At 53.0% G+C, this 56819-nt stretch carries 58 protein-coding genes, 3 tRNA genes and 1 pseudogene (2 of these 62 running past the window's edge); 46 read left to right on the forward strand and 16 right to left on the reverse strand.

The features are described 5' to 3' along the window. The 4 genes in view from frdD to frdA are tightly spaced (at most 10 nt apart) and all read right to left on the reverse strand, a layout consistent with a single transcriptional unit that may run on beyond the window. Positions 1-28 carry the start of a fumarate reductase subunit FrdD gene (gene frdD, locus ACQ29O_RS02930; protein ID WP_000609651.1) on the reverse strand. The gene continues 332 nt to the left of window position 1, outside the view, so 28 of the gene's 360 nt are visible here — the first part of the coding sequence; its start codon is at positions 26-28; its stop codon lies off the left edge, out of view. Positions 29-38: 10 nt separating this feature from the next. Next, positions 39-434 (reverse strand): fumarate reductase subunit FrdC, encoded by a 396-nt coding sequence (frdC, locus tag ACQ29O_RS02935; protein ID WP_000208767.1) that lies wholly within the window; start codon positions 432-434, stop codon positions 39-41. Positions 435-444: 10 nt separating this feature from the next. Then, on the reverse strand, positions 445-1179 hold the full coding sequence (gene frdB / locus ACQ29O_RS02940; protein WP_000829509.1) for a fumarate reductase iron-sulfur protein: 735 nt from the start codon (positions 1177-1179) through the stop codon (positions 445-447). Next, positions 1172-2962, reverse strand: coding sequence for a fumarate reductase (quinol) flavoprotein subunit (gene frdA / locus ACQ29O_RS02945; RefSeq protein WP_001192955.1), 1791 nt, complete (start codon positions 2960-2962; stop codon positions 1172-1174). The genes frdB and frdA overlap by 8 nt, the downstream gene beginning before the upstream one ends. 322 nt (positions 2963-3284) lie before the next feature. On the opposite strand from frdA, the gene epmA reads away from it, so the two are divergent. From epmA to ACQ29O_RS02960, 3 genes are all read left to right on the forward strand, one after another. Continuing rightward, positions 3285-4262 (forward strand): elongation factor P--(R)-beta-lysine ligase, encoded by a 978-nt coding sequence (gene epmA, locus ACQ29O_RS02950; protein WP_000004790.1) that lies wholly within the window; start codon positions 3285-3287, stop codon positions 4260-4262. A gap of 225 nt (positions 4263-4487) precedes the next feature. Further along, positions 4488-5990 (forward strand): glutamate/gamma-aminobutyrate family transporter YjeM, encoded by a 1503-nt coding sequence (gene yjeM, locus ACQ29O_RS02955; protein ID WP_020937307.1) that lies wholly within the window; start codon positions 4488-4490, stop codon positions 5988-5990. A gap of 51 nt (positions 5991-6041) precedes the next feature. Further along, positions 6042-6356: a YjeO family protein gene (locus ACQ29O_RS02960; protein ID WP_000074659.1), complete on the forward strand. Its 315-nt coding sequence runs from the start codon at positions 6042-6044 to the stop codon at positions 6354-6356. Between the two features lie 66 nt (positions 6357-6422). On the opposite strand, the gene mscM is transcribed toward ACQ29O_RS02960, so the two are convergent. From mscM to rsgA, 3 genes are all read right to left on the reverse strand, one after another. After that, positions 6423-9749: a miniconductance mechanosensitive channel MscM gene (gene mscM / locus ACQ29O_RS02965; RefSeq protein WP_001236755.1), complete on the reverse strand. Its 3327-nt coding sequence runs from the start codon at positions 9747-9749 to the stop codon at positions 6423-6425. 18 nt (positions 9750-9767) lie between these two features. Then, entirely contained in the window at positions 9768-10736 is a 969-nt protein-coding gene (gene asd / locus ACQ29O_RS02970; protein WP_000934949.1) for an archaetidylserine decarboxylase, read from the reverse strand. Positions 10737-10827: 91 nt separating this feature from the next. Continuing rightward, on the reverse strand, positions 10828-11880 hold the full coding sequence (gene rsgA, locus ACQ29O_RS02975; RefSeq protein ID WP_000041954.1) for a small ribosomal subunit biogenesis GTPase RsgA: 1053 nt from the start codon (positions 11878-11880) through the stop codon (positions 10828-10830). A gap of 106 nt (positions 11881-11986) precedes the next feature. On the opposite strand from rsgA, the gene orn reads away from it, so the two are divergent. Continuing rightward, on the forward strand, positions 11987-12532 hold the full coding sequence (gene orn, locus ACQ29O_RS02980) for an oligoribonuclease (protein ID WP_001271546.1): 546 nt from the start codon (positions 11987-11989) through the stop codon (positions 12530-12532). Positions 12533-12593: 61 nt separating this feature from the next. On the opposite strand, the gene ACQ29O_RS02985 is transcribed toward orn, so the two are convergent. Then, positions 12594-13313: an arginine ABC transporter substrate-binding protein gene (locus ACQ29O_RS02985; protein ID WP_000922811.1), complete on the reverse strand. Its 720-nt coding sequence runs from the start codon at positions 13311-13313 to the stop codon at positions 12594-12596. 295 nt (positions 13314-13608) lie between these two features. On the opposite strand from ACQ29O_RS02985, the gene ACQ29O_RS02990 reads away from it, so the two are divergent. The 3 genes from ACQ29O_RS02990 to ACQ29O_RS03000 all read left to right on the forward strand — a co-directional run bounded on the left by ACQ29O_RS02990 (position 13609) and on the right by ACQ29O_RS03000 (position 14148). Then, a tRNA-Gly gene (locus tag ACQ29O_RS02990) sits at positions 13609-13684 on the forward strand. 156 nt (positions 13685-13840) lie between these two features. Next, a tRNA-Gly gene (locus ACQ29O_RS02995) sits at positions 13841-13916 on the forward strand. Between the two features lie 156 nt (positions 13917-14072). Then, positions 14073-14148: transfer RNA gene (locus ACQ29O_RS03000), tRNA-Gly, on the forward strand. 269 nt (positions 14149-14417) lie between these two features. Here the strand turns inward: ACQ29O_RS03000 and queG are convergent. Further along, on the reverse strand, positions 14418-15557 hold the full coding sequence (gene queG, locus ACQ29O_RS03005) for a tRNA epoxyqueuosine(34) reductase QueG (protein ID WP_001576559.1): 1140 nt from the start codon (positions 15555-15557) through the stop codon (positions 14418-14420). On the opposite strand from queG, the gene nnr reads away from it, so the two are divergent. The 22 genes from nnr (at position 15556) to ACQ29O_RS03115 (ending at position 38425) form a co-directional block, all read left to right on the forward strand. Further along, positions 15556-17103: a bifunctional ADP-dependent NAD(P)H-hydrate dehydratase/NAD(P)H-hydrate epimerase gene (nnr, locus tag ACQ29O_RS03010; protein WP_000968664.1), complete on the forward strand. Its 1548-nt coding sequence runs from the start codon at positions 15556-15558 to the stop codon at positions 17101-17103. The two genes, queG and nnr, sit on opposite strands and share 2 nt — an antisense overlap. After that, positions 17075-17536 (forward strand): tRNA (adenosine(37)-N6)-threonylcarbamoyltransferase complex ATPase subunit type 1 TsaE, encoded by a 462-nt coding sequence (gene tsaE / locus ACQ29O_RS03015; RefSeq protein ID WP_000981984.1) that lies wholly within the window; start codon positions 17075-17077, stop codon positions 17534-17536. Before nnr ends, tsaE begins: the two co-directional genes overlap by 29 nt. Positions 17537-17552: 16 nt before the next feature. Next, on the forward strand, positions 17553-18872 hold the full coding sequence (amiB, locus tag ACQ29O_RS03020; RefSeq protein WP_000640373.1) for an N-acetylmuramoyl-L-alanine amidase AmiB: 1320 nt from the start codon (positions 17553-17555) through the stop codon (positions 18870-18872). A gap of 9 nt (positions 18873-18881) precedes the next feature. Further along, on the forward strand, positions 18882-20738 hold the full coding sequence (mutL, locus tag ACQ29O_RS03025) for a DNA mismatch repair endonuclease MutL (protein WP_001747052.1): 1857 nt from the start codon (positions 18882-18884) through the stop codon (positions 20736-20738). After that, a complete protein-coding gene (gene miaA, locus ACQ29O_RS03030; protein WP_001000736.1) occupies positions 20731-21681 on the forward strand; it encodes a tRNA (adenosine(37)-N6)-dimethylallyltransferase MiaA in 951 nt (316 codons plus the stop codon). The genes mutL and miaA overlap by 8 nt, the downstream gene beginning before the upstream one ends. Positions 21682-21763: 82 nt before the next feature. Next, positions 21764-22072 carry an RNA chaperone Hfq gene (gene hfq, locus ACQ29O_RS03035; protein WP_001051875.1) on the forward strand — a complete coding sequence of 103 codons (309 nt, stop codon included), beginning with the start codon at positions 21764-21766 and terminating at the stop codon, positions 22070-22072. A gap of 71 nt (positions 22073-22143) precedes the next feature. Next, positions 22144-23424, forward strand: a complete 1281-nt coding sequence (gene hflX / locus ACQ29O_RS03040; RefSeq protein WP_000460338.1) for a ribosome rescue GTPase HflX — start codon at positions 22144-22146, stop codon at positions 23422-23424. 214 nt (positions 23425-23638) lie between these two features. Beyond that, a complete protein-coding gene (gene hflK, locus ACQ29O_RS03045) occupies positions 23639-24898 on the forward strand; it encodes an FtsH protease activity modulator HflK (protein WP_000312505.1) in 1260 nt (419 codons plus the stop codon). A gap of 2 nt (positions 24899-24900) precedes the next feature. Further along, a complete protein-coding gene (hflC, locus tag ACQ29O_RS03050) occupies positions 24901-25905 on the forward strand; it encodes a protease modulator HflC (RefSeq protein WP_001232417.1) in 1005 nt (334 codons plus the stop codon). 78 nt (positions 25906-25983) lie between these two features. After that, entirely contained in the window at positions 25984-26181 is a 198-nt protein-coding gene (locus ACQ29O_RS03055) for a DUF2065 domain-containing protein (protein ID WP_001089290.1), read from the forward strand. Between the two features lie 102 nt (positions 26182-26283). Then, a complete protein-coding gene (purA, locus tag ACQ29O_RS03060; protein WP_000527976.1) occupies positions 26284-27582 on the forward strand; it encodes an adenylosuccinate synthase in 1299 nt (432 codons plus the stop codon). Positions 27583-27789: 207 nt separating this feature from the next. Further along, complete coding sequence (nsrR, locus tag ACQ29O_RS03065; protein WP_001177632.1) at positions 27790-28215, forward strand: nitric oxide-sensing transcriptional repressor NsrR; 426 nt, start codon at positions 27790-27792, stop codon at positions 28213-28215. Positions 28216-28252: 37 nt separating this feature from the next. Continuing rightward, complete coding sequence (gene rnr / locus ACQ29O_RS03070; protein WP_000076357.1) at positions 28253-30691, forward strand: ribonuclease R; 2439 nt, start codon at positions 28253-28255, stop codon at positions 30689-30691. Between the two features lie 90 nt (positions 30692-30781). Then, on the forward strand, positions 30782-31513 hold the full coding sequence (gene rlmB, locus ACQ29O_RS03075; RefSeq protein WP_001293277.1) for a 23S rRNA (guanosine(2251)-2'-O)-methyltransferase RlmB: 732 nt from the start codon (positions 30782-30784) through the stop codon (positions 31511-31513). A gap of 131 nt (positions 31514-31644) precedes the next feature. Next, positions 31645-32049, forward strand: a complete 405-nt coding sequence (locus ACQ29O_RS03080; RefSeq protein ID WP_000312606.1) for a YjfI family protein — start codon at positions 31645-31647, stop codon at positions 32047-32049. Positions 32050-32063: 14 nt separating this feature from the next. Beyond that, a complete protein-coding gene (locus ACQ29O_RS03085; RefSeq protein WP_000511974.1) occupies positions 32064-32762 on the forward strand; it encodes a PspA/IM30 family protein in 699 nt (232 codons plus the stop codon). Then, positions 32762-33832, forward strand: coding sequence for a potassium channel family protein (locus ACQ29O_RS03090; protein WP_000899675.1), 1071 nt, complete (start codon positions 32762-32764; stop codon positions 33830-33832). The genes ACQ29O_RS03085 and ACQ29O_RS03090 overlap by 1 nt, the downstream gene beginning before the upstream one ends. After that, a complete protein-coding gene (locus tag ACQ29O_RS03095; protein WP_000090282.1) occupies positions 33805-34488 on the forward strand; it encodes a YjfK family protein in 684 nt (227 codons plus the stop codon). The genes ACQ29O_RS03090 and ACQ29O_RS03095 overlap by 28 nt, the downstream gene beginning before the upstream one ends. Positions 34489-34505: 17 nt before the next feature. Then, positions 34506-34904, forward strand: coding sequence for a DUF350 domain-containing protein (locus ACQ29O_RS03100; RefSeq protein ID WP_020937310.1), 399 nt, complete (start codon positions 34506-34508; stop codon positions 34902-34904). A gap of 9 nt (positions 34905-34913) precedes the next feature. Continuing rightward, positions 34914-35552 (forward strand): DUF1190 domain-containing protein, encoded by a 639-nt coding sequence (locus ACQ29O_RS03105; protein WP_001085599.1) that lies wholly within the window; start codon positions 34914-34916, stop codon positions 35550-35552. Positions 35553-35554: 2 nt separating this feature from the next. After that, complete coding sequence (locus tag ACQ29O_RS03110) at positions 35555-36718, forward strand: glutathionylspermidine synthase family protein (RefSeq protein ID WP_000943930.1); 1164 nt, start codon at positions 35555-35557, stop codon at positions 36716-36718. A gap of 84 nt (positions 36719-36802) precedes the next feature. Next, positions 36803-38425 (forward strand): isovaleryl-CoA dehydrogenase, encoded by a 1623-nt coding sequence (locus ACQ29O_RS03115; protein ID WP_020937311.1) that lies wholly within the window; start codon positions 36803-36805, stop codon positions 38423-38425. A gap of 44 nt (positions 38426-38469) precedes the next feature. Here ACQ29O_RS03115 and yjfN read toward each other — a convergent pair whose 3' ends face one another. Further along, positions 38470-38745: a DUF1471 family protease activator YjfN gene (gene yjfN, locus ACQ29O_RS03120; RefSeq protein WP_001518964.1), complete on the reverse strand. Its 276-nt coding sequence runs from the start codon at positions 38743-38745 to the stop codon at positions 38470-38472. Between the two features lie 130 nt (positions 38746-38875). Next, the gene (gene bsmA, locus ACQ29O_RS03125; protein WP_020937312.1) at positions 38876-39205 is read right to left on the reverse strand and encodes a biofilm peroxide resistance protein BsmA; all 330 of its coding nucleotides are present in this window, start codon (positions 39203-39205) and stop codon (positions 38876-38878) included. Positions 39206-39388: 183 nt separating this feature from the next. Between bsmA and yjfP the strand changes: the two genes are divergently transcribed. Beyond that, on the forward strand, positions 39389-40138 hold the full coding sequence (gene yjfP / locus ACQ29O_RS03130) for an esterase (RefSeq protein WP_000560303.1): 750 nt from the start codon (positions 39389-39391) through the stop codon (positions 40136-40138). On the opposite strand, the gene ulaR is transcribed toward yjfP, so the two are convergent. Next, positions 40135-40890 (reverse strand): HTH-type transcriptional regulator UlaR, encoded by a 756-nt coding sequence (gene ulaR / locus ACQ29O_RS03135; RefSeq protein WP_020937313.1) that lies wholly within the window; start codon positions 40888-40890, stop codon positions 40135-40137. The genes yjfP and ulaR overlap by 4 nt on opposite strands. Before the next feature lie 104 nt (positions 40891-40994). Then, positions 40995-42059 carry an L-ascorbate 6-phosphate lactonase gene (ulaG, locus tag ACQ29O_RS03140; protein WP_000049161.1) on the reverse strand — a complete coding sequence of 355 codons (1065 nt, stop codon included), beginning with the start codon at positions 42057-42059 and terminating at the stop codon, positions 40995-40997. A 362-nt stretch (positions 42060-42421) separates the two neighbouring features. On the opposite strand from ulaG, the gene ulaA reads away from it, so the two are divergent. The 6 genes from ulaA to ACQ29O_RS03170 are packed head-to-tail and all read left to right on the forward strand — an operon-like array spanning position 42422 to position 46828. Beyond that, entirely contained in the window at positions 42422-43819 is a 1398-nt protein-coding gene (ulaA, locus tag ACQ29O_RS03145) for a PTS ascorbate transporter subunit IIC (protein ID WP_020937314.1), read from the forward strand. A 15-nt stretch (positions 43820-43834) separates the two neighbouring features. After that, the gene (gene ulaB, locus ACQ29O_RS03150) at positions 43835-44140 is read left to right on the forward strand and encodes a PTS ascorbate transporter subunit IIB (RefSeq protein WP_000218362.1); all 306 of its coding nucleotides are present in this window, start codon (positions 43835-43837) and stop codon (positions 44138-44140) included. A gap of 9 nt (positions 44141-44149) precedes the next feature. Further along, on the forward strand, positions 44150-44614 hold the full coding sequence (gene ulaC, locus ACQ29O_RS03155; protein WP_000776531.1) for a PTS ascorbate transporter subunit IIA: 465 nt from the start codon (positions 44150-44152) through the stop codon (positions 44612-44614). Between the two features lie 13 nt (positions 44615-44627). Further along, positions 44628-45278, forward strand: a complete 651-nt coding sequence (ulaD, locus tag ACQ29O_RS03160) for a 3-keto-L-gulonate-6-phosphate decarboxylase UlaD (RefSeq protein WP_000056761.1) — start codon at positions 44628-44630, stop codon at positions 45276-45278. Between the two features lie 9 nt (positions 45279-45287). Beyond that, on the forward strand, positions 45288-46142 hold the full coding sequence (gene ulaE / locus ACQ29O_RS03165; RefSeq protein ID WP_000949530.1) for an L-ribulose-5-phosphate 3-epimerase UlaE: 855 nt from the start codon (positions 45288-45290) through the stop codon (positions 46140-46142). After that, a complete protein-coding gene (locus ACQ29O_RS03170; protein ID WP_001170769.1) occupies positions 46142-46828 on the forward strand; it encodes an L-ribulose-5-phosphate 4-epimerase in 687 nt (228 codons plus the stop codon). Before ulaE ends, ACQ29O_RS03170 begins: the two co-directional genes overlap by 1 nt. Positions 46829-46956: 128 nt before the next feature. Here ACQ29O_RS03170 and yjfY read toward each other — a convergent pair whose 3' ends face one another. Next, on the reverse strand, positions 46957-47232 hold the full coding sequence (gene yjfY, locus ACQ29O_RS03175) for a DUF1471 family protein YjfY (protein ID WP_001675399.1): 276 nt from the start codon (positions 47230-47232) through the stop codon (positions 46957-46959). Positions 47233-47425: 193 nt separating this feature from the next. On the opposite strand from yjfY, the pseudogene ACQ29O_RS03180 reads away from it, so the two are divergent. From ACQ29O_RS03180 to ACQ29O_RS03205, 6 genes and pseudogenes are all read left to right on the forward strand, one after another. Further along, positions 47426-47631 (forward strand): annotated as a pseudogene (locus ACQ29O_RS03180) (hypothetical protein). 70 nt (positions 47632-47701) lie between these two features. Beyond that, entirely contained in the window at positions 47702-48097 is a 396-nt protein-coding gene (gene rpsF, locus ACQ29O_RS03185; RefSeq protein WP_001216673.1) for a 30S ribosomal protein S6, read from the forward strand. Between the two features lie 6 nt (positions 48098-48103). After that, positions 48104-48418, forward strand: a complete 315-nt coding sequence (priB, locus tag ACQ29O_RS03190) for a primosomal replication protein N (RefSeq protein ID WP_001747015.1) — start codon at positions 48104-48106, stop codon at positions 48416-48418. 4 nt (positions 48419-48422) lie between these two features. Then, positions 48423-48650 carry a 30S ribosomal protein S18 gene (rpsR, locus tag ACQ29O_RS03195; protein WP_000135199.1) on the forward strand — a complete coding sequence of 76 codons (228 nt, stop codon included), beginning with the start codon at positions 48423-48425 and terminating at the stop codon, positions 48648-48650. 41 nt (positions 48651-48691) lie between these two features. Then, positions 48692-49141, forward strand: a complete 450-nt coding sequence (gene rplI / locus ACQ29O_RS03200; RefSeq protein ID WP_001196059.1) for a 50S ribosomal protein L9 — start codon at positions 48692-48694, stop codon at positions 49139-49141. Positions 49142-49288: 147 nt separating this feature from the next. Then, complete coding sequence (locus ACQ29O_RS03205; RefSeq protein WP_000381072.1) at positions 49289-50215, forward strand: DMT family transporter; 927 nt, start codon at positions 49289-49291, stop codon at positions 50213-50215. A gap of 49 nt (positions 50216-50264) precedes the next feature. Here ACQ29O_RS03205 and ACQ29O_RS03210 read toward each other — a convergent pair whose 3' ends face one another. Further along, positions 50265-50900 (reverse strand): OapA family protein, encoded by a 636-nt coding sequence (locus tag ACQ29O_RS03210; protein ID WP_001119439.1) that lies wholly within the window; start codon positions 50898-50900, stop codon positions 50265-50267. Positions 50901-51119: 219 nt separating this feature from the next. Here ACQ29O_RS03210 and fklB point away from each other — a divergent pair, with 219 nt between their 5' ends. The 4 genes from fklB to ACQ29O_RS03230 all read left to right on the forward strand — a co-directional run bounded on the left by fklB (position 51120) and on the right by ACQ29O_RS03230 (position 56319). Next, positions 51120-51740 carry an FKBP-type peptidyl-prolyl cis-trans isomerase gene (fklB, locus tag ACQ29O_RS03215; protein WP_000235161.1) on the forward strand — a complete coding sequence of 207 codons (621 nt, stop codon included), beginning with the start codon at positions 51120-51122 and terminating at the stop codon, positions 51738-51740. 295 nt (positions 51741-52035) lie between these two features. Then, positions 52036-53439, forward strand: coding sequence for a D-serine/D-alanine/glycine transporter (cycA, locus tag ACQ29O_RS03220; protein ID WP_000228321.1), 1404 nt, complete (start codon positions 52036-52038; stop codon positions 53437-53439). Between the two features lie 337 nt (positions 53440-53776). Next, the gene (locus tag ACQ29O_RS03225; RefSeq protein ID WP_000155544.1) at positions 53777-54916 is read left to right on the forward strand and encodes a DKNYY domain-containing protein; all 1140 of its coding nucleotides are present in this window, start codon (positions 53777-53779) and stop codon (positions 54914-54916) included. A 14-nt stretch (positions 54917-54930) separates the two neighbouring features. Continuing rightward, entirely contained in the window at positions 54931-56319 is a 1389-nt protein-coding gene (locus ACQ29O_RS03230) for a hypothetical protein (protein WP_000944340.1), read from the forward strand. 66 nt (positions 56320-56385) lie between these two features. On the opposite strand, the gene ytfE is transcribed toward ACQ29O_RS03230, so the two are convergent. Continuing rightward, positions 56386-56819: the 3' portion of an iron-sulfur cluster repair protein YtfE gene (ytfE, locus tag ACQ29O_RS03235; protein WP_000331471.1), read on the reverse strand. The gene runs 229 nt beyond the window's last position; the window shows 434 of its 663 coding nt (coding positions 230-663); the start codon falls outside the window, past its right edge; the stop codon is at positions 56386-56388.

Consider the following 56819-nt stretch of genomic DNA (forward strand, 5'->3'; position numbering starts at 1 on the left):
CAGAACGTTTTGGGTTTGGATTAATCATCCGGGACTCCTTACCAGAACAGGGCAACATACAGAATGACTACGGTGACTACCGCAGTGACCACCCAAAGCCCTTTGATGATTGGCTCTGGCCCCATTTTTTCGTCTTTTACAATGATATTGGCCGCCTTCGGCGCCAGTTCAAACCAGGTTTTGGTGTGCAGCAGCGCGGCCGCCAGGGTGATCAGGTTTAAGATCACTACCACCGGGTTTTGTAAAAAGCCGACGAATCCCATCCAGGATTCCGCGCCGTGTTTGAGCGCAAACAGACCGAAAATCAGTTCAATACTGAACCAGACTGCCGGCACCGCTGTGCCTTCGCGCAGCATATAAAAGCGATAAAACGGCGGTTTTTTCCACCAGGTGGACGTCATCGGCCGCACATAGGGTTTGCGTTTAGTCGTCATGTTGCACTCCTTAGCGTGGTTTCAGGGTGGCGATAAGAAAGTCTTTCGAGCTTTCCACTTTACCCTGCTGAATGGCCGCAGCCGGATCGACATGTTTTGGACAGACTTCGGAGCAGTAGCCCACGAAAGTACAGGTCCATACGCCGTTCGGACTGTTCAACTGCGCCATACGCTCCTTCTTACCGTGATCGCGGCTATCTTCGTTATAGCGATGCGCCAGCGTAATCGCAGCCGGTCCGATAAACTCAGGATTCAGACCGAACTGCGGGCACGCGGCGTAGCACAGACCACAGTTGATGCAACCGGAGAACTGGTGATACTTCGCCATTTGCGCCGGGGTCTGGACATTCGGCCCCTGATCTGGCGTGCGAGAGTTGCCAATAATGTACGGTTTGATCGCTTCCAGGCTTTCGATAAAGTGCGTCATATCGACAACCAGATCGCGCTCAATCGGGAAGTTCGCCAGCGCTTCCACCTTCATACCGTTGGTGTAATCGCGCAGGAAGGTTTTACACGCCAGTTTAGGGACGTTGTTGACCATCATGCCGCAAGAGCCGCAGATCGCCATACGGCAGGACCAGCGGTAGCTCAGGTCTGGCGACAGGTTATCTTTGATGTAGCCCAACGCGTCCAGTAGCGATGTTGTTTCATCATAAGGAACTTCATAGAAAGCACTGTGCGGCGCGGTATCGGTTTCCGGGTTATAGCGCACCACCTCAACTTTCAGGTTTTTCATCTCAGCCATTCGCCTTCTCCTTCTTATCGACTGCTTCCGCTTCACCGCCGTAAACACGTTTGGCTGGCGGCAGGGTGGTGATTTTCACGTCGCTGTATTCCAGACGGGTCGTGCCATCAGCATCGCGGAAGGCGAGGGTGTGCTTGAGGAAGTTCACATCGTCGCGCTCGGTACAGCCTTCATCCAGACGCTGATGCGCGCCGCGGGACTCTTTACGCGCCAGCGCAGAGTGCGCCATACATTCCGCCACGTTCAGACCATGACCCAGTTCGATGGTATACAGCAGGTCAGTGTTGAACACGCTGGAAGTATCGGAGATACGTACGCGCTTGAAACGTTCCTGAAGCTCGGCCAGTTTATCAACGGTTTTCTGCATCAGTTCCGGGGTACGGTAAATACCGCAACCTTCTTCCATAGACAGACCCATCTCATCGCGGATCTTCGACCAGTTTTCGTTGCCTTCCTGGTTCACCAGATTTTTCAGACGCTGTTCAATATCGGCAACCTGGGCGTCGAGCGCGGCGCTATTTGCGGCGCCTGCCGTAGCAGCGCGTTCCATTGCTTGTTCGCCAGCCAGACGACCAAACACCACCAGTTCCGCCAGCGAGTTGGAACCGAGGCGGTTCGCGCCATGCAGGCCAACAGAGGAGCATTCGCCAACGGCAAACAGCCCTTTGACACGGCTTTCACAGTTCTGGTCGGTTTCAATGCCGCCCATGGTGTAGTGCGCGGTCGGACGTACTGGAATCGGTTCTTTAACCGGATCGACGCCGACATAGGCTTTCGCCAGTTCGCAAATGAACGGCAGACGTTCATGCAGTTTCTTCTCGCCGAGATGACGCAGATCGAGGTGAACCACATCGCCGCGCGGCGTGGAGATGGTGTTGCCTTTACGCCATTCGTGCCAGAAAGCCTGGGATACTTTGTCGCGCGGCCCCAGTTCCATATATTTGTTTTTCGGCTCGCCCAGCGGCGTTTCGGGGCCCATGCCGTAGTCTTGCAGGTAACGGTAGCCATTTTTATTGACCAGAATACCGCCTTCGCCGCGGCAACCCTCAGTCATCAGGATACCGGAACCTGGCAGGCCGGTCGGGTGATACTGAACGAATTCCATATCACGCAGCGGAACGCCGTGGCTCAGCGCCATGCCCATCCCGTCGCCGGTGACGATGCCGCCGTTGGTGTTATAGCGGTATACGCGGCCTGCGCCGCCTGTCGCCATGACCACGGCGTTGGCGCGGATTTGCACCAGCGTGCCTTCCATCATGTTCATTGCCACCAGGCCGCGCGCATGGTTGTCATCAACCAGAATATCCAGCACGAAATGTTCGTCAAAGCGCTGGATTTGTGGGAACTGCAGGGAAGTCTGGAACAGGGTATGCAGCATATGGAAGCCGGTTTTATCCGCGGCGAACCAGGTACGCTCGATTTTCATACCACCGAAGCGACGCACGTTAACGCTACCGTCCGGACGGCGGCTCCACGGGCAGCCCCATTGCTCCAGCTGCGTCATCTCAGTGGGACAATGGTGGACAAAGTAATCCACGACATCCTGCTCACACAGCCAGTCTCCGCCTGCTACCGTATCGTGAAAATGGTAGTCAAAGCTGTCATGATCCTGGGCGACAGCGGCTGAACCCCCTTCGGCAGCGACGGTGTGGCTGCGCATCGGGTACACTTTTGAGATCAGTGCGATTTTAGCATTGGGATTCGCCTGTGCGGCAGCAATTGCAGCACGTAATCCCGCGCCACCGGCGCCTATAATGGCAAGATCGGCTTGAAAGGTTTGCACGACATTCCTCCAGATTATTGTAATTTCACCCTCGCGCAGCCAGATAAAGCCTCTGGGTTCTGCGAAGTATGAATGCGTTTCCACTGCTCCTTTATGGGTACAACAGTATAGTCTCAGGGATGTGAGGGAAATTTGACGTGTTCGATTTTTTTAGCGTATCAGAGGGATGAATTATCATTGATTTTGATTAATTTAATTACTAAACCATCTGAAATCACTTTTTTTACCCTCCAGAAGGCGCCCGATACGCCAGTGCAAAATTTGTTTCGCCCGCGCGTTGCGAGTAGACTTCGTGACCTTGTCTTAAACTGGAGAAAGAATCATGAGCGAAACGGCAACCTGGCAGCCGAGCGCGTCCATCCCCAATTTATTAAAACGTGCGGCGATTATGGCGGAAATCCGTCGTTTCTTTGCCGATCGTGGAGTGCTTGAGGTTGAGACGCCCTGCATGAGTCAGGCGACGGTCACAGACATTCATCTGTTCCCGTTCGAAACGCGTTTCGTCGGACCTGGCCATTCCCAGGGGATCAACCTCTATTTAATGACCAGTCCGGAATACCATATGAAACGCCTGCTGGCGGCAGGGTGCGGCCCGGTTTTCCAGCTATGCCGCAGTTTCCGTAATGAAGAGATGGGACGACATCATAATCCGGAATTCACTATGCTGGAGTGGTATCGCCCGCATTACGATATGTACCGCCTGATGAATGAAGTGGATGATTTGCTTCAGCAAGTGCTGGATTGTCAACCTGCGGAAAGTCTCTCCTATCAACAGGCGTTTCAGGGCCATCTGGAGATTGATCCGTTATCAGCAGATAAAACGCAACTGCGTGAGGCGGCGGCAAAGCTTGATTTAAGCAATATCGCCGATACGGAAGAAGACCGTGATACGTTGCTGCAACTGTTGTTCACGATGGGGGTTGAGCCGCATATAGGTAAAGAAAAGCCGACCTTTATTTATCACTTTCCGGCAAGTCAGGCATCGCTGGCACAAATCAGTACCGAGGATCATCGCGTCGCCGAGCGCTTTGAGGTGTACTACAAAGGTATTGAGCTGGCGAATGGTTTCCACGAACTGACGGACGCACGTGAGCAAAAACAGCGCTTTGAACAGGACAATCGTAAGCGCGCCGCTCGCGGTCTGCCGCAGCAGCCGATTGACCAAAATCTACTGGATGCGCTGGCCGCCGGTCTACCGGATTGTTCCGGCGTGGCGCTGGGTGTTGATCGTCTGGTGATGCTGGCGCTGGGAGCAGAAAGCCTGGCGGACGTGATTGCTTTTACGGTCGATCGGGCGTAAATCTGAAATTCACTCTTTCGCGAGATAAAATGGCGCAATAAGCGCCATTTTGTAGCATATTTTTTCAATTATCCTCTGTTTGCCACAACATAAGGCTGGAACTTTGATGCCATTTAGGTATCAATCCTGTGTTGATTTTTTTATCGCTGACCTTCGTAAAAAAGAAGGCGGCGTCAATCGGTGAGCGGCGTCTGGCAAACGTGCTCGAGCGTAAGGGATGGTTGAATGACCCACACGATAAAAAAGATGAGCCTTATTGGGCTTATCCTGATGATTTTTACTTCTGTTTTTGGTTTTGCGAATAGCCCGTCGGCGTTTTATTTAATGGGGTATAGCGCAATCCCGTGGTATATATTTTCTGCCTTGCTGTTTTTTATTCCATTCGCCTTAATGATGGCTGAAATGGGTTCCGCTTATCGCAAAGAAGAGGGCGGGATCTATTCGTGGATGAATAATAGCGTGGGGCCACGTTACGCGTTTATTGGCACGTTTATGTGGTTTTCATCGTATGTCATATGGATGGTAAGTACGGCGGCAAAAATTTGGGTACCGTTTTCTACTTTTGTTTTTGGCGCCGATATGACGCAGCACTGGCGTATTGCAGAGCTTGAGCCTACGCAGGTTGTCGGGCTGCTCGCCGTCGGCTGGATGATTCTGGTGACGTGTGTCGCCGCCAGAGGGATCAATAAAATTGCGCGAATTACGGCGGTCGGAGGTATTGCCGTAATGTGTCTTAATTTAGTTTTATTGTTAGTGAGTGTCGCTATTTTGTTATTAAATGGTGGGCATTTTGCACAAGAAATTAATTTTACCTCGTCACCGAATCCGGGTTATCACTCCGGCCTGGCAATGTTGTCATTTGTGGTATTTGCTATTTTTGCGTACGGCGGTATTGAGGCTGTCGGCGGACTGGTGGATAAAACCGAGAAACCGGAAAAGAATTTTGCGAAAGGTATTGTTTTCGCGGCTATTGTGATTTCAATTGGTTATTCTTTGGCGATCTTTTTATGGGGCGTCAGCACTAACTGGCAACAGATATTAAGTAATAGCGCCGTTAACTTAGGGAGTATTACCTACATTTTGATGTCGAGTTTAGGCACGACATTAGGTAACGCGTTAAACCTTTCTCCGGACGCAGCGATGACGGTGGGCGTCTGGTTTGCGCGTATCACCGGCCTTTCTATGTTTCTGGCTTATACCGGCGCGTTTTTTACGTTGAGCTATTCACCGCTGAAAGCCATTATTCAGGGGACGCCAAAAGCGTTGTGGCCCGCGCCGATGACGACACTGAACGCTAACGGTATGCCGGCGACCGCTATGTGGCTACAGTGCGTGCTGGTGAGTCTGTTTATTTTGCTGGTCTCTTTTGGCGGTGACACCGCATCGGCGTTTTATAACAAACTCACGCTGATGGCGAACGTCTCAATGACCTTGCCATACCTGTTCCTTGCGCTGGCATTTCCCTTCTTTAAAGCGCGTCAGGATCTGGAGCGGCCATTTGTTCTCTTTAAAACCAAAGCCTCTACCCTGGTCGCGACGGGTGTTGTGGTGCTGGTGGTGACGTTTGCCAACGTCTTTACCATCATCCAGCCGGTGATTGAAGCTGGGGATTGGGACAGCGCCTTGTGGATGATCGGTGGGCCGATCTTCTTCTCGCTGCTGGCGATGGCGATTTATCAGAATTACAGCAGACGCATGAGCGCTGATCCGGAGTGGGCGGCGGAGTAATCTTTGTCCGGATAGCGTTAGCTCATCGGCTTTATGAAAAGGATATTTATAATGAGTCCGAAAATGTTTGCATTGTGCGCTATCTGGCTTTTACTGGCTATCCCACTCATCGCTGTATTTTCAGTCCTGGATAAAGAGTGGATGATTGGCGAGAGTGGGATAAACAACATTTGTGATGTGATGAGAACTGTCGAAAATGATGATTTCAGAGGTTTTGGCGCGATGATGACGCTGCCCCTGTTTTTCCCGTTTTTTTACGTTACTGTGTATAAGAAAATACGTAGTTGGTTTTTGTACTGTGTCGCGTTGGTGATATTTGCTTACTGGTCCTGGCAATTCTTCCTGCGCTATCAGTTTTGTGTGTGATCTATGCTAAAAGACCTGATAAGCCTATGTCATCGAGTCTTTTAGCGTCATCCGGCGCCATTGCGTTTACAAACTCCCCGCCGGGCGGCTGGTTTTACCCGCTGACGTTAACGTTCTCCCCGTTTGTTTACCGCCGAGGCTCTCCAGACGCATCTGGAACGGCGGGAACGGCATATCAATACCGTGCTCGCGGAAGCCCGCCAGAATCAATTGGTGGATCTCATGGCGTAATGGCATACGGTGTCCCATTTCCGCGGCATAGATACGCAGTTCGAAAATCTGAATACCCTGCTGGAGATCCACCAGAAAGATTTCAGGCGGCGGGTTATCAAGCACCAAAGAACAGCGCTGCGCCGCCGTCAGCAGAATTTGCGTCACCTCTTCGCTATTGGCATCCGCTGGCGCCGGGATGGTTAACACCACGCGCGTAACGGAGTCAGACAGCGACCAGTTGATAAACTGTTCGGTGATAAAGGCTTTATTCGGCACGATAATCTCTTTACGATCCCAGTCACTGATAGTGGTGGCGCGGGTATTGATTTTGGTCACGCTGCCGGTGAGATCGCGAATGGTCACCGTATCGCCGATACGAATCGGCTTTTCAAACAAAATAATCAGGCCGGAGATAAAGTTAGCGAAAATTTCTTGCAGGCCAAAACCAAGCCCAACGCCGAGCGCGGCCACCAGCCATTGTAGCTTCGACCACTCAATGCCGATCATCGAGAAACCGACCAGCCCGCCAATCAGCATTAACAGATATTTGGTGATGGTCGTGATGGCGTAACCGGTACCAGGCGTTAAATCGAGATGCTGTAATAACGCCAGTTCCAGCAGCGCAGGCAGATTACGCACCAACTGCGTGGTGATGATAAAGACCAGAATCGCAATGAGCACCGCCCCCAGAGTAATCGGCTCCAGGCTTTCCACGCCTTGCACCGTAGAGGTGACATCCCACAGCGAAATATTCTCCAGGAAGCCGAATGCCGAGTGGATTTCCGACCACAGTACAATTACCGATAGCAGGGCGATAAGCATCAGAATTGAGCGGACCAGACGCAGCGACTGAGCGCTAATAGCGTCAAGATCGATTTCACTTTCATCGATGTCGACCGCGCCTTCCAGGCTGGAGGAGTGCGCCGGTTCTTCTTCGCCGCGCGCGCGCTGCGCCAGCATTTCCGCCCGACGATGTTTGGCGCGGTCAAAAGCCAGTCGGCGTCGTTGGATCAGCATCCAGCGGCGAATGACGTGATAGATGACCAGCAACAGGAACCAGATGGCGACCGAGGTTTCCAGTCTCGCCAGTAGCGCCTGCGCCGTGGCCAGATAACCCACCGCCGCCGCCAGAATCGCGATAAGCGGCGCGCCCATCAGCATATTCCACAGCAGGCTGTTGACCATGTTGTCGCCGTTGCCTTCTTTATCAAGATAGAGCGGGATGCCCGCTTTTTTCAGACTCAGCGTGACCAGCGCCAGCGCGCCGCATATCAGGATGAAGCAAAGGCGGCCCAACGAGCCGGAAAACTCCCGATCGTTAAGATTATCAAACATGATCACTGCCATGATGAGCGGCACGATCAGCCCAATGCTCATCAGGTAGTAGCGCATCGCTTTCGCTACCCGGTTTCGCGGCCAGCCGAAATGCGCCACAAACAGACCATTAGGACGGGCAAAAGCGGCGCAAATCATGACTACCCACAACAGCGGTACTGTCGCCGTCACGCCATCACCGATGGCGACGGCCAGCGGATACGGCCAGGCTTCCTGTAGACCATAGCCGAGCGTCGCCCACAAGACCGGCAGCGGCGAGGCGACCAGAATCGACCAGAACACCGTTCGCAGCGTTAGCGAGAAGTGATCCTGGGTGACTTTCCCGACGCGCGAGGCCGAGCGCTCAAGGAACCGGTTGAAGTGTTGACGTGAATAGAGGCTAAACCCGACCAGCGCCAGCGCGCCGAATAACGGCAGTAGCGTCTCTTTGCTGGTCAGCATCATGATGCTGGCTTTACCTAACTGATTAAACGTATCTAATGAGATAAGCCGGCGTAAATCCTGAACCAAATCAACAGGCCAGGAGAGCGATAGCGGGCTAACGTCAGCGGTCCAGAACAGATAACGGTGGGTCGCTTCATTAACCTCTTTAAGCGCATCCTCCAGTTGGCTGTTGGAGACTTTCAGTTTGGTCAGCTCCAGGATCAGCGTATCGCCGCCCTGTAACAAAGAGTTGAGCAGCTCGCGCTGAGTGCGAAGCTGGGCGTCAAGAATCTGGTTTTGCTCGGCGGTCAGCGGCTGTCCATTGGCCTGACGTATTTGCCGTAGCTGCGGCTGTTTATTGAGTAATTCTTCATAGCGCATACGGTGAACGCGTAGCTGCGCCATTTCCGTATCAAGCTGCTGCGGTTTAGGCATCTCTGGCAGACGGGCGACCTGCGCGCGCAGCGCTTCGCCAAGCATGTTGGACACGCCAAGCCATTGCGACTGCTCCCGCAGCGTATTGAGCGCCTGACGCACCTGTAACGTTTGGCTGGTGGCCTGTCGCTGCTGCGAGGCGACCAGATCCATCCGCTGCGCTTGTTGATTAAGCGCCTGTGACAGCTCGCGGTTGACTTTAAATTGTTCGACGATACCTTCCGGCAAACCGGCGCTGTTTTCCGCCAGCAGCTCAGTGCTTTCCAGCGCGCGTTCCGCTTCACGTTGACGCAGGCTGTTGAGCTGATTGCGCAGCGCCTGAAGATACGCATCCAATTGCTGACTCTGTTTTTCCGCCAGCTCGGAACGCAGACGAGCCAGTTCCTGCCGGTTGTTGGCGGACAGTTGCGCCAACTCCAGTTCGTCGACTAACGCTTTTAGTTTGGCGGACTCCGCCTGCATACTGAGACTTTGCGCCTGGCTAAGCGCGGCACTTCCGCCTGCGGCGCCGAGTCGTCGCTCAATCTCATTAAGCTGGCGGCGGGCGTCGTTTTGCTGTTGGGGAAGCTGGCTGAGCGAGTCGGCGATCTCCCTGACGCGCTCCTGCTCCTGTTGCGCCTCGCGGGTTTTATCCAGTAGCTGGCTGCTAACCTGCAAGATCTCCTGATTTAACGCTTCGGTGGACATCTCTGGCGGTACGCTGCGAGGTTCATCGCGCAGATTATTCAACTGGGCGCGCAAGGTGGCGGATAGCTTAGGGAAATTATCAATAACGTGTTGATATTGTTTCGCGCGCTCAAGCGAGCCTTTTCGCTCTTCAAGCGCGTTTAACGCAGTCTGGAGCGCCTCAACGGCTTCCGGCTGAGCGGGCTTCGCCGCTTTTGCCTGCTCCAGTTCCTGCGTGATTTGTTTGGCGTCGGGGGCCGTTGCGGCAAACGCCCCCGTGCTGAGGCACCAGGCCATCAGAAAAGCGATAATCAGGCGCACGTCAGCATTCTCTCTTGATTAGGTGTCGTCTTTTTTATTGTCAACCAGCGGGCTGGCGTCGTGTTCGGCTTTAATTTCTTCTGCCGGCAGCGGAGCAGGTTCTACCTCCGGCGCGACGAATGTTTCGGTCGACGTCGCCAGCGGTTGGCCAATTTTGGTAACGGACAGGCTTGCCAGCGACGCGATCAGATTCACTTTCCCCGGCGCAAATAAGTTGATAACCGTGGAACCCAGTTTAAAGCGCCCCATCTCCTGGCCTTTCAACAAGGCGACAGACCCTTCATGTTCGCCTTCTGGCCAGGTCCAGCGCTTGATGATGCCTTCGCGCGGCGGGGTAATGGTCCCCGCCCAGACGGTTTCGATACTGCCGACAATAGTTGCGCCGACCAGAATCTGCGCCATAGGGCCGAACTCGGTATCAAACAGACAGATAACGCGCTCGTTGCGGGCAAACAGGTTGGGGACGTTTTGCGCGGTCAGATGGTTAACGGAGAACAGATCGCCCGGTACGTAGATCATTTCGCGCAGGATGCCGTTGCATGGCATATGCACGCGATGGTAGTCGCGAGGGGAGAGGTAAGTGGTCACAAACGTGCCGTTGCGGAACTTATCCGCCATCAGGTAGTTACCCGCCAGCAACGCTTCAAGGCTGTAATTATGGCCTTTGGCCTGCAAAATTTTATCTTCTTCGATACGACCCAACTGGCTTATCACGCCGTCGGCAGGCATAACCAGGATGTTAGGATCGGTATTGAGCGGACGCACGTCATCACGCAGCGGACGAACAAAGAAATCATTGAACGTACGATAGCTGGCGGTATCCGGTTTTTGCGCCTCGGTCATATCGACTTTGTAATACTTTACGAAGAGATCGATAACCAGTTTTGTCAGCCATCCTGCTCGTTTGCTTGCGCCCCAGCCCGCCAGGCGAGTGAGCCATAGTTTCGGCAGAATGTATTGTAGCGAAAGTTTAAATGAGTTTAACAAGGTAGCCTCCAGGCCATTGTTGCTCCTGAACCGGCAGTTATACCGGTATCCTGAAAAAAGGGGACGATTCTAACGACGCCTAGCGTATCTGTCAGTCGTCCGTATCAGAAAAGTTTTTACGCGTTTTTACCTGCGCCATACTTTCAAGAATTCGGTGATAATTTTCGAAACGGGTTTCCGCAATAGCGCCGTTCTCTACCGCCTCGCGAATGGCGCAGCCTGGATCGGCGTCATGCTTGCAGTCCCGGTATTTACAATGTCCCAAATAGTCATGAAATTCGACAAAGCCCTGGGTGATTTGTTCCGGCTCCAGATGCCATAAGCCGAACTCGCGCACGCCGGGGGAATCAATGACATCGCCGCCATGCGGGAAATGATACAGACGAGCAGCGGTAGTGGTATGTTGACCCAGACCGGAGACATTCGACACATCGTTCGTCAGAATCTCGTTCTGTAAGCCGAGCAGAGCGTTTAGCAGACTGGATTTTCCGACGCCGGACTGCCCGGCAAAAATACTGATGCGACCGGTTAACGCTTCTTCCAGCGGTTTCAGACCATCCTGCGTATGGCTGGAGACCATCAGCACGCGATAGCCGATATTGCGGTAGATATCCATCTGCTCATTAACGAAGTCCATACCTTCGTCGTCCAGCAGATCAATTTTATTGAGTACGATAAGCGGCTCAACCTGTAGGGTTTCACAGCCGACCAGATAGCGATCGATGATATTCAGCGACAGCTCCGGCAAAATCGCGGAGACGATAACGATTTGGTCAATGTTGGCGGCAATAGGCTTCACGCCGTCGTAGAAGTCCGAGCGCGTCAATACCGAGGTGCGCTCATGCACCGCTTCAACGATGCCTTTTACGTTGACGCCCTCTGCGGCGGCTTTGCCCGGACGCCAGACGACGCGATCGCCCGTCACCAGCGAACGGATAGTGCGGCGGATATTGCAACGGTGAACCTCGCCGTCAGCAGACTCCACATCGGCATGCATACCAAGACGGCTAATGACGATACCTTCTGCAGGCTCGCCAAACAGGTTGTCATCGTAGTCGGCTTTCTCCGCGGACGTTTTTAAACGACGCTGGTGATTGGCGTTCACACGGCGCTGCTGGCCTTTGGAGAGTTTATTTTTGCTCAATCGTACTGGCTCCTGGTCGCCCATAGTGGGCAAAACATCTATGATACACGCAATTGTAGATGAATATAGTCACAGTGAATGTGACCTCTGAAGGGTGGAAAATAGCATGAGTGCCGATGAAAACAACCTGATTTGGATCGATCTGGAGATGACAGGTCTGGACCCCGAGCGCGATCGCATTATTGAGATAGCCACGCTGGTAACGGATGCCAGCCTGAATATTCTGGCGGAAGGGCCGACGATTGCGGTACATCAATCCGATGCGCAACTGGCGTTAATGGATGACTGGAACGTGCGCACCCATACCGGCAGCGGCCTGGTAGATCGCGTTAAGGCAAGTACGATGGGCGAACGAGACGCTGAACTGGCGACGATTGAATTTCTGAAAACGTGGGTGCCTGCGGGTAAGTCGCCGATTTGCGGTAACAGCATCGGTCAGGATCGTCGTTTTCTGTTTAAATATATGCCGGAACTGGAGGCCTACTTCCACTATCGCTATCTGGATGTCAGTACGCTCAAGGAACTGGCGCGCCGCTGGAAGCCGGAGATTCTGGCCGGCTTTACCAAGCAGGGCACGCACCAAGCGATGGATGATATTCGCGAGTCGGTGGCGGAGCTGGCTTACTACCGCGAGCATTTCATTAAGCTGTGAGGCGTAACATGCCGGATGGCAACGCCAGAGCGTCTCATCCGGCAGCTCTCCCGCCACTGAATTACTGCGTAAACCATTTCTCCTGCATCTGCGCATATTCCGGCGACGCTTTCACCTTGTCGAGCGCGGCATTAATTTCTTGCAATAGCGCGTCGTTGCCTTTGCGTACCGCAATGCCTAACCCTTTTCCGTAGTAGTCAGGATCGCTGGCGCGTTCATCCATGATGGCGTAATCCGGATTGTTTTTTAGCCACTTACCAATCGCGGCGACATCGCCAAACACGCCCTCAAGACGGTTATTTTTCAGATCGGTAAAAGCGTTTAGATAGCTGTCATAGGCGACAGGCGTGATGGCTTGTTGTTTATCCTGCAAATAGCGCTGATGCGTTGTACCGTTTTCCAGACCGACTTTTTTGCCTTTCAGATCGGCAAAAGTGTGATAAGCCCCTTTACGCGTGACGACTACCGCCGATAGACCTTCGTAATAGGGTTGGCTAAAGGAGACCTGCTGCTCACGTTTGGGCGTCATATCCATACCGGCGATCACCGCATCAAACTTTTTGAAGCGTAGGCTGGGGATCAGACTATCAAAGCTCTGGTTAGTGAATGAGCACTCCGCTTGCATCTCTTTGCAGACCGCGTTGGCGACATCAATATCGAAACCAACAATTTTATTATCGGCATCGACAAACTCATAGGGCGCATAGGTGGCGGAGGTGCCAAAATGTAATGTTCTGGCGGAAACGGAAGCGGCGTGAACGGAGAGGCTGGCTAACAGCATGACAATAAGTTTTTTTTCATCTTGATCCCTGATATCAATTGGATGTTGTGGTCACCGTGCTATTCTTTTTTTGGCGCAGGGTGCTATTCTGATTCTGTGCCTTTAGGCGTGGCGTGAAAAGTTTTTTGTTGCATAGCGCACGCTTTGCTCGTTTTTTGTCTTGTTTGGTGATTTAATCAGCATTCAAACAAAAATCGCGAAAAAATGCGTTCAGGGGCTTGCAGCTAAATGGATTTCTCGTATAATACGCCTCCCGTAACGACGCAGAAATGCGAATTACGACAGCAACAAATTTGCGGGAATAGCTCAGTTGGTAGAGCACGACCTTGCCAAGGTCGGGGCCGCGAGTTCGAGTCTCGTTTCCCGCTCCAAAATTTGAAAGTACTTGTTAAGTACAGACCACCAATCGCAGGATTTCGAGTTGCGACAAGGCGGCAACTGAATGAGTCCTCAGGAGCTTACTGAAGTAAGTGACTCAGGCGAGTGAAGGCAGCCAACGCAGTAGCGGTTCGAAAGACGAAGATTATGCGGGAATAGCTCAGTTGGTAGAGCACGACCTTGCCAAGGTCGGGGGCGCGAGTTCGAGTCTCGTTTCCCGCTCCAAAATTTGAAAGTGCTTGTTAAGCACAGACCACCAATCGCAGGATTTCGAATTGCGACAAGGCGGCAACTGAATGAGTTCTCAGGAGCTTACTGAAGTAAGTGACTGAGGCGAGTGAAGGCAGCCAACGCAGTAGCGGTTCGAAAGACGAAGATTATGCGGGAATAGCTCAGTTGGTAGAGCACGACCTTGCCAAGGTCGGGGTCGCGAGTTCGAGTCTCGTTTCCCGCTCCAATTCTTATCTACAGTAAAATTATCCACAACGAATATCGCGTTGGGGCACGTTTTGTTCCGCTTTCGTCAGATCCTTGTAAACAGACTTATCCACAGGGCGGCCCATTACTCCTGGAATGTAAAAAATTATACCTGACGCGTAGAATTTTTATAATTTACTGAAAAATATAGAAAAAATAAGATTTCAAAACGTTAGCGTTATTGTCTGTTCCTTTTTTCCCTCTTGAATCGCAATGTGTTTTTATTTTTATACACAGCCTGTGAATAATTCAGGCATCGCGCACCAGCCCTTTTTCAATCACCCTGACCAGACGCTGTTTTTTCGGTAGCTGCACTTCAATGATGCAGGCGTTCCGCTTTTCAATTTGTTGCGCAATCGCCCATTCGATATGCTCATCAAGAAGTGGATGTTCACCCTTGCGGCTTTCCAGCGCCGTAATGACGGCATTACTCCACGGCGCATTCCCCAGCGCGACGGCAACATTGCGCAGCCAGCGTAAATGACCAATGCGCCGAATCGCAGTACCTTCAGTGACTTTCAGAAACTGCGCTTCGCTCCAGCTAAACAACTCAACCAAATCTGGGTTATGCAGCGTCTTGCGTGGGCTAAAATCTGCTTCGTCGGTCAACTGAGAGTAACGATTCCACGGACAGATAAGCTGGCAGTCATCGCAGCCGTAAATACGGTTGCCTATCAGTGGGCGAAATGCTTCCGGAATAGCGCCTTCCAGCTCAATGGTGAGATAAGAAATACAGCGCCGCGCGTCCACCGTATACGGTTCGACAATCGCCCCGGTCGGGCAAATGGTCATACAGGCGACGCATTTGCCGCAACCTTCCTCGACCGGCTGGTCGACCGGCAGCGGTAAATCAATCAGCAATTCCCCCAGGAAAAAGAATGAGCCCGCCTCCCGATTAAGGATAAGTGAGTGCTTACCCGTCCAGCCAAGTCCGGCTTTTTCCGCTAATGGGCGTTCAAGAATAGGCGCAGAGTCGACAAACGGTCTAAAATTCAGCGAACCGCAGTACTGCTGGATCTGCTCGCCCAGTTTTTTAAGACGGCTGCGTAACAGCTTGTGATAATCACGCCCCAGCGCATATCGGCTAACGTAGCCCAGCGTGGGATCCTTCAACGTACTGGCAAACGCGGCGTTGGCGGGCAGATAGTTCATGCGCACGCTGATGACACGTAGCGTACCGGGTAAGAGTTCATGAGGCCGGGCGCGCATCATACCGTGGCGCGCCATCCATGCCATCTCGCCGTGGTATTGTTTGTCCAGCCACGCCTGCAGCGCAGGTTCGGATGCGCGCAGATCGGTATCAGTAATACCGACCTGCTGAAAGCCCAGCTCCAGCCCCCACTGCTTAATATTTTGCGCTAACTGATTGAGATCGAGGGGCTTTGACATGATGGACCATAACATGAAGAAAAACCCTGTAAGTATACCACACTCCATTTGGCTCGCCGATGACATCAAACGGCTGGAACGCGATGCGGCGGATGCCTTCGGACTCACACTCTATGAATTGATGCTGCGCGCTGGCGACGCGGCATTTCGGGTAGCCCGTGACAGTTATCCTGACACCCGACACTGGCTGGTGTTGTGTGGTCATGGCAACAACGGCGGCGATGGTTACGTCGTGGCGCGACTAGCGCAAGCGGCGGGCATTAGCGTAACGTTGCTGGCGCAGGAGAGCGACAAACCGTTGCCTGAAGAAGCGGCGCAGGCGCGCGATGCCTGGCTGAATGCTGGCGGCATTATCCATGCTGCCGATATTATCTGGCCGGAAGCGACGGATCTGATTATCGACGCGCTGCTTGGCACCGGCATAGCCCAGGCGCCGCGCGACCCGGTAGCCGGTCTGATTGAACAGGCGAACGCTCATCCTGCGCCGGTTGTCGCCGTCGATATCCCGTCAGGTCTGCTGGCGCAAACGGGCGCCACGCCTGGCGCGGTGATAAGCGCCGCGCATACGGTCACGTTTATCGCCCTGAAACCAGGCCTGCTGACCGGCAAAGCGCGTGACGTTACCGGCATATTGCATTATGACGCGTTGGGGCTGGAAGGCTGGCTGGCGAGCCAGACGCCGCCGCTCCGGCGTTTTGACGCGACGCAGTTGGGGCAATGGTTAACGCCGCGTCGACCGACCTCGCATAAGGGCGATCATGGTCGTCTGGCGATCATCGGCGGCGACCAGGGAACAGCGGGCGCAATTCGGATGGCTGGCGAGGCGGCGCTGCGTACGGGGGCTGGGTTGGTCAGAGTACTGACTCGCGGTGAAAACATCGCGCCGTTGCTGACAGCCCGCCCGGAACTGATGGTACATGAACTCACGCCTCAGTCGCTGGAAGAGAGCCTGACCTGGGCTGACGTTGTGGTGATCGGCCCGGGGCTTGGGCAGCAGGAATGGGGCAAAAAAGCCTTACAGAAAGTAGAAAACGTCCGTAAACCTATGCTGTGGGATGCGGATGCGTTGAACCTACTGGCAATCAATCCTGATAAACGTCACAATCGCGTGATTACGCCGCATCCGGGAGAGGCAGCCCGCCTGTTAGGATGTTCTGTGGCAGAAATTGAAAGTGATCGCTTACTTTCAGCACAGCGTCTGGTAAAACGGTATGGAGGCGTGGTCGTGTTAAAAGGCGCAGGAACGATTATTGCCGCTGAACACCACCCTCTGGCTATCATTGACGCTGGTAATGCGGGGATGGCGAGCGGCGGGATGGGCGATGTCCTGTCCGGCATCATCGGCGCATTGCTCGGACAGAAGTTTACCCCGTATGATGCGGCATGTGTGGGATGTGTGGCTCACGGCGCGGCGGCGGACTTACTGGCAGCGCGTTATGGCGCTCGCGGCATGTTGGCGACCGATCTTTTTACTACGCTGCGGCGTATTGTTAACCCTGATGTGATTGACGTAAACCATGATGAATCGAGTAATTCCGCTACCTGACGAACAGGCGACGCTAGACCTGGGGCAACGGGTAGCCAACGCCTGTGATGGCGCGACCGTTATTTATCTGTATGGCGATTTAGGTGCCGGTAAAACGACGTTTAGCCGGGGATTTTTACAGGCGTTAGGCCATAACGGTAATGTAAAAAGCCCCACCTATACGCTGGTAGAGCCTTATGCGCTTGATAACATGATGGTATATCACTTCGACTTATACCGTCTTGCGGACCCGGAGGAGCTGGAGTTTATGGGCATTCGCGATTATTTCGCCAACGACGCCATTTGTCTGGTGGAGTGGCCGCAACAAGGTAAAGGCGTTCTCCCCGACCCGGACGTCGAAATCCATATTGATTACCAGGCGCAGGGGCGTGAGGCTCGCGTAAGCGCGGTATCCTCATCGGGTCATTCGTTACTGGCGCGTTTAGCCGATTAGCTATAAAGGTGGCGGGATGATTTATCGCATCAAAAATGCCGTAATAGCAGTCTTAATCCTGCTGTGCGCGCAGGCGGGCGCCGCCAGTCTCTCTGATATTCAGGTGTCCAACGGCGAGCAGCAGGCGCGCATTACGCTGAGTTTTATCGGCGAGCCGGAATATGCTTACTCACAGGACGGTAAACGGACCGTGGCGCTGGATATCAGGCAGACCGGCGTGATTCAGGGGCTGCCGCTTCAGTTTAGCGGTAACAATCTGGTAAAAACGATCCGTGCTGGAACGCCGAAAGATGCGCAATCTTTACGGTTGCTTGTCGATCTGACGGAAAATGGTAAAACCGAGGCGGTGAAGCGGCAAAACGGCGGCAACTATACGGTCATTTTCACCATTAATGCCGATGTTCCGCCGCCACCGCCGCCTGTCGTCGCGAAACGGGTTGAAAGCGCGCCTCGCCCGACGGAGCCGGCCCGTAATCCGTTTAAATCTTCTGATGATCGCCTGACCGGCGTAACCAGCAGCAATACCGTTACGCGGCCTGCGGCGCGCGCGTCGGCAGGCGCTGGCGATAAAGTGGTGATTGCTATTGATGCCGGACATGGAGGCCAGGACCCCGGCGCGATAGGCCCGGGCGGTACGCGCGAGAAAAATGTCACCATCGCCATCGCGCGTAAGTTACGCACATTGCTGAATAACGATCCGATGTTTAAAGGCGTGCTGACGCGTGACGGCGACTATTTTATTTCGGTGATGGGGCGGTCTGACGTGGCGCGTAAGCAAAACGCCAACTTCCTTGTCTCTATTCATGCGGATGCCGCGCCAAATCGCGACGCCACCGGCGCCTCCGTCTGGGTATTGTCCAATCGTCGCGCGAACAGCGAAATGGCAAACTGGCTTGAGCAGCATGAGAAGCAATCCGAACTGTTAGGCGGCGCTGGCGATGTGCTGGCGAACAGTCAGTCAGACCCTTACCTGAGCCAGGCGGTACTGGATTTGCAATTCGGTCATTCGCAGCGGGTAGGGTATGATGTGGCGACGAACGTACTAAGCCAACTGGACGGCGTGGGGTCGCTGCATAAACGTCGCCCGGAACACGCGAGCCTGGGCGTGCTGCGTTCGCCGGATATCCCGTCCATTTTGGTGGAGACGGGCTTTATCAGTAATCACGGCGAAGAGCGATTGCTGGCGAGCGACCGCTATCAGCAGCAGATTGCTGACGCTATATACCGAGGGTTGCGTAAGTACTTTGCAGCGCATCCGATCCAGTCTGCGCCGCAGGGCGGCCCAGGCCAGACGGCCAGTACCAACCAGCCTGGCGCCATAACCGCCGCGAATTAAGGAGATTTCATGCCGATTCAGGTTCTGCCGCCGCAGCTTGCGAACCAAATCGCCGCTGGCGAAGTGGTGGAACGCCCTGCGTCGGTTGTTAAAGAGCTGGTAGAGAATAGTCTGGATGCAGGCGCCACCCGCGTTGATATCGACATTGAGCGTGGCGGCGCGAAGCTTATTCGTATTCGCGACAATGGCTGCGGCATTAAAAAAGAGGAGCTGGCGCTGGCGCTGGCCCGTCATGCCACCAGTAAAATCGCCTCGCTTGACGATCTGGAAGCGATTATCAGTCTGGGATTTCGCGGCGAAGCGCTGGCGAGTATCAGTTCGGTCTCGCGTTTGACGCTAACGTCGCGCACGGCGGAGCAGGCGGAAGCCTGGCAGGCGTATGCGGAAGGGCGTGACATGGACGTGACGGTAAAACCCGCCGCGCACCCGGTCGGCACCACCCTGGAAGTTCTGGATCTCTTTTACAATACGCCCGCCCGGCGCAAATTCATGCGTACCGAAAAAACGGAATTTAATCATATCGATGAGATCATCCGTCGTATTGCATTGGCCCGTTTTGACGTCACGCTTAACCTGTCGCACAACGGCAAATTGGTACGGCAGTATCGCGCTGTCGCAAAGGACGGGCAAAAAGAGCGCCGGTTAGGCGCCATCTGCGGCACGCCGTTTCTCGAACAGGCACTGGCGATCGAGTGGCAGCATGGCGATCTGACCCTGCGCGGCTGGGTCGCCGATCCGAATCACACCACCACGGCGTTAACGGAGATCCAGTACTGCTATGTGAATGGCCGCATGATGCGCGACCGCTTGATCAACCATGCCATTCGCCAGGCCTGTGAAGATAAGCTGGGCGCGGACCAACAGCCTGCGTTTGTGTTGTATCTGGAGATTGACCCGCATCAGGTGGATGTCAATGTTCATCCCGCCAAGCACGAAGTGCGTTTTCATCAATCCCGGCTGGTGCACGACTTCATCTATCAAGGGGTGCTGAGCGTCCTGCAACAGCAGACGGAAACGACGCTGCCGCTGGAGGAGATTGCGCCAGCGCCGCGGCATGTCCCGGAAAACCGTATCGCCGCCGGGCGCAACCATTTTGCTGTACCCGCCGAGCCAACTGCGGCGCGCGAGCCCGCGACACCGCGTTATTCCGGCGGCGCATCGGGCGGCAACGGCGGGCGTCAGTCCGCGGGTGGTTGGCCGCACGCTCAGCCAGGTTATCAGAAGCAGCAGGGCGAGGTTTATAGCGCGCTTTTACAGACGCCGGCGACGAGCCCCGCGCCGGAGCCGGTTGCGCCTGCGCTTGACGGACATAGCCAGAGTTTTGGTCGCGTACTGACGATAGTCGGCGGTGACTGTGCGTTGCTGGAACACGCGGGGACTATCCAGCTCTTGTCGCTGCCGGTTGCGGAGCGTTGGCTGCGTCAGGCGCAGCTTACACCGGGTCAAAGTCCGGTTTGCGCGCAGCCGTTGCTGATTCCGCTGCGTTTAAAAGTGAGCGCCGATGAAAAAGCCGCGCTGCAAAAAGCCCAATCTTTGTTGGGAGAATTGGGCATTGAATTTCAGTCAGATGCGCAGCATGTGACCATTCGGGCAGTGCCTTTACCCTTACGACAACAAAATTTACAAATCTTGATTCCTGAACTGATAGGCTACCTGGCGCAACAGACCACATTTGCAACGGTCAATATTGCACAATGGATAGCGCGTAATGTGCAGAGCGAACATCCGCAGTGGTCGATGGCGCAGGCCATATCGCTGCTGGCGGATGTTGAGCGGCTATGTCCGCAGCTGGTAAAAGCGCCGCCGGGTGGCCTGTTACAACCTGTTGATTTACATTCGGCGATGAACGCCCTGAAGCATGAATGATGTAAGCAAAGCGAGCCTGCCTAAGGCGATATTTTTGATGGGGCCGACGGCCTCCGGCAAAACGGCGCTGGCGATAGAACTGCGTAAAGTTTTGCCAGTAGAGTTGATAAGCGTTGATTCCGCCCTCATTTATCGGGGAATGGATATTGGCACGGCTAAGCCGAATGCCGATGAGCTGAAAGCGGCGCCGCATCGACTGCTGGATATACGCGACCCGTCGCAGGCGTATTCGGCGGCGGATTTTCGCCGCGACGCGTTAGCGCAAATGGCGGAGATCACCTCTGCGGGGCGTATCCCGCTGTTAGTGGGCGGTACCATGCTGTATTTTAAGGCATTGCTGGAAGGGTTATCGCCGCTGCCTTCAGCAGATCCGGAAGTCAGATCCCGGATAGAGCAGCAAGCAGCGGAGCTTGGATGGGAGGCGTTGCATCAGCAACTTCAGGAGATAGATCCGGTTGCCGCCGCGCGAATTCATCCAAATGATCCGCAAAGACTTTCCCGGGCACTGGAAGTTTTTTTCATTTCGGGTAAAACTTTAACGGAGCTAACGCAAACGTCAGGAGACGCGCTACCGTACCAGGTGCATCAGTTCGCTATCGCCCCGGCGAGCCGTGAACTGCTCCATCAGCGCATTGAACTGCGTTTTCATCAGATGTTGGCTTCAGGTTTTGAAGCAGAAGTCCGGGCGCTTTTTGCCCGAGGAGATTTGCATACGGACTTGCCTTCCATCCGTTGTGTGGGATACCGCCAGATGTGGTCATACATTGAGGGCGAAATCTCATATGATGAAATGGTTTATAGAGGTGTTTGCGCCACGAGACAGTTGGCGAAGCGCCAGATGACCTGGTTGCGCGGTTGGGAAGGGGTGCGCTGGCTTGACAGTGAGAATCCCGATCGGGCGCGAAAAGAAGTATTACAGGTTGTTGGTGCTATCGCAGACTGAATGTGTACAATTGAGACGTATCGTGCGCAATTTTTCAGAATCGAAAGGTTCAAAGTACAAATAAGCATATAAGGAAAAGAGAATGGCTAAGGGGCAATCTTTACAAGATCCGTTCCTGAACGCATTGCGTCGGGAACGTGTTCCAGTTTCTATTTATTTGGTGAATGGTATTAAGCTGCAAGGTCAAATCGAGTCCTTTGATCAGTTCGTGATCCTGTTGAAGAACACGGTCAGCCAGATGGTTTATAAGCACGCGATTTCTACTGTTGTCCCGTCTCGCCCGGTTTCTCATCACAGCAACAATGCCGGTGGCGGCGCCAGCAATAACTACCATCACGGTAGCAACGCGCAGGGTTCTACTGCGCAACAGGACAGCGAAGAGACTGAATAAGTTCACGCGCTGTTTATCCATGTCGGGGGCGTCGGATAATCGCCCCCGCTGGTTATTAAGAGGGTTTACGCTTGTTTGACCGTTATGATGCCGGTGAGCAGGCGGTACTGGTACACATCTATTTTTCGCAAGACAAAGATATGGAAGACCTCCAGGAGTTTGAATCTCTGGTCTCTTCCGCCGGTGTCGAAGCAATGCAGGTGATTACCGGTAGCCGTAAAGCACCGCACCCGAAGTACTTTGTAGGTGAAGGTAAGGCAGTTGAAATTGCGGAAGCCGTGAAAGCGACTGGCGCAGCGGTCGTATTGTTTGATCATGCATTGAGTCCAGCCCAGGAGCGAAACCTGGAGCGTTTGTGCGAGTGCCGGGTTATCGATCGCACCGGTCTTATCTTAGATATTTTTGCCCAACGTGCGCGAACCCATGAAGGTAAGTTGCAGGTTGAGCTGGCGCAGCTACGCCATCTGGCTACGCGTCTGGTGCGTGGCTGGACCCACCTTGAACGTCAGAAAGGCGGGATTGGTTTGCGCGGTCCGGGTGAAACCCAGCTCGAAACCGACCGTCGTTTACTGCGTAATCGCATTGTGCAGATTCAGTCGCGCCTGGAGAAAGTTGAGAAGCAACGTGAGCAGGGGCGGCAGTCGCGCATCAAGGCCGACGTTCCGACGGTATCGCTGGTGGGCTATACCAACGCCGGAAAATCCACCCTTTTTAATCAGATCACTGAAGCGCGGGTCTATGCGGCAGATCAGCTATTTGCGACGCTGGACCCGACCTTACGTCGTATTGATGTAGCGGATGTCGGTGAAACCGTTCTGGCGGATACGGTAGGCTTTATCCGCCATTTACCGCACGATCTGGTGGCTGCCTTTAAAGCTACCCTGCAGGAGACGCGTCAGGCGACGCTGCTGCTGCATGTGGTCGATGCGGCGGATGTTCGTGTGCAGGAAAACATCGAGGCGGTAAACACCGTTCTTGAAGAGATTGACGCTCACGAAATCCCCACCTTAATGGTGATGAACAAAATCGATATGCTGGACGACTTTGAACCGCGTATCGACAGAGATGAAGAGAATAAACCCATCCGCGTTTGGCTTTCAGCGCAAAGCGGCGTGGGGATACCACAGCTTTTTCAGGCTTTGACGGAGCGTCTTTCCGGCGAGGTGGCGCAGCATACGCTGCGTTTGCCGCCGCAGGAAGGGCGTCTGAGAAGCCGGTTTTATCAGCTTCAGGCAATAGAAAAAGAGTGGATGGAGGAAGACGGTAGCGTCAGTCTGCAGGTACGAATGCCGATTGTCGACTGGCGTCGCCTCTGTAAACAAGAACCGGCGTTGATCGAATACGTGATCTAGACGCGAAGTCATTCAGGTCGTATTGAAGCGGTAGCTGAGAGAATTTCAGGAGCTCACAACGAAGTGACCTGGGGTAAAAAAGCCGCCACTCAAGACGCAGCCTGAAAGATGATGTCTGTAACGGCGGTTCGTCTGAAGCATGGAGTAATTTCGCCTTATCCTCTGAGGTCGAAAGACAACGGGGATCACCGCATAACAAATATGGAGCACAAACATGGCGTGGAATCAGCCCGGTAATAACGGACAGGACCGCGACCCGTGGGGAAGCAGCAAACCTGGCAGCAACTCTGGGGGAAATGGAAACAAAGGTGGCCGCGATCAGGGACCTCCCGATCTGGATGATATCTTCCGTAAGCTGAGTAAAAAACTCGGTGGTTTTGGGGGCGGTAAAGGCACCGGTTCCGGCGGCGGTAGCTCATCGCAAGGCCCGCGTCCGCAACTGGGAGGCCGTATTGTCGCCATCGCGGCGGCGGCAGTAGTCATTATCTGGGCGGCCAGCGGTTTTTATACCATTAAAGAAGCCGAGCGCGGCGTTGTGACGCGTTTTGGTAAATTCAGCCATCTGGTAGAGCCAGGTCTGAACTGGAAGCCGACATTTATTGACGACGTTACGCCGGTGAACGTCGAAGCGGTGCGCGAACTGGCGGCGTCAGGCGTGATGCTGACGTCTGATGAAAACGTCGTGCGCGTTGAAATGAACGTGCAATACCGCGTCACCGATCCGCAGAAATATCTGTTTAGCGTGACCAGCCCGGACGATAGCCTGCGTCAGGCCACCGACAGCGCGCTGCGTGGCGTCATTGGTAAATACACGATGGATCGCATCCTGACCGAAGGTCGTACCGTTATTCGTAGCGATACCCAACGCGAGCTGGAAGAGACTATCAAACCGTACAACATGGGGATTACCCTGCTGGACGTGAACTTCCAGGCTGCGCGCCCGCCGGAAGAGGTGAAAGCCGCCTTTGACGACGCGATTGCCGCACGTGAAAACGAGCAGCAGTACATTCGTGAAGCGGAAGCGTATACCAACGAAGTTCAGCCGCGCGCCAACGGTCAGGCGCAGCGTATTCTGGAAGAGGCACGCGCCTATAAAACCCAGACTATCCTGGAAGCGCAGGGTGAAGTCGCCCGGTTTGCGAAGATTTTGCCGGAATATAAAGCCGCGCCGCAGATTACACGCGAGCGTCTGTATATTGAAACGATGGAAAAAGTGCTGAGCCATACCCGTAAAGTACTGGTTAACGACAAGAGCGGTAATTTAATGGTGCTGCCGTTAGATCAGATGCTGAAAGGCGGGAATGCGCCGGCGGCAAAGAGCGACAATAGCGCTAGCAACCTGCTGCGCCTGCCGCCGTCCACAAAGTCTAACGCCAGCGGAGCAAGCAACACGTCGTCCTCAAATCAGGGCGATATTATGGACCAACGCCGCGCGAATGCGCAGCGTAACGACTACCAGCGTCAGGGGGAATAACGATGCGTAAGTCAGTTATTGCGATTATCATCATCGTGCTGGTAGTGCTCTACATGTCCGTCTTTGTGGTCAAAGAGGGCGAGCGCGGCATTACGCTGCGTTTTGGTAAAGTTCTGCGTGACGATGAGAACAAACCGCTGGTTTACGCGCCGGGTCTGCACTTTAAGATCCCGTTTATTGAATCAGTGAAAATGCTTGATGCGCGTATCCAGACGATGGATAACCAGGCCGATCGCTTTGTGACTAAAGAGAAGAAAGACCTGATTGTCGACTCCTACATCAAATGGCGTATCAGCGACTTTAGCCGTTACTATCTGGCGACCGGCGGCGGCGATATTTCGCAAGCCGAAGTGCTGTTAAAACGTAAATTCTCGGACCGTTTGCGTTCTGAGATTGGTCGCCTGGACGTAAAAGACATCGTGACCGATTCTCGTGGTCGTCTGACTCTGGAAGTGCGCGACGCGCTGAACTCCGGTTCAGCCGGTACCGATGATGAAGTAGCGACCCCGGCGGCGGATGACGCGATTGCCGAAGCGGCGGAACGCGTCACGGCGGAAACCAAAGGTAAAGTACCGGTCATCAACCCGAACAGTATGGCGGCGTTGGGTATCGAAGTGGTCGATGTGCGTATTAAGCAGATCAACCTGCCGACCGAGGTTTCTGAGGCGATTTACAACCGTATGCGCGCCGAGCGTGAAGCGGTCGCGCGTCGTCATCGTTCACAAGGTCAGGAAGAAGCGGAAAAACTGCGTGCGGCTGCTGACTATGAGGTGACGAAAACTCTGGCGGAAGCCGAGCGTCAGGGGCGAATCATGCGTGGTGAAGGTGATGCTGAAGCCGCGAAGCTGTTTGCCGACGCGTTCAGTCAGGACCCTGATTTCTACGCGTTCATTCGTAGTCTGCGCGCTTACGAGAAGAGCTTCGAAGGTAATCAGGACGTGATGGTATTGAGCCCGGACAGCGATTTCTTCCGCTACATGAAGACACCGAGTTCGACGACACGCTAAAATAGCGTCAGCGGTTTTAGACCAGCAAAACCACCGCATCCAAAGGATGCCGGTGGTTTTCTTTTATAAGGGCGATAAATGAATTCAACAATCTGGTTGGCGCTTGCTCTGGTATTAGTCCTCGAAGGGCTGGGACCGATGCTGTATCCCGGCGCATGGAAAAAAATGGTTTCGGCACTGGCGCAACTGCCGGAAAATGTTTTACGACGTTTTGGCGGCGGACTTGTGGTTGCGGGAGTTGTGGTCTACTACATGTTGAGGAAAACGATTGGCTGAACAAAAAGTGGTCGGATTTGCCGCAGATTGAGTGCAAAAAGTGCTGTATATCTGAAAAAGCGATGGTAGAATCCATTTTTAAGCAAACGGTGATTTTGAAAAATGGGTAACAACGTCGTCGTACTGGGCACCCAATGGGGTGACGAAGGTAAAGGAAAGATCGTCGATCTTCTGACTGAACGGGCTAAATATGTTGTACGCTACCAGGGCGGTCACAACGCAGGCCATACTCTCGTAATCAACGGTGAAAAAACCGTTCTCCATCTTATTCCATCAGGTATTCTTCGCGAGAATGTAACCAGCATCATCGGTAACGGTGTTGTGCTGTCTCCGAGCGCGCTGATGAAAGAGATGAAAGAACTGGAAGACCGTGGCATCCCCGTTCGTGAGCGTCTGCTGCTGTCTGAAGCCTGTCCGCTGATCCTTGATTATCACGTTGCGCTGGATAACGCGCGTGAGAAAGCGCGTGGCGCGAAAGCGATCGGCACCACCGGTCGTGGAATCGGGCCTGCTTATGAAGATAAAGTGGCACGTCGCGGTCTGCGTGTTGGTGACCTTTTCGACAAAGAAACCTTCGCTGAAAAACTGAAAGAAGTGATGGAATATCACAACTTCCAGTTGGTTAACTACTACAAAGTTGAAGCGGTTGATTACCAGAAAGTTCTGGATGATACGATGGCTGTTGCCGACATCCTGACTTCTATGGTTGTTGACGTTTCGGACCTGCTCGACCAGGCGCGTCAGCGTGGCGATTTCGTCATGTTTGAAGGTGCGCAGGGTACCCTGCTGGATATCGACCACGGTACTTATCCGTACGTAACTTCTTCTAACACCACAGCAGGTGGCGTGGCGACCGGTTCCGGCCTGGGCCCGCGTTATGTTGATTACGTTCTGGGTATCCTCAAAGCTTACTCCACTCGTGTAGGTGCAGGTCCGTTCCCGACCGAACTGTTTGATGAAACCGGCGAGTTCCTCTGCAAGCAGGGTAACGAATACGGCGCCACTACCGGCCGTCGTCGTCGTACCGGCTGGCTGGACACCGTTGCCGTTCGTCGTGCGGTACAGCTGAACTCCCTGTCTGGCTTCTGCCTGACCAAACTGGACGTGCTGGATGGCCTGAAAGAGGTGAAACTCTGCGTGGCTTACCGTATGCCGGATGGTCGCGAAGTGACTACCACTCCGCTGGCAGCTGACGACTGGAAAGGTGTAGAGCCGATTTACGAAACCATGCCGGGCTGGTCTGAATCCACCTTCGGCGTGAAAGATCGTAGCGGCCTGCCGCAGGCGGCGCTGAACTACATCAAACGTATCGAAGAACTGACCGGCGTGCCGATTGATATTATTTCTACCGGCCCCGATCGTACTGAGACGATGATTCTGCGCGACCCGTTCGACGCGTAAATCTGGTACGCCTGGCAGATATTTTGCTTGCCGGGCTAACAGTGTGATACATTGCTGTGTCGGGTAAGCCATTACGCTATCCGACACAGTGCTAAATCCTCGCTTTTTTCCTTCCCCGAACTGAAATAAATTAGCGACACAGCTTGTGGCTGGTTTATCATCAATACAGATAAGTTATATCCCGTTTTCCCTTTTCCTGAGGTTGATGTGCAGTTAACGAGTTTCACCGATTACGGCTTACGTGCGCTAATCTATATGGCGTCGTTACCAGATGGACGAATGACCAGCATTTCTGAGGTGACAGAAGTCTACGGCGTGTCCCGTAATCATATGGTCAAAATTATCAATCAGCTTAGCCGGGCGGGCTTTGTCACTGCCGTTCGGGGAAAAAATGGCGGTATCCGCCTGGGTAAACCGGCTAATACTATTTGTATTGGCGATGTGGTGCGTGAGCTGGAACCCTTATCACTGGTCAACTGTAGCAGCGAATTTTGCCACATCACCCCTGCCTGTCGTCTGAAACAGGCGCTTTCTAAGGCCGTGCAGAGTTTTCTCAAGGAGCTGGATAACTACACGCTTGCCGATTTGGTTGAAGAGAATCAACCGCTTTATAAATTATTACTGGTGGAGTGAAGTAAACTTCATTAGAGATGACAATGGAGGAACCTCAATGTCACAAGATCCTTTCCAGGAACGCGAAGCAGAAAAATACGCGAATCCTATCCCGAGCCGGGAATTTATCCTCGAACATTTAACGAAACGTGAAAAACCGGCCAGTCGCGAAGAACTGGCCGTAGAACTGAATATTGAAGGCGAAGAGCAGCTTGAAGCCTTGCGTCGCCGCCTGCGCGCGATGGAACGCGACGGACAACTGGTCTTTACCCGCCGCCAGTGCTATGCGCTGCCGGAACGCCTCGACCTGCTGAAAGGCACCGTGATCGGTCATCGTGACGGTTACGGTTTCTTACGTGTCGAAGGCCGCAAAGACGATCTGTATCTTTCCAGCGAGCAGATGAAAACCTGTATTCATGGCGATCAGGTGCTGGCGCAGCCGCTGGGCGCCGATCGTAAAGGTCGCCGCGAAGCGCGTATCGTCCGTGTACTGGTACCGAAAACCAGTCAGATAGTCGGGCGTTATTTCACCGATGCGGGCGTCGGCTTTGTGGTGCCGGACGACAGCCGTCTCAGCTTCGACATTCTTATCCCGCCAGAAGACGTCATGGGCGCGCGGATGGGGTTCGTGGTCGTGGTTGAACTGACCCAACGTCCAACTCGCCGTACTAAAGCGGTAGGGAAAATCGTCGAAGTGCTGGGCGACAATATGGGCACCGGTATGGCGGTTGATATGGCGCTGCGTACCCATGAAATACCTTACATCTGGCCGCAGGCGGTAGAGCAGCAGGTCGCCGGGCTGAAAGAAGAGGTGCCGGAAGAGGCGAAAGTCGGTCGTGTCGATCTGCGCGATTTGCCGCTGGTCACTATTGATGGCGAAGATGCCCGTGACTTTGACGACGCGGTTTACTGTGAGAAAAAACGCGGCGGCGGCTGGCGTTTGTGGGTCGCTATTGCTGACGTGAGCTATTATGTACGGCCGCCAACGCCGCTGGATCGCGAGGCGCGCAATCGCGGCACGTCGGTTTACTTCCCGTCACAGGTTGTCCCAATGTTGCCGGAGGTGCTCTCCAACGGTCTGTGTTCGCTAAACCCGCAGGTTGACAGGCTGTGTATGGTCTGTGAAATGACCATCTCGGCGAAAGGTCGGCTGACCGGCTACAAATTCTATGAAGCGGTGATGAGCTCCCATGCGCGTCTGACCTATACCAAAGTCTGGCATATGCTGCAGGGCGATCAGGATCTGCGTGAACAATATGCGCCGCTGGTGAAGCATATTGAAGAGCTGCACAACCTCTACAAAGTGCTGGATAAAGCGCGTGAAGAGCGCGGGGGGATCTCGTTTGAGAGCGAAGAGGCGAAGTTTATCTTTAACGCCGAACGTCGCATTGAGCGTATCGAACAGACCCAGCGTAATGACGCGCATAAGCTTATCGAAGAGTGCATGATCATGGCGAATATCTCGGCGGCGCGCTTTGTCGAAAAAGCTAAAGAGCCGGCGCTATTCCGTATTCATGATAAGCCCACCACCGAAGCGATCACCTCATTCCGCTCCGTACTGGCGGAGCTGGGGTTGGAGCTGCCGGGCGGAAATAAACCGGAACCGCGCGATTATGCCGAACTGCTTGAATCGATTGCCGACCGGCCGGACGCCGAAATGCTGCAAACTATGCTGCTGCGTTCAATGAAGCAGGCGATTTACGATCCGGAAAACCGCGGGCACTTTGGCCTGGCGTTGCAGTCTTATGCGCACTTTACCTCGCCGATTCGCCGCTATCCGGATCTTTCTTTGCACCGCGCCATTAAGTACCTGCTGGCTAAAGAGCAAGGGAACAAGGGCAACACCACAGAAACGGGCGGTTATCACTACTCGATGGAAGAGATGTTGCAGCTCGGCCAGCACTGTTCGATGGCGGAACGCCGCGCTGATGAAGCGACGCGTGATGTCTCCGACTGGCTGAAATGTGACTTTATGCTGGATCAGGTAGGCAACGTCTTTAAGGGCGTGATTGCCAGCGTCACCGGTTTCGGCTTCTTTGTCCGTCTTGATGAACTGTTTATCGATGGGCTGGTACACGTTTCCTCACTGGATAACGATTACTATCGCTTCGATCAGGTAGGGCAACGTCTGATTGGCGAGTCCGGTGGGCAGACATATCGCCTGGGCGACCGGGTCGAGGTACGCGTCGAAGCGGTGAATATGGACGAACGGAAAATTGACTTTAGCTTGATTTCCAGCGAGCGCGCACCGCGTAACGTCGGCAAAACGGCGCGTGAAAAAGCGAAAAAAGGTGAAAGTAAAAACGCCGGTAAACGTCGTCAGGTAGGTAAAAAAGTTAACTTCGAGCCTGATAGCGCCTTCCGCGGCGAGAAAAAAGCGAAGCCGAAAGCAGCGAAGAAAGACGCGAGAAAAGCAAAAAAGCCATCGGCTAAAACGCAGAAAATAGCCGCAGCGACCAAAGCGAAGCGTGCGGCGAAGAAAAAAGCGGCAGAGTGAGCAATACCCTCTTCAAACAGAAGAGGGTGAATTATCTGTAGGCCGGGCAAGCGTAGCGCCCCCGGCAAAACGTAAACAACGAGTACATTAATGAGCGAAATGATTTACGGCATCCACGCAGTGCAGGCCCTGCTGGAGCGCGCCCCTGAACGTTTTCAGGAAGTCTTTATTTTAAAAGGCCGTGAAGATAAACGTCTGTTGCCGCTGATTCACGCCCTTGAGTCCCAGGGCGTTGTTATCCAGCTGGCAAACCGCCAATATCTCGACGAGAAAAGCGACGGTGCCGTGCATCAGGGTATTATCGCTCGCGTGAAACCAGGCCGGCAGTATCAGGAAAACGATCTGCCGGATCTGATCGCATTACACGAACGCCCCTTTTTGTTGATCCTCGATGGCGTCACCGATCCGCATAATCTTGGCGCCTGTCTGCGCAGCGCCGATGCCGCTGGCGTACATGCGGTAATCGTGCCGAAAGACCGCTCCGCGCAACTTAACGCGACGGCGAAGAAAGTCGCCTGCGGCGCAGCGGAAAGCGTGCCGTTGATCCGCGTCACCAACCTGGCGCGCACGATGCGCATGTTGCAGGAAGAGAATATCTGGATTGTCGGAACGGCGGGCGAGGCTGACCATACGCTGTATCAGAGCAAAATGCCTGGCCGCATGGCGCTGGTCATGGGCGCAGAAGGTGAAGGTATGCGTCGTCTGACCCGTGAGCACTGCGATGAGCTGATCAGCATTCCTATGGCCGGTAGCGTGTCGTCGCTGAATGTCTCTGTGGCGACCGGGATTTGTCTGTTTGAAGCCGTTCGCCAGCGAACCTGACGCTAATAGTATTTTTTAAGAAAATAACCATCCATAATCGGATGGTTTTTTTTATCTTTGGCTGGTAATATAAAAAGCAAAACCTACCCTGTAACTCCCTTTATTTATAAAAAAGAGATAGAGATAATAATATGGCATGGACTCCACGGACGCTGGCGGATGCGTTAAACAACATCGCCGAATTAGATATTGATATAGAAAATAATGAGTCTTCATTAATAATAAAAATGAATGATTATGGCGATTTACCACTGGCGGTTTTATTTACCTCGCAACAAATAGTTATCGAGACTTATATCTGTCCGGTAAATACGATTAGAGATACCGCGGAATTTAATCTTTTCTTACTGAGAAATCAGAAGGTTTTACCGCTGTCTTCGGTCGGTATTACTCAGGTAAAACAGGAGGAATATTATGTCGCTTTTGGCGTGCTGTCGTTAAATTCGTCGCTTGCCGACGTGACGCTGGAAATCACCACGCTTGTAGAAAATGCGTTGGATATCGCTGAAATAACACAAGTCTATTCACAGGAATAATACAGGCGGCTTACATGGGAATTTTAAAAAGTTTGTTCACATTAGGTAAATCATTCGTTGCTCAGGCAGAAGACGCCATTGATGAAGCGCAGGGTGTACGTATGCTGGAGCAGCATATTCGCGACGCAAAAGCCGAGCTGGATAAAGCGGGTAAATCCAGAGTGGATTTATTGGCGCGGGTGAAGTTAAGCCATGACAAGCTGAATGATTTACGTGAGCGTAAAGCCAGCCTTGAAACACGGGCGTTGGCGGCAATGAGTAAGAATGTCGACGCCGCTTTACTCAACGAAGTGGCGGAAGAAATAGCCCGTCTGGAAAATGCCATTCTTGCCGAAGAACAGGTGCTGACTAATCTGGAAGCCTCTCGTGATGCGGTGGAGAAGGCCGTAACGGCGACAGGCCAGCGGATTGCGCAGTTTGAGCAGCAACTTGAAGTGGTTAAGGCGACAGAAGCCATGCAGCGCGCGCAGCAGGCGGTGACGACCTCGACCGTCGGAGCCGCGTCGAATGTGTCTACGGCGGCGGAGTCGCTTAAACGTTTACAAACGCGTCAGGCTGAACGCCAGGCCCGGCTGGATGCCGCCGCGCAGCTGGAAAAAGTCGCCGATGGACGCGACCTGGACGAAAAACTGGCGCAGGCCGGTATTGGCGCAACCAATAAAAGCAATGCTCAGGATGTGTTGGCGCGTTTACAGCGTCAACAAGGCGAATAATGCTCTTTACGTGGATTGTCAAAACCTGCCAGCGTCATTTGTCCAGACTGACCTGGCCCGCTTTGCTGGGCCTGTTTATCGGGCAGTATCTGCTTTGCTATCTGGTGCTGCGCCTGTTGCGCGAAAGCGCGTTGGTGAGCCAGTTAAGCGATTTTATCTATTACTGCTCGGTGGTGGGCTCCACATTAGGTTTTGGCGATCTTAGCCCGCAGACGGCGCCAGGACGTCTGTTCACCGCGCTGTGGCAAATTCCGGTTAGCGTCGGGTTGTTCGGCGCGTTAATGGGAAAAGTGATTGCGCAGGTGCAGGGAATGTTAGCGAAAGGAATAACGGGCATGGGCGATTATCGCCATTTACACCATCATATGCTGGTGATTGGCTGGCGGGGTCATCAAACCGAAAAGATGATCTCATTGCTGCTATATGACAAGCGGCGTGCCTTTGAACGGGTTCTGCTGTGCGAACTGGAAGATATTCAGCATCCGCTGCCGGGTAATAACTGGGTGGATTTTATCCGCATCAGCAACTTTAACGATCCGCAGGAACACCAGCGCATGGGGCTGGAGCAGTGCCAGAGCGTGATTATTTTCGCTCGTACCGATGAGCAGACCTTCACGGCGGCGCTCTCGCTGGCAGACTATGTACCCGCGCAGTGCCATATTGTGGTTTATCTGGAAGACGAGCGTTATGCCGGATTACTGGAAACCCACTGCCCGCGCATGGAGATAGTCCGTAACCTTTCCGCTGAACAACTTTCCCGTTCCATTCAGGACCCAGGATCATCGCAATCTGTCGCTTCCATTATGAATCCGATGCTGGGCGATACCGGATTCGCGCTGCCTGTCCCGGCTTCTGTCGCGCCTATGCGATACGGCGCGCTAATGCGTTATATGAAGCTTCATCATGACGCGACGGTGCTGGGGATCAGTCACTGCAAGAATGGTCGTGGTATGGAATTGAATCCGGTGATTTCAACTGAAGTCAGAGGCGGTATGTGGCTACATCTGGTCGGTAATAATCGCATTCTGGCTGAAGAGGTCGCATGGCAAGAGATAGAGGTTCCCCTATGATGCAATTTTTTCAGCGTTTGCTCGGTAAAACAAGCGCGCCAGCGCCGATTCGCGAACCATTAGGATTACATCTTAACGTCGGTTTCACGCTGGATACGCTGGCATTTCGGCTACTGGAGTCGTCGTTGCTGGTGGCGCTACCGGGTGAAAAATACACTGTCGCGGCAGCGAGTCGTATAGATTTAGGCGGCGGCAGTCAGATTTTTCGCTACTACACCTCTGGCGATGAGTTTCTACAAATTAACACCACTGGCGGCACGGATGTTGACGACATTGATGACATCAAACTCTTTGTATATGAGGAAAGTTTCGGTATTAACGAGGAACGTCACTGGCGTTCAGCCATTGCGCTAGCGGCAATAGGGCCGATGACGCTCAACTGGCAAGAACGGCGCTGGCAGCGCTTTTTTAACCATGAAGAGCCGGGCAATATTGAACCTGTCTACATGCTGGAAAAGGTTGAAAATCAGCAGGCAGAGAAATGGGACGTTCACAATTTTACGATGGGCTTCCAGCGCCAGGTGACGGATGACGCCTGGGAGTATCTTCTATTGAACGGGGAAGAATCATTTAATGAGCGCGGTGAGCCTGAATGGGTGTTTTCACGCGCCCTCGGCGTGGATATCCCGCTCACTTCACTGACGGTTATTGGTTAAGCACATACAGGGAAATTATGCATGTACTGGACGCATTACTGGCTTTCTGCGCCTATTTTTTTATTGGCGCGGCAATGGTCATTGTATTTCTTTTTATTTACTCAAAGATAACGCCGCATAATGAATGGCAGCTGATAAAAAATAACAATACTGCGGCATCGCTGGCCTTTAGTGGTACGTTGCTGGGCTATGTCATCCCCTTATCCAGCGCGGCGATAAACTCGGTCAGTATCCCGGACTATTTTGCCTGGGGCGGCATTGCGCTGGTGATTCAACTACTGATTTATGGTTGCGTAAGGTTATACATGCCTACGCTGAGCGAAAAAATTATTCATCACAACGTGGCGGCGGGGCTATTTATGGGAACCGCAGCGCTGGCTGGCGGTATTTTTAACGCTGCCTGTATGACATGGTAACGGAAGATCATGGCAAAAAAACGAAAATCCAGAAGCACATCCGGCGTAGGCCATTCGGCAATAAGACGAATAGCCGAACCGGTCAATCCCTTTGAGCGGCAACGAAATCGCTACACGCCAAAATGCCTGACGCTGGCGATTATGGGTGGAGCGGCCTTTTTTCTCCTGAAAGGGTGCGGTGATGGCGGCAATACTGACAACGACGGCGATGGGACGTTTTACGCCACGGTGAACGACTGTATTGACGATGGCAATAGCGCCAGCGTTTGCGCTGACGGCTGGAATAATGCGAAAACAGAATTTTACGCTAATGTGCCTAAGCAATTGACGCAGGAGCGCTGTCAGACGCAGTTTGGCGATTGCTACTTTGATATCACCGAGCGGAGCTGGGTTCCGGTATTAAGCGGCTTTTTACTCAGCCGCGCGATTCGTCAGAACCGTGATGAACAATACATCTATAGCAGCGGCGGTTCATCTTACGTCTCCCGTCCCGTCTGGCGCACCACATCCGGCGATTATGCGTGGCGCAGCGGCACAGGGAAAAGCGATACCGTGACCAGCCCTGGTTATATCACACGGAAAGTGTCCACCGTCTCCCGCGGCGGCTATGGCCGTTCTTCCAGCGCCCGCGGGCACTGGGGAGGCTAACCATGCTACGACACAACGTACCGATACGCCGGGATCTGGATAAGATCGCCTGCGATCACGGTTTTGACTTTCATGTTATCGATAACGAAATTTACTGGGATGAAAGCCGGGCCTACCGTTTTACATTACGGCAAATTGAAGAACAGATCGAAAAACCGACCGCAGAGCTTCATCAGATGTGTCTGGAGATTGTCGAGCGGGCCGTCCGGGATGAGCAGATCATGCAGCAGCTGGCGATCCCGCCATTGTACTGGGATGTCATCGCCGAAAGTTGGCGCAGCCGCGATCCTTCGCTTTACGGGCGGATGGATTTCGTCTGGTGCGGCAAAGATCCGGTTAAATTGCTGGAATACAATGCGGATACGCCGACGTCGCTCTATGAGTCCTCCTACTTTCAATGGCTATGGCTGGAGGATGCTCGTCGTAGCGGCGCCATCCCGCGTGATGCCGATCAATACAACGCGATACAGGAGCGGCTGATCGCCCGCTTCAGCGAGCTGTACAGTCGGGAACCGCTCTACTTTTGCTGTTGTGAAGATACCGACGAAGATCGCACGACGGTGCTGTACCTTCAGGATTGCGCGCAGCAGGCGGGCCAGGAAACGCGATTTATCTATATTGAAGAACTGGGACTTGGCGTAGGCGGTGTGCTGACCGATCTGGACGATAACGTGATTCGCCGCGCCTTTAAGCTCTACCCGCTGGAATGGATGATGCGCGATGACAACGGCCCGCTGTTGCGAAAACGTCGTGAGCAATGGATTGAGCCATTGTGGAAAAGTATTCTGAGTAACAAAGGGCTGTTGCCGTTATTGTGGCGCTTTTTCCCTGGCCATCCGAATCTTCTGCCGGCCTGGTTTGAGGGCGAAAAATCGCTCGCAGCGCCAGGCGAAAGCAGCGTACGGAAGCCGATTTATTCACGTGAAGGCGGCAACGTCACGATTTTCGACGAGCGGCAAAATGTTATCGATCATGCCGACGGCGACTACGCTGACGAGCCGATGATTTACCAGGCGTTTCAGCCTTTGCCGCGCTTTGGCGATAGCTATACGCTGATTGGCAGTTGGATCATTGACGATGAAGCCTCCGGGATGGGGATTCGCGAGGACAATACGCTAATTACCAAAGACACTTCCCGTTTCGTCCCACATTATATTGCCGGTTAATCATACTTTTGTGATCTTGCTCCGGCGTCAATGGCGCAGTCATGACCATACTTGACTTCAGCGCCATTGAAGGAGGGAGACACCATGTCCTGGCAAACACATACCGTCTTTAATCAACCTGCTCCGCTCAATAACAGTAACTTATTCCTGTCTGATGGCGCGCTGTGTGAAGCGGTTTCCCGGGAAGGCGCGGGATGGGATAGCGATCTTCTCGCCAGCATTGGCCAACAACTGGGAACGGCGGAATCACTGGAACTGGGGCGTCTGGCGAACGCGCATCCTCCTGAGTTGCTACGTTACGATCCCCAGGGACAGCGTTTGGATGACGTTCGCTTTCATCCCGCCTGGCACCTGTTGATGCAGGGGCTTTGCGCTAATCGGGTACATAACCTGGCCTGGGAGGAAGAGGCAAGGGCGGGAAGTTTTGTCGCCCGGGCGGCGCGTTTTGTATTACATGCTCAGGTAGAAGCGGGAACACTCTGTCCTGTCACGATGACCTTTGCCGCGACACCGTTGCTATTGCAGATGCTTCCCACCACTTTCCATGACTGGCTGGCGCCGCTGCGCAGCGATCGCTACGATTCGCATTTGCTGCCGGGCGGGCAAAAACGGGGCCTGCTCATCGGCATGGGAATGACGGAAAAGCAGGGCGGATCTGACGTACTCAGTAATACGACCCACGCGGAGCGGCTGGCGGATGATTCATATCGGCTGGTGGGACATAAATGGTTTTTCTCTGTGCCGCAAAGTGATGCGCACCTCGTGTTGGCGCAGGCAAAAGAAGGACTATCCTGTTTCTTTGTGCCGCGTTTCCTGCCAGACGGGCAACGGAACTCTGTTCGTCTTGAACGCCTGAAAGATAAACTCGGTAATCGATCTAATGCCAGCGCCGAAGTCGAGTTTCAGGATGCCGTCGGCTGGCGGCTGGGAGAAGAGGGCGAAGGGATTCGGCATATCTTAAAGATGGGCGGTATGACGCGTCTTGATTGCGCGCTCGGGAGTCATGGCTTAATGCGGCGTGCGTTTTCAGTCGCCATTTACCATGCTCATCAGCGTCAGGCTTTTGGTAAGCCGCTGATCGAACAACCGTTGATGCGACAAACCTTAAGTCGTATGGCGCTATGCCTGGAGGGGCAGACGGCGCTTTTGTTTCGGCTGGCGCGCGCCTGGGAGCAACGTCGCGAGGCGAAAGAGGCATTATGGGCGCGATTATTCACGCCAGCGGCGAAATTCGCCATCTGTAAGCAGGGAATCCCTTTTGTGGCTGAGGCGATGGAGGTTCTCGGCGGGATGGGGTATTGCGAAGAGAGCGAACTCCCGCGCCTGTACCGTGAAATGCCGGTGAACAGTATCTGGGAAGGTTCCGGCAATATCATGTGTCTGGATGTACTTCGGGTGCTGACAAAACAACACGGCGTCTATGACGTATTGAGTGAAGCTTTTGCGGAAGTCAAAGGTCAGGATCGCCATTACGACCGCGCGGTACGTCAGCTACAGCAACGTTTACGCAAACCGGACGAAGCAATGGGCAGAGAGATTACGCAGCAGCTTTTCTTGCTGGGGTGCGGAGCGGAAATGCTGCGTCATGCCTCGCCGCCGCTGGCGCAAGCGTGGTGTCAGATGATGCTGGATACACGCGGCGAAATGCCGCTGTCTGCCCAGGTACAAAATGATTTACTGTTAAGGGCGACCGGGGGACTGCGGTAACGTTTGGCCTGTAGTACATGCCATCCGGCGCGAGCCACGCGGCATCAGGCATAGAGTATCGCCTGTACGCGCCAGTTATCCGACTGTTGTTCTTCATACATTTGAATAATTCTGTACCAGGACGCACCCTGTTCATCGGCTTTCAGGGCGATAATCCGCTCCACATCCTGTGGGTTTCCTGCAACATTACTGACCGAGATCAGGCCGATTTCATTCAGACCCGTTACGCAGTCAGCACTGGCGAATTCGGCAGACTGTGCCGTCGTACTCACCAGTCCGGCAGAAAGCAGCAGTGAGGATAAGGCAAGTTCTTGTTTCATCGTCAGCTCCTTATTACATACCCCGCATTTAACAGGACGCTCCATCACGGTAAACCTGTTTGTTTATTGTGCACAGGTAAACGCATAGGGGCGCAAAGCAATGTAAAAATGACTAAAAATCAATCTACTGTTATTGACGATACAAAATGGCTTGTGAATACCACTGGCCGGTTACAACCGTTTCATCAACCATAAAGATAACGTAATAATCGGCTTTCGCAGCGACGGCTTTCGCTCTGATTTCATCTATTGCATCATCCGGGGAGCCCCGAACCAGCGCGCTTACGGTCCCCATCCGCTGTAGTCCTTGCGTTTGATCGCGACGGATTTCCTGCGGGTGATCGGCGACAGGCGGCGCAGGTTGCGGCGTACCCTGCAGCACGCTACACGCGCTTAATAACAGCGCTGCTATCAATGAAGCAAACCGACGCATAACTCTATCTCGTTTCCTGATAATCATAGTGTAATGCCTTATTGATTTCCCTTTAGGGGGAATGTTCCCGAAGTGTTACCTGTCACGCGATTTTCGAATGAAAACGTTGCGAAAGCGTAACCCAGCTCTCAAACATTATGAATTATTGCGCTATCCATAAACTTGCGTTAAGTATTTCTCCGTGGCATACCGGATAAAAAGGAGAGAATAATGATAGCGATTGAAACACGACAATTAGCCGGAGGCGTCGTACTACATGCCTTCCCGGAAGGGAAACGCGCCGTGCCGCTTCCCTGTGTGGTGTTCTATCATGGCTTCACCTCCTCCAGCCTGGTTTATAGTTATTTTGCCGTTGCCCTGGCACAGGCAGGATTCCGGGTAGTCATGCCGGATGCGCCGGAGCATGGCGCTCGCTTCGGCGGCGACTCACAGGGACGGATACACCGATTCTGGCAGATTCTGCACCAAAACATGCAGGAATTTACGACGTTACGTGCGGCGATTCAGGCGGAAAACTGGCTACTTGACGGGCGGTTGGCGGTGGGCGGCGCATCCATGGGCGGTATGACGGCGCTGGGCATTATGACGCGTCACCGAGAGGTAAAATGCGGGGCCAGTTTAATGGGGTCGGGCTATTTTACCGGGCTCGCCCGGACGCTTTTCCCGCCGTTATCCCCGCAGAACCCGGCGCAGCAGGCGGAATTCGACAATATCATCGCGCCGCTACGTGAATGGGAAGTCACACATCAGTTAGAGCGCCTGGCCGACAGGCCGCTTCTGTTGTGGCATGGTCAGGAGGATGACGTGGTGCCTGCTATCGAAACCTTCCGGCTCCAGCAGGCACTCGCCGCGGCGAAGCTGGATAAGCATGTGACCTGTTTATGGGCCGCAGGCGTGCGGCATCGCATTACGCCAGAAGCGTTGTCGGCGACGGTAGCGTTTTTCCGACAGCATCTTTAAACGCGGAGTATGCTTACACCCTGGGCTTCAAGCTGTTGCAAAACCTGCGGATTGGCATTTTTGCCGGTAATCAGCATAGCGATCTGATCGGCGCGGCTGAACAGCATCCCCGCGCGCTCGCCAATTTTACTGCTATCGACCAGCGCGACCAGTTTCCCGACGACGCTGAGCATTTTTTGTTCCGCCATGGCGGTTAGCATATCGGTCTTGTACAGGCCATCCGCGGTTAAGCCCTTTCCTCTGGTAAACATCCAGTGGCCAGCATAGAGACTGTTTTCACTTCCCTGCGGGCTCAGGGTAATCGACTGGCTTTTATTATACTGACCACCCATGATAATCACGCTGTCATGCTCTTGATCGATCAGATAATTCGCCAGCGGCAGATAGTTGGTAATGATCTGTACCGGTTTCCCGCACATTTCACGCCCCAGCAGGAAAGCGGTGGAGCCGCAGTTAATCACTACGCTTTCACCCGGGTTTACCAGCTGCGACGCCGCTTTCGCGATGCGTACTTTTTCATCGTGGTTTTGCGTCTGGTGCAGATTCATCGGCGTCCAGCGGGGCCGCTGTTGGGTAATGGCCTCTGCGCCGTTGCGCACTTTTTTAAGTTTCCCGCTTTCGTCGAGCTTGTTGATGTCGCGGCGCGCTGTCGCCGGGGAGATCCCCAGACGCTCAATCACGTTTTCGACGGTAACAAAGCCCAACTGTGCCAGCATATCCAGCAGTATTTGATGTCTTTGTGCTTCAGTCATGAGCTATTCCGATACAAATTGATTTGAAAAGATGATATTTGAAATAGCCTGGAAATACTAAAGTAAATGGAAAAAATGCCGGGTAATCCCGGCATGATATCGACTCACAGGAAGGATTTGAACGGTAGATCGGGTTCAATGGTAAAGCAATCGTCAAACCCACGCGGATAGTGGTATTCGAAATTGTCTTTATCCAGCGGCCAGGTAAACTTGCCGCCAACCTGCCAGATAAACGGTTTAAAACCATACTTCAGGCGATCTTTCTTCATTTCCCATAGCACGCGGATCTCTTGCGGATCGGCCTGGAAGTTCGACCAGATATCGTGATGGAACGGGATCACCACTTTGGTATTCAGCGATTCCGCCATGCGTAAAATATCCGCGCTGGTCATTTTGTCCGTAATACCGCGCGGGTTTTCACCGTAAGAACCGAGCGCGACATCAATTTGATGTTCGTTGCCGTGTTTCGCGTAGTAGTTGGAATAGTGAGAATCGCCGCTGTGATAGAGATTGCCGCCCGGCGTTTTAAACAGATAGTTAACCGCGCGTACATCCATGCCGTCCGGCAGTACGCCAGCAGCTTTCTGATCGGCAGGCAGGGTGATTAATGCAGTGCGGTCAAAGGCATCAAGCGCATGAATTTCAATATCTTTCACTTTCACGACATCGCCCGGTTTTACCACGATGCAGCGTTCTTTCGGCACGCCCCAGCCAACCCACAAATCCACGCAGGTCTGCGGGCCGATAAACGGAACATCATCGGCGCAATTCTGCATTACGGCAGCCGCGACATTGACGTCAATGTGATCGTTATGGTCGTGGGTCGCCAGTACGGCGTCAATCTGACGGATAGCGAAAGGATCGAGAACAAACGGCGTGGTGCGCAGGTTAGGCTGTAATTTTTTGACGCCAGCCATACGCTGCATCTGATGGCCGGTTTTCATCAACGGATTACCGTGGCTCTGTTTACCGGTACCGCACCAGAAATCGACGCATACGTTAGTGCCGCCTTCAGATTTTAGCCAGATACCGGTACAGCCCAGCCACCACATAGCGAACGTACCCGGCGCGACCTGCTCTTGCTCAATCTCTTCGTTCAGCCAGCTTCCCCACTCCGGAAACGTGCTCAGAATCCATGATTCACGCGTGATGCTTTGTACTTTACTCATCGCATTTACCTTCATGTTTGTTCAAAATAGTTCAAAATGTGATTTGTTTTGATTAATCCTGACACTATTTTCTCAAGAAGGCAATGGGCTATTTTTTGACTTTTGGGTAGAGGAGAACGCAGCCAGAAGAAAATTTAATCTTTTCTGGCGTCATGGGGATGTATTCATCTTTATGATTTTACTTATTTTAATGAAGAAATGAGTTATTTATAAGCAAACCATGTATTAAGTGTGCTAATTATTTGTGCGCTACGTCACATTTAATCAAATTCAATCTTGTTGTGATTACTTTTGAAAATTACAGTGGAGGGACATTATTCTGAGCGCCTGTGACTCAGCAACCTTGTCTACCGGAGATCGTTATGGAGATCCTCTACAACATCTTTACCATTTTTTTTAATCAGGTAATGACCAATGCCCCGCTATTACTGGGTATTGTGACCTGCCTGGGCTATATCCTGCTGCGTAAAAGCGTCAGCGTGATCATCAAAGGGACGATCAAAACCATCATTGGCTTCATGCTGCTACAGGCCGGGTCCGGCATTCTGACCAGCACCTTTAAACCGGTGGTGGCGAAAATGTCTGAGGTCTACGGCATCAACGGCGCGATTTCCGATACCTATGCTTCGATGATGGCAACGATCGAACGGATGGGTGATGCGTATAGTTGGGTAGGCTACGCGGTGTTGCTCGCGCTGGCGCTGAATATTTGTTACGTCTTGTTGCGACGCATTACCGGTATTCGCACCATCATGTTGACCGGGCACATCATGTTCCAGCAGGCGGGGCTGATTGCGGTCTCTTTCTATATCTTCGGCTATTCCATGTGGACCACCATTATCTGCACGGCGATACTGGTTTCCCTGTACTGGGGTATTACCTCCAACATGATGTACAAGCCGACTCAGGAAGTGACCGATGGCTGTGGTTTCTCCATCGGTCACCAGCAGCAGTTTGCTTCCTGGATTGCCTATAAAGTCGCGCCGTTCCTGGGCAAAAAAGAGGAAAGCGTTGAAGACCTCAAACTGCCGGGCTGGCTGAACATTTTCCATGACAACATCGTCTCCACGGTGATTGTAATGACCATCTTCTTTGGTGCCATTCTGCTCTCCTTTGGTATCGATACCGTACAGGCGATGGCGGGTAAAACCCACTGGACAATCTATATCCTGCAAACCGGTTTCTCCTTTGCGGTGGCGATCTTCATCATCACCCAGGGCGTGCGTATGTTTGTCGCCGAGCTCTCTGAGGCCTTTAACGGTATCTCCCAGCGTCTGATTCCGGGCGCAGTACTGGCGATTGACTGCGCCGCTATTTATGGCTTCGCGCCGAACGCGGTGGTCTGGGGCTTTATGTGGGGCACCATCGGTCAGCTGATTGCGGTTGGCATCCTGGTTGCCTGCGGCTCCTCGATCCTGATTATTCCTGGCTTTATCCCGATGTTCTTCTCTAACGCCACTATCGGCGTGTTCGCTAACCACTTCGGCGGCTGGCGTGCGGCGCTGAAGATTTGTCTGGTGATGGGGATGATCGAAATCTTTGGTTGCGTCTGGGCGGTGAAACTCACGGGGATGAGCGCCTGGATGGGTATGGCGGACTGGTCGATTCTGGCACCGCCGATGATGCAGGGCTTCTTCTCCCTCGGTATCGCCTTTATGGCCGTCATCATTGTAATTGCACTGGCTTATATGTTCTTCGCTGGCCGCGCACTGCGCGCAGAAGAAGATGCAGAAAAACAACTGGCAGAACAGTCTGCTTAATAAGGAGTTTTGATTATGACCGTACGTATTCTGGCTGTGTGTGGCAACGGACAGGGCAGTTCCATGATCATGAAAATGAAAGTGGACCAGTTTTTAACCCAATCAAACATTGACCACACGGTAAACAGCTGCGCGGTTGGCGAGTACAAAAGCGAGTTGAGCGGCGCGGATATCATCATCGCTTCTACCCATATTGCGGGCGAAATCACCGTGACCGGCAACAAATATGTGGTTGGCGTGCGTAACATGCTCTCTCCTGCTGACTTCGGCCCGAAACTGCTGGAAGTGATCAAAGAACATTTCCCGCAAGACGTGAAGTAAGGATGCAACATGAAATTACGTGATTCACTGGCGGAGAATAATTCTATCCGCCTGCAGGCTGAAGCGAATACCTGGCAGGAAGCCGTCAAGATCGGCGTCGATTTACTGGTGGCTGCCGACGTGGTGGAGCCGCGCTATTACCAGGCCATTCTCGATGGCGTTGAGCAGTTTGGCCCCTATTTTGTGATTGCCCCCGGCCTGGCGATGCCGCATGGCCGCCCGGAAGAAGGGGTGAAGAAAACCGGTTTTTCGCTGGTGACGCTGAAAAAGCCGCTGGAGTTCAACCACGAAGATAACGACCCGGTCGATATTCTGATCACCATGGCGGCGGTTGATGCCAACACTCACCAGGAAGTGGGCATCATGCAGATCGTCAACCTGTTTGAAGACGAAGCTAATTTTGACCGTTTACGCGCCTGCCGCACCGCGCAGGAAGTCCTGGATCTCATTGACCGCACCAACGCGGCAGCTTAAGAAGGAATTGAAAATGTCATTACCAATGTTGCAGGTCGCGCTGGACAACCAGACTATGGATAGCGCCTATGAAACCACTCGCCTGATTGCCGAAGAAGTCGACATTATCGAAGTGGGCACCATTCTGTGCGTGGGCGAAGGCGTGCGTGCGGTTCGCGATCTGAAAGCGCTTTACCCGCACAAAATCGTGCTGGCGGACGCCAAAATTGCCGATGCCGGTAAAATCCTCTCCCGTATGTGTTTCGAAGCCAACGCGGACTGGGTGACGGTCATTTGCTGCGCCGACATCAACACCGCGAAAGGCGCGCTGGATGTGGCGAAAGAGTTCAACGGCGACGTGCAGATCGAACTGACCGGTTACTGGACCTGGGAACAGGCGCAGCAGTGGCGCGATGCGGGCATTCAGCAAGTGGTTTATCACCGCAGCCGTGACGCGCAGGCCGCAGGCGTGGCGTGGGGCGAGGCGGATATTACCGCGATTAAGCGGCTCTCCGATATGGGCTTTAAAGTGACCGTGACCGGCGGACTGGCGCTGGAAGACCTGCCGCTGTTCAAAGGCATTCCGATCCATGTCTTTATCGCGGGGCGCAGCATTCGCGATGCCGAATCGCCGGTAGAAGCCGCACGGCAGTTCAAACGCTCCATTGCCCAACTGTGGGGCTAAGGAGTGGCTATGCTGTCGAAACAAATTCCGCTCGGCATCTATGAAAAAGCGCTCCCTGCCGGGGAGTGCTGGCTGGAGCGCCTGCGGCTGGCGAAAACGCTGGGTTTTGACTTTGTTGAAATGTCGGTGGACGAGACCGACGCCCGACTGGCGCGGCTCGACTGGAGTCGCGAGCAGCGCCTGGCGCTGGTGAGCGCGGTTGCTGAAACCGGCGTGCGCGTGCCGTCCATGTGTCTGAGCGCGCATCGTCGTTTTCCGCTCGGTAGCGAAGATGACGCGGTACGGGCGCAGGGGCTGGAGATTATGCGTAAAGCGATTCAGTTTGCGCAGGACGTCGGGATTCGCGTCATTCAACTGGCGGGGTACGACGTTTACTATCAGCAGGCCAATGACGAAACGCGTTGCCGCTTCCGCGATGGGTTAAAAGAGAGCGTTGATATGGCTAGCCGCGCCCAGGTGACGCTGGCGATGGAGATCATGGATTATCCATTGATGAATTCCATCAGTAAAGCGCTGGGCTATGCTCACTACCTCAATAACCCGTGGTTCCAGCTCTATCCGGATATCGGCAATCTGTCTGCCTGGGATAACGACGTACAGATGGAGCTACAGGCGGGAATCGGGCATATCGTCGCGGTACACGTCAAAGATACTAAACCCGGCGTGTTCAAAAATGTGCCGTTTGGCGAAGGCGTTGTCGATTTCGAACGCTGCTTCGAAACGCTCAAACAGAGTGGCTATTGCGGGCCCTATCTGATTGAGATGTGGAGTGAAACAGCAGAGAACCCGGCGGCAGAGGTAGCGAAAGCGCGTGACTGGGTGAAAGCGCGCATGGCCAGCGCCGGTCTGGTGGAGGCAGCCTAATGCAAAAGCTCAAGCAGCAGGTATTTGACGCTAACATGGATTTGCCCCGTTATGGACTGGTGACGTTTACCTGGGGCAACGTCAGCGCTATCGATCGCGAACGCGGGCTGGTGGTGATTAAGCCAAGCGGTGTCGCCTATGAAACCATGAAGGTAGATGACATGGTGGTGGTGGATATGGATGGCAAAGTGGTGGAGGGAGGTTATCGTCCTTCTTCCGATACCGCTACCCATCTGGCGCTGTATCAACGCTATCCGTCGCTTGGCGGCGTCGTTCATACCCACTCCACCCACGCCACGGCATGGGCGCAGGCGGGGATGGCTATTCCGGCGCTCGGTACCACGCACGCGGACTATTTCTTTGGCGATATTCCTTGTACCAGGGCGTTAAGCGAAGAAGAAGTGCAGGGCGAGTACGAGCTGAACACCGGTAAGGTGATCATCGAAACGCTGGGCGAGGTGGAACCGCTGCATACGCCAGGCATTGTGGTGTATCAACACGGGCCGTTCGCCTGGGGGAAAGATGCGCACGATGCGGTACATAACGCGGTCGTCATGGAGGAAGTGGCGCGAATGGCGTGGATTGCGCGCGGTATTAACCCTGGCCTCAACCCCATCGACGATTATCTGATGAATAAACACTTCATGCGTAAGCATGGCCCGAATGCGTATTACGGGCAGAAGTGAAGTATGAGCTCCGGAATGTGAATATTATCGGGATGTCACAGGTCTAATTCCAGAGCCATCTTTCCGCGAAAAAAAGCCCCCTGTTCAGGGGGCAAATCAACTATGATTTTTCGTTGGTTTTCCTGATGCTAGCGATAAATATTCGCGCTGGCGTGTATGTTGCCGTTGCTACCCGGTTCCCGGATAAGTATGACGTGATAATACATTGCGTTTCGCGCGTCGGCCTCGTCATTCAGCGCCAGATTGGCTTCGCTTTCCGTGGCGAAGTTATGGTTGATGTAGATCACGCCTAAGCTGCGCACATCATCCATATTTCTGGCCTGGTGATTATTTAACTCGATGGCTGCCGTTGCCGTTACGCCAGGCAAAAGCGCAGCCAGAAATAACATTATCCGGGCTCGCATCATGTACCTCCTCAGCAGCGCGGTCTGGTTGGCGATATCCCCCTTTAGTGAATCGCTTCTGGTTTAATTTTAACCATAACCCGCCGCAGAGATGGCGACCTTTTCTGATGCTGTTGTTCAAAAAATTATCGCATTGTCGTTTTTTACCTGATTAACAACCCGTTGATGTATGCCGCTATGTTTAAGAAACCCTGTGTGGCAAAAAAGCGCGCTGACCACAGTGTCAATTCTCTGCCGGAACAGGCCGTTTATAGTGGCGCGCGATATAACGTTAATATCTCAGCAGCAAAATGCGACGGGACAGGCGTTACGTTCGGCACGATAAATAATTGTACAATCACCTTGAGTTTGCCCGCAGGCGCCAGTATTATAACGCGTCATTTTTCAGCCGACCTTTAACACGTTCCTTGCCTCCATGGGCTGCGGCTGACCCAGACAGGAGGCTGAATAATCCGTAAGGAGCAATTCGATGCGTCATTACGAAATCGTTTTTATGGTCCATCCTGACCAGAGCGAACAGGTTCCGGGCATGATCGAGCGTTACTCTGCTGCCATCACTGGCGCAGAAGGCAAGATCCACCGTCTGGAAGACTGGGGCCGCCGTCAGCTGGCTTACCCGATCAACAAACTGCACAAAGCGCACTACGTTCTGATGAACGTTGAAGCGCCGCAGGAAGTGATCGATGAGCTGGAAACTACCTTCCGCTTCAACGATGCCGTTATCCGCAGCATGGTTATGCGTACTAAGCACGCTGTTACCGAAGCTTCTCCGATGGTTAAAGCGAAAGACGAGCGCCGTGAGCGTCGCGATGATTTCGCTAACGAAACCGCAGATGATGCTGAAGCTGGGGATTCTGAAGAGTAATTTCTGATGACCAACCGTCTGGCGTTGTCCGGCACCGTGTGCAGGACCCCCCTTCGAAAGGTCAGTCCATCAGGAATTCCGCATTGCCAGTTCGTGCTTGAGCATCGTTCTGTGCAAGAGGAAGCCGGCTTTCACCGGCAGGCGTGGTGCCAAATGCCCGTTATTGTTAGCGGACACGAAAACCAGGCCATTACTCACAGTATAACGGTCGGCAGCCGCATAACCGTTCAGGGGTTTATTTCTTGCCACAAGGCAAAGAACGGTCTGAGCAAAATGGTTCTGCATGCCGAGCAGATTGAATTGATAGATTCTGGAGACTAGCCATATGGCACGTTATTTCCGTCGTCGCAAGTTCTGCCGTTTCACCGCGGAAGGCGTTCAAGAGATCGACTATAAAGATATCGCTACGCTGAAAAACTACATCACCGAAAGCGGTAAGATTGTCCCAAGCCGTATCACCGGTACCCGTGCAAAATACCAGCGTCAGCTGGCTCGCGCTATCAAACGCGCTCGCTACCTGTCTCTGCTGCCGTACACTGATCGCCATCAGTAATCGGTCACGGTCCATTAATACGACTTTGAGAGGATAAGGTAATGCAAGTTATTCTGCTTGATAAAGTAGCAAACCTGGGTAGCCTGGGTGATCAGGTTAACGTTAAAGCGGGCTATGCTCGTAACTTCTTGGTACCAAAGGGTAAAGCTGTTCCGGCTACCAAGAAAAACGTTGAATACTTCGAAGCACGTCGCGCTGAACTGGAAGCTAAACTGGCTGACGTTCTGGCTGCTGCAAATGCACGCGCAGAGAAAATCAACGCCCTGGAAACCGTTACTATCGCGTCTAAAGCAGGCGACGAAGGTAAACTGTTCGGTTCCATCGGTACTCGCGACATCGCTGACGCTGTGACTGCGGCTGGCGTTGACGTGGCTAAGAGCGAAGTTCGTCTGCCGAACGGCGTTCTGCGTACCACTGGCGAACACGAAGTGAACTTCCAGGTTCACAGCGAAGTATTCGCAAAAGTTATCATCAACGTGGTTGCTGAGTAATCAGGCATTCTCGTTTTTGCTAGCAACGAAACGTCGGCCCAGCGCCGACGTTTTGCTTTTTTAACCCCATCGCTTTTCGACTGGCTATCTCCCCCTCTTTTCGCGATAATCAAAAATAAAACATTATTTTAATTTCTTGGTGAAAGAATGGATACCCAACGCCAGGCCTCCCCGTTTGCCCGCAAAAACGTCGTTTATGTGTGTGCCGCATTTTGTTGCTTGCTATGGGGCAGCGCTTATCCAGCCATCAAAAGCGGTTATGACCTCTTTCAGATAGCCACCGATGATATCCCTTCTAAAATTGTTTTTGCTGGTTATCGTTTTTTGTTTGCGGGTGGGTTGCTACTACTGTTCGCGCTGCTTCAGCGTAAACCGATTGGTCGGTTTCGTCCGCGCCAGTTTGCTCAGTTGACGTTACTGGGGCTGACTCAGACGTCGCTGCAATATCTCTTTTTCTATATCGGCCTTGCGTTCACCTCCGGCGTGAAAGGCTCAATCATGAACGCGACAGGCACATTCTTCAGCGTATTGCTGGCGCACTTTATTTATCAGAACGACCGATTGAGCTACAACAAAACGCTCGGCTGTATTCTGGGCTTTGCGGGCGTCATGGTGGTGAACGTCAGCAACGGCCTGGATTTCAGCTTTAATCTGCCGGGAGAAGGCTCCGTGGTGCTGGCGGCGTTTATTCTTTCTGCGGCCACATTGTATGGCAAACGTCTCTCGCAGACGGTCGATCCGATGGTCATGACTGGCTATCAATTGGGGATTGGCGGTCTGGTACTGGTCATTGGCGGTTACGTTTTTGGCGGTACGCTGACGATACATGGCTTCTCGTCGGTGGCGATTTTAGTCTACCTGACGCTGCTCTCGTCGGTCGCTTTTGCGCTATGGAGCATTTTACTCAAATATAATCGCGTGGGGATGATTGCGCCGTTTAACTTTCTGATCCCGTTTTCTGGCGCGGCTCTTTCGGCTATTTTTCTCGGCGAGAATATATTGGAGTGGAAATACATGATTGCGCTGGTGCTGGTGTGTTCGGGGATTTGGTGGGTGAATAAGGTGAAGCGGTAATGCTTCACCTGAACGAATAGGGTATAGACGGGGTAAGGCGCAGCCGGCGTTACTGTGCGCGAATAAAACTGCCGTCAGGCTGACGCGTAAACAGCACCTGTTGACCGTTATCGCCATCTATCGTTAAACCTGTCACCACCCCGCTGGCATTCTGGCGAATTTTAATCATTTGACCATTTTTGAGATTACTCAGCGGTTTGCCAGCGCCTTCTACCTGCGCCATTGCATAAACGGCTGTCGGGGGCAGCCCGTGGTCACGGAACAGTTGCGCCAGAGTTTTACCAGACTCTACCCGGTACGAGCGCCACTGTTGACCGATGCCGCTATCCTGCTGGAAAGGCTGCGTCTGCGGCTGGTTTTGTTCTTCCGGCTGGCCTTCCTGGATAGGTTCCGGCGCAACGGGCGCCACCTGATCCGGATCGTTTTGCGGCGCGACCAGCTGCGCCTGAAGCTGGGCCTCCGTCGGCGGCTGTGATTGCGATTGCAGATCCAATTGCGCTTCCCGCGTGACGACAGGTGAGTCGCTGGTCTCGCTGGCGGGCAGCAGGAAACCGATCATCAGCACAATAGCGGCAATGATAATGCCACGACGATGCATAGGCGGCAGCGGTTCCATGATACGAAAATTATCCGGCGCGTGCCAGATTTTCGCTAGGGTTGGTTTTAATTCAAAGCGCCCGGGCATGGTTTACCTCCTGCTCCGCATCTCGTTCCTTAATCATAGAGTATAGATGGCTAACGCTATGATACTGGTAGTGCTATCCGCTTTCGTGACATCAATACGGATAATCTATTGTTTCTTTTTCCCTGCGATTTGTCATCCTCCCTGAGACAAAGTTTTACCAGAAGAAGCGTGGCTGTTATGCTGCCCGCTACTTTTTTGATATCCGATGAAGGAAAAATAATGGCCACCCCGACTTTTGACACTATTGAAGCGCAAGCGAGCTACGGCATTGGTTTGCAGGTAGGGCAGCAGCTCAGCGAATCCGGTCTTGAAGGGCTGTTGCCTGAAGCGCTGGTTGCAGGCATTGCTGATGCGCTGGAAGGTAAACACCCGGCGGTTCCTGTTGATGTGGTGCATCGTGCGCTGCGTGAAATTCATGAGCGTGCGGACGCGGTGCGTCGTGAGCGTTTCAAAGCGATGGCGGCCGAAGGCGTGAAATACCTGGAAGAAAACCGCGAAAAAGACGGTGTGAACAGTACTGAATCTGGTTTACAGTTCCGCGTTCTGACGCAGGGCGAAGGCGCGATTCCGGCGCGTACCGACCGCGTACGCGTGCATTACACCGGTAAGCTTATTGATGGCACCGTATTTGACAGCTCCGTCGCGCGCGGCGAACCGGCTGAATTCCCGGTAAATGGCGTGATCGCCGGCTGGATTGAAGCTCTGACTCTGATGCCGGTAGGTTCCAAATGGGAACTGACTATCCCACAGGAGCTGGCCTATGGCGAGCGTGGGGCCGGGGCCTCTATTCCGCCATTCAGCACCCTGGTGTTTGAGGTGGAACTGCTGGAAATTCTGTAAGCGCCCCGGGTTTGCCGGATGATGGCGTAAACGCCTTATCCGGCAACCCTGACTTCAGCAGATGCCAATATTTTATTTTGCAAATGGCGTCGTTACGTGTATTTTTGTGAGCTAATTCGCATTATCAAAGTGATATAACACTCATTTTAAACATAAAATTAACATTGTATTTGAATCTTAGTATTCATCCCGCCGATTCTTACCTAATATCGATGAGTCCTGATAACAGGATCGTCGTATCATAGACCAAAGGCCGTAGAGCCCGCACAACACAGACAGGTACAGGAAGAAAAACATGGTAGATCAGGTAAAAGTCGCAGCCGACGAACAGGCTCCGGCTGAACAGTCGCTACGGCGCAATCTTACAAACCGTCATATACAGCTTATCGCTATTGGCGGCGCTATTGGTACCGGTCTGTTTATGGGATCGGGTAAAACGATCAGTCTCGCCGGACCGTCGATCATTTTTGTGTATATGATCATCGGTTTTATGCTTTTTTTCGTGATGCGCGCCATGGGGGAATTGCTGCTCTCGAATCTGGAATATAAATCGTTTAGCGATTTTGCTTCCGACCTGCTTGGCCCCTGGGCGGGATATTTCACCGGCTGGACGTACTGGTTTTGCTGGGTAGTGACCGGTATGGCTGACGTGGTGGCGATTACTGCCTACGCGCAGTTCTGGTTTCCCGGCCTTTCCGATTGGGTCGCCTCGCTGGCGGTAGTGATCCTGCTGCTAAGCCTCAACCTCGCCACCGTTAAAATGTTTGGTGAAATGGAATTTTGGTTTGCTATGGTCAAAATCGTCGCCATTGTGGCGTTGATTGTGGTCGGGCTGGTGATGATTGCGATGCACTTTAAATCGCCGACAGGCGTTGAAGCGTCTTTCGCGCATCTGTGGAATGACGGCGGCTGGTTCCCGAAAGGTATTAGCGGGTTCTTTGCCGGTTTCCAGATTGCAGTGTTCGCTTTCGTGGGCATTGAGCTGGTTGGTACTACCGCCGCAGAAACTAAAGATCCGGAAAAATCGCTGCCGCGCGCGATTAACTCAATACCGATCCGTATCATCATGTTCTACGTCTTTGCGCTGATTGTCATTATGTCGGTGACGCCGTGGAGTTCCGTGGTGCCGGATAAGAGCCCGTTCGTTGAGCTGTTTGTACTGGTGGGTCTGCCTGCCGCCGCGAGCGTGATCAACTTTGTTGTGCTGACCTCGGCGGCGTCTTCCGCCAACAGCGGCGTCTTCTCGACCAGCCGTATGCTGTTTGGCCTGGCGCAAGAAGGCGTGGCGCCAAAAGCGTTCGCTAAGCTATCGAAACGCGCGGTACCGGCGAAAGGCCTGACCTTCTCCTGTATCTGCCTGCTGGGCGGCGTGGTTATGCTGATGGTCAACCCGAGCGTGATTGGCGCATTCACCATGATCACTACGGTTTCGGCTATCCTGTTTATGTTTGTCTGGACCATCATTCTGTGTTCATACCTGGTGTACCGCAAAAAGCGTCCCCACCTGCATGAAAAATCCATCTATAAGATGCCGCTCGGTAAGCTGATGTGCTGGGTCTGCATGGCGTTCTTTGCGTTCGTGCTGGTATTACTGACGCTGGAAGACGATACGCGCCAGGCGCTGATCGTGACGCCGCTGTGGTTTATCGCGTTGGGTCTGGGCTGGCTGTTCCTGCGTAAGAACAAACTGGCTAAATGACGGATTTATCCCTCTCGCTTAGGCGAGGGGGTATGCGCATAACGTACCCGCTGGGGCGCTTTCTTCATTTTTACGCCCCATTTTGTCGCTTCCCGCTCCTTAACGAGCTATTTTTCTCGCCACATTTGATAGCGTATGGAGATGAAAAGCTCAGGAAATGAGTGTTTGTCCGCTGATGCAATGACGCGAAAAACGTTTCTTCAGGAAGGGCAGCTGTAAATTGCAGGCTGACGGTAAGTGCCGCCTTGATGAATTCCTATAATGGCGGCTCGCGCTGGATAATACGTTGAAAAAGTGGTTTAAGTAACAAATTAATCTCCTATTTCAAACTGTAATTATGACCATTCGACGCTGGATTTTAAGCGCTACGCTTTTGCTGCTGCCTGTTCCTGCGTTCGCAGATTTTCAGTATCAGCAGGATAAGGACGGCGTTTTTTATACCGCCGACGACGAACCGCAAATTCTCTCCCGACTGCCTGACGTTAGCTATTCGCATTTACGGCGTATTGCCGATTTATCTCACCCGCAAGACCCTCGCCCGTTAATAGAAATCAATCCCGACAGCCATAACTGCGACGACAATCATATTTGTCAGCACGCTTATCTCAGCGATGGGCGCTTTATCCTGTGGGCAGGCAAAATCGTCCAGAATACCGGGGATGAGCCTGCCGTTGATGTTGCCAGCTTTCAGTCTTTTGGCGCCTTTGCCGCCGATAAACACGGTCTCTATTTTGATGGTAAACGTCGTGATAGCAATGCGGGTGAAAAACGTGTGGATATGGCGACTCTGGCAGAGACGAAAATCTGGAATCTGCTGCGGGATAAAAATAATCTCTATTATGAAGGCCGCTGGCTGGGGCGGGCCGATGGGTTTCGCGTGTTGAGGCTGGATTCCACTTCGGCAAGGGAGTTTATTGTGACGACGGCGCAACGGGTGATTGTGAACGGCATACCCATTACCGCTGATGCTAATACGTTTCAAATCATTCGCTGGATGCCTGGCGAGGTACTAATTTATCGTGATAAAACCGGTAAGCATGACTATGAGATTGATAATTCCAGTCGGTACTGCGGCTATTTTAATATTGGCCTGCGTGAGGTGACATGGCTGAAACATGAGGCAACCAACGCCGGGAGCAGTTGTAAAGTGGAAACCCTGCCGGGTGTCGATCCGGAGTATTTTTTTCGTCTGAACGGGAACACCGGTTGGTATAAGGATCGTATTTATCAGGTGAGCACGAATGCGTTGGGCGAGGGGGTACTGCGCATTTTTACGTCGCAGGAAAAACTTCCGGCGCTGAAAATAGATAGAGTTACCTATAATTACTACCATCTGGCTTTGTCCGCGGATGGGCAATTATATCGCCAGATCTCACGTGATCAATGGCAGCGCTATAACCCGATATTAACAGAGTGGACGACGGTATCACCAGTGCCCACTGACGTTATCTCTTTGCTTCCCTCTGATTACCACTAGCGCAGGATGGCGCAATGTTGAGAATAAAACAGTTCTGTTTATCGATTTTATTAATGCTGGCACCAGTGTTAGCTCTGGCCTGTTCCGGCATTCCATATGCTTTGTTTCACTATCAGCCGTGGGGGCAGGGAACGAAATATGTAGTTGAAGAAGATTATGATTATGGTATTAATTTTAAAGATATTGAAATTCGAGAGGTAAAATTTAGTCAACTACGGCACGTTCCTGACCGCATTGTTAATGAATATAATGACCGTGGAAAAATGAGTAATGATTTTGTTCATGTCGCCGCTTTTTCATCGCTAATAAAAAATGATTTCTGGCAGTTTTATTGGCTAACCGACGGCCAGCATATTTTATGGGTTGGGAAAATCGTACAAAATCCACCGGGTAAGCCGCCAGTGGATGCAGCGACTTTTCGGGCGTATGGACGCTTTGCCGCTGATAAAGATAGTCTTTACTTCGACGGCGAGCGCACAGATGATAATCATGGTGAAAAAAGGGTCGATATAGATTCGTTGCAGCAGGTCGGCGGCAACATCAAATTAAACGACTCCGGCGATGTGCTTAAAGACAGGCGCAACCTCTACTTTCAGGGACGCTGGCTGGCTAGTGCGCAGGGATATTCCATCCTGGGCGTTAAATCCTGGGAGCAGCGTAATATTCTGTTTTCGCCGACCAGCTGCGATACTACATCTAATCCTGGCCCGTGGGACACTATTCTACGTACCGCCACGCAGGTTTTTGTTAATGGTGTGGCAATTGATGCCGATCCGAACTCTTTTCATGTTGTGCGCTGGGTCGCTGGCGTGCAGTTACTCTATCGCGACAAAGCAGGCGTAAAACGCTATTACTTCGGCAAAGACTGTCTCAATACGTTTAATGTACAGCGGGATAAGGTGACATGGATGACGCGAGAGGCATCGCGCCGAGGCGATGACTGCCGAATAGCGACTATTCCCAATGTTGATCCAGAATATTTCCATCCCATTCATTACAATTGGACGGTAGCACAGTACAAAGATCTATTGTACCAGGTGAAGTATGTCTCTCCGGTCGACAGGGTATTAACCATCACCCGCTTGCCTGATCCGCAGGTACAGCTGAAAGCTGGCGCTAATTTGGTGGGTAAACAGATCTATTTTATCGGCGATGGGGGCGTGCAGATTATCGACCCTATTGGACCATTGGTGTGGTTTAAAAATCCCGATGGTTCATTTTCTGATGTTTTTGCTCATGACGATCGTTATCTCTATTTCTTCGGTGATACGCTGGTGGATAGCGGGCAACGGCGTAACGTAACGCGGACGCTGGATACTGCGCATATCGACAAGAGCGGTTATTATCTGGTCACTGAGGAGGGGAAATATGAGGTTATTAATAATGCATTCACCTCTCGCTAAAAAGCGTTAGTCTATTCAGAATAAACGATCCTGTCTATACGTTCAGGATCGTTTATTGGCGGTGGATTATTCCCCGGCCAGCGCGCGTGGGAACAGCACGTTATTCTCCAGGCTGATGTGCTCCATCAGATCATCAATCATCTCATTAATGCCGTTATACATCGCTTTCCAGGTGGTGCAGGCTTCTGGCGGCGGCGTTACATTTTGGGTGACGTGTTTGATGACGTCTACCAGCTCTCCCGCCTCGTCATGCTCGCTTTCCATTACGCTTATCGGGCCCGTTGCCTGGCGACCCATACCCTGTTTGATCATGGGGAACAGGATCTGTTCTTCTTTCATCATATGGCTGGAAAGCTCTTCATGCAGCGCGGTGAGATATTTTGTCAGGCCGCGTGGGACGTTTGGCTTATCCGCGTGAACGCGTTCCACTTTGGTTGCCTGCAGAATAAGCTCCGGCAGTTGTTCGCGATGTCGGTCATGATAGCGAACAACGATATGGT

The organism is Salmonella sp. GDC200615, from assembly GCF_050574145.1.
GTDB lineage: Bacteria > Pseudomonadota > Gammaproteobacteria > Enterobacterales > Enterobacteriaceae > Salmonella > Salmonella enterica.

Coding starts and splice junctions, on each gene's coding strand:
- frdC (WP_000208767.1), bottom strand. CDS start 434: ATGACGACTAAACGCAAACCCTATGTGCGGCCGATGACGTCCACCTGG.
- frdB (WP_000829509.1), bottom strand. CDS start 1,179: ATGGCTGAGATGAAAAACCTGAAAGTTGAGGTGGTGCGCTATAACCCG.
- epmA (WP_000004790.1), top strand. CDS start 3,285: ATGAGCGAAACGGCAACCTGGCAGCCGAGCGCGTCCATCCCCAATTTA.
- yjeM (WP_020937307.1), top strand. CDS start 4,488: ATGACCCACACGATAAAAAAGATGAGCCTTATTGGGCTTATCCTGATG.
- ACQ29O_RS02960 (WP_000074659.1), top strand. CDS start 6,042: ATGAGTCCGAAAATGTTTGCATTGTGCGCTATCTGGCTTTTACTGGCT.
- orn (WP_001271546.1), top strand. CDS start 11,987: ATGAGTGCCGATGAAAACAACCTGATTTGGATCGATCTGGAGATGACA.
- ACQ29O_RS02985 (WP_000922811.1), bottom strand. CDS start 13,313: ATGCTGTTAGCCAGCCTCTCCGTTCACGCCGCTTCCGTTTCCGCCAGA.
- nnr (WP_000968664.1), top strand. CDS start 15,556: ATGATGGACCATAACATGAAGAAAAACCCTGTAAGTATACCACACTCC.
- queG (WP_001576559.1), bottom strand. CDS start 15,557: ATGTCAAAGCCCCTCGATCTCAATCAGTTAGCGCAAAATATTAAGCAG.
- tsaE (WP_000981984.1), top strand. CDS start 17,075: ATGATGAATCGAGTAATTCCGCTACCTGACGAACAGGCGACGCTAGAC.
- amiB (WP_000640373.1), top strand. CDS start 17,553: ATGATTTATCGCATCAAAAATGCCGTAATAGCAGTCTTAATCCTGCTG.
- mutL (WP_001747052.1), top strand. CDS start 18,882: ATGCCGATTCAGGTTCTGCCGCCGCAGCTTGCGAACCAAATCGCCGCT.
- miaA (WP_001000736.1), top strand. CDS start 20,731: ATGAATGATGTAAGCAAAGCGAGCCTGCCTAAGGCGATATTTTTGATG.
- hfq (WP_001051875.1), top strand. CDS start 21,764: ATGGCTAAGGGGCAATCTTTACAAGATCCGTTCCTGAACGCATTGCGT.
- hflK (WP_000312505.1), top strand. CDS start 23,639: ATGGCGTGGAATCAGCCCGGTAATAACGGACAGGACCGCGACCCGTGG.
- hflC (WP_001232417.1), top strand. CDS start 24,901: ATGCGTAAGTCAGTTATTGCGATTATCATCATCGTGCTGGTAGTGCTC.
- ACQ29O_RS03055 (WP_001089290.1), top strand. CDS start 25,984: ATGAATTCAACAATCTGGTTGGCGCTTGCTCTGGTATTAGTCCTCGAA.
- purA (WP_000527976.1), top strand. CDS start 26,284: ATGGGTAACAACGTCGTCGTACTGGGCACCCAATGGGGTGACGAAGGT.
- rnr (WP_000076357.1), top strand. CDS start 28,253: ATGTCACAAGATCCTTTCCAGGAACGCGAAGCAGAAAAATACGCGAAT.
- rlmB (WP_001293277.1), top strand. CDS start 30,782: ATGAGCGAAATGATTTACGGCATCCACGCAGTGCAGGCCCTGCTGGAG.
- ACQ29O_RS03080 (WP_000312606.1), top strand. CDS start 31,645: ATGGCATGGACTCCACGGACGCTGGCGGATGCGTTAAACAACATCGCC.
- ACQ29O_RS03085 (WP_000511974.1), top strand. CDS start 32,064: ATGGGAATTTTAAAAAGTTTGTTCACATTAGGTAAATCATTCGTTGCT.
- ACQ29O_RS03090 (WP_000899675.1), top strand. CDS start 32,762: ATGCTCTTTACGTGGATTGTCAAAACCTGCCAGCGTCATTTGTCCAGA.
- ACQ29O_RS03095 (WP_000090282.1), top strand. CDS start 33,805: ATGGCAAGAGATAGAGGTTCCCCTATGATGCAATTTTTTCAGCGTTTG.
- ACQ29O_RS03100 (WP_020937310.1), top strand. CDS start 34,506: ATGCATGTACTGGACGCATTACTGGCTTTCTGCGCCTATTTTTTTATT.
- ACQ29O_RS03105 (WP_001085599.1), top strand. CDS start 34,914: ATGGCAAAAAAACGAAAATCCAGAAGCACATCCGGCGTAGGCCATTCG.
- ACQ29O_RS03110 (WP_000943930.1), top strand. CDS start 35,555: ATGCTACGACACAACGTACCGATACGCCGGGATCTGGATAAGATCGCC.
- ACQ29O_RS03115 (WP_020937311.1), top strand. CDS start 36,803: ATGTCCTGGCAAACACATACCGTCTTTAATCAACCTGCTCCGCTCAAT.
- yjfN (WP_001518964.1), bottom strand. CDS start 38,745: ATGAAACAAGAACTTGCCTTATCCTCACTGCTGCTTTCTGCCGGACTG.
- bsmA (WP_020937312.1), bottom strand. CDS start 39,205: ATGATTATCAGGAAACGAGATAGAGTTATGCGTCGGTTTGCTTCATTG.
- yjfP (WP_000560303.1), top strand. CDS start 39,389: ATGATAGCGATTGAAACACGACAATTAGCCGGAGGCGTCGTACTACAT.
- ulaR (WP_020937313.1), bottom strand. CDS start 40,890: ATGACTGAAGCACAAAGACATCAAATACTGCTGGATATGCTGGCACAG.
- ulaG (WP_000049161.1), bottom strand. CDS start 42,059: ATGAGTAAAGTACAAAGCATCACGCGTGAATCATGGATTCTGAGCACG.
- ulaA (WP_020937314.1), top strand. CDS start 42,422: ATGGAGATCCTCTACAACATCTTTACCATTTTTTTTAATCAGGTAATG.
- ulaB (WP_000218362.1), top strand. CDS start 43,835: ATGACCGTACGTATTCTGGCTGTGTGTGGCAACGGACAGGGCAGTTCC.
- ulaC (WP_000776531.1), top strand. CDS start 44,150: ATGAAATTACGTGATTCACTGGCGGAGAATAATTCTATCCGCCTGCAG.
- ulaD (WP_000056761.1), top strand. CDS start 44,628: ATGTCATTACCAATGTTGCAGGTCGCGCTGGACAACCAGACTATGGAT.
- ulaE (WP_000949530.1), top strand. CDS start 45,288: ATGCTGTCGAAACAAATTCCGCTCGGCATCTATGAAAAAGCGCTCCCT.
- ACQ29O_RS03170 (WP_001170769.1), top strand. CDS start 46,142: ATGCAAAAGCTCAAGCAGCAGGTATTTGACGCTAACATGGATTTGCCC.
- yjfY (WP_001675399.1), bottom strand. CDS start 47,232: ATGCGAGCCCGGATAATGTTATTTCTGGCTGCGCTTTTGCCTGGCGTA.
- rpsF (WP_001216673.1), top strand. CDS start 47,702: ATGCGTCATTACGAAATCGTTTTTATGGTCCATCCTGACCAGAGCGAA.
- priB (WP_001747015.1), top strand. CDS start 48,104: ATGACCAACCGTCTGGCGTTGTCCGGCACCGTGTGCAGGACCCCCCTT.
- rpsR (WP_000135199.1), top strand. CDS start 48,423: ATGGCACGTTATTTCCGTCGTCGCAAGTTCTGCCGTTTCACCGCGGAA.
- rplI (WP_001196059.1), top strand. CDS start 48,692: ATGCAAGTTATTCTGCTTGATAAAGTAGCAAACCTGGGTAGCCTGGGT.
- ACQ29O_RS03205 (WP_000381072.1), top strand. CDS start 49,289: ATGGATACCCAACGCCAGGCCTCCCCGTTTGCCCGCAAAAACGTCGTT.
- ACQ29O_RS03210 (WP_001119439.1), bottom strand. CDS start 50,900: ATGCCCGGGCGCTTTGAATTAAAACCAACCCTAGCGAAAATCTGGCAC.
- fklB (WP_000235161.1), top strand. CDS start 51,120: ATGGCCACCCCGACTTTTGACACTATTGAAGCGCAAGCGAGCTACGGC.
- cycA (WP_000228321.1), top strand. CDS start 52,036: ATGGTAGATCAGGTAAAAGTCGCAGCCGACGAACAGGCTCCGGCTGAA.
- ACQ29O_RS03225 (WP_000155544.1), top strand. CDS start 53,777: ATGACCATTCGACGCTGGATTTTAAGCGCTACGCTTTTGCTGCTGCCT.
- ACQ29O_RS03230 (WP_000944340.1), top strand. CDS start 54,931: ATGTTGAGAATAAAACAGTTCTGTTTATCGATTTTATTAATGCTGGCA.